Annotated in this window: 49 protein-coding genes and 1 pseudogene (2 of these 50 cut by a window edge); 23 read left to right on the forward strand and 27 right to left on the reverse strand. The window is 61.5% G+C overall.

Features of this window, described 5'->3' with window-relative positions; all coding sequences use genetic code 11:
- From mnmG to HS101_13785, 6 genes are all read right to left on the reverse strand, one after another.
- Positions 1–684, reverse strand: the 5' end (the start) of a protein-coding gene (mnmG, locus tag HS101_13760) for a tRNA uridine-5-carboxymethylaminomethyl(34) synthesis enzyme MnmG (protein ID MBE7507331.1). The gene continues 1248 nt to the left of window position 1, outside the view; 684 of the gene's 1932 nt are visible here — the first part of the coding sequence; it begins with the start codon at positions 682–684; its stop codon lies off the left edge, out of view.
- Between the two features lie 38 nt (positions 685–722).
- A complete protein-coding gene (locus HS101_13765; protein MBE7507332.1) occupies positions 723–1337 on the reverse strand; it encodes a nucleotidyltransferase family protein in 615 nt (204 codons plus the stop codon).
- Between the two features lie 5 nt (positions 1338–1342).
- Complete coding sequence (locus HS101_13770) at positions 1343–2323, reverse strand: XdhC family protein (protein ID MBE7507333.1); 981 nt, start codon at positions 2321–2323, stop codon at positions 1343–1345.
- Positions 2324–2365: 42 nt separating this feature from the next.
- On the reverse strand, positions 2366–2698 hold the full coding sequence (locus HS101_13775; protein ID MBE7507334.1) for a DUF5615 family PIN-like protein: 333 nt from the start codon (positions 2696–2698) through the stop codon (positions 2366–2368).
- The gene (locus HS101_13780; GenBank protein ID MBE7507335.1) at positions 2695–2919 is read right to left on the reverse strand and encodes a DUF433 domain-containing protein; all 225 of its coding nucleotides are present in this window, start codon (positions 2917–2919) and stop codon (positions 2695–2697) included. The genes HS101_13775 and HS101_13780 overlap by 4 nt, the downstream gene beginning before the upstream one ends.
- An 87-nt stretch (positions 2920–3006) precedes the next feature.
- Complete coding sequence (locus HS101_13785; protein ID MBE7507336.1) at positions 3007–5727, reverse strand: molybdopterin-dependent oxidoreductase; 2721 nt, start codon at positions 5725–5727, stop codon at positions 3007–3009.
- Between the two features lie 265 nt (positions 5728–5992).
- Here HS101_13785 and HS101_13790 point away from each other — a divergent pair, with 265 nt between their 5' ends.
- From HS101_13790 to HS101_13800, 3 genes are all read left to right on the forward strand, one after another.
- Entirely contained in the window at positions 5993–7399 is a 1407-nt protein-coding gene (locus HS101_13790) for a hypothetical protein (GenBank protein MBE7507337.1), read from the forward strand.
- A gap of 3 nt (positions 7400–7402) precedes the next feature.
- Positions 7403–8305 (forward strand): prepilin-type N-terminal cleavage/methylation domain-containing protein, encoded by a 903-nt coding sequence (locus HS101_13795; GenBank protein MBE7507338.1) that lies wholly within the window; start codon positions 7403–7405, stop codon positions 8303–8305.
- An 87-nt stretch (positions 8306–8392) separates the two neighbouring features.
- On the forward strand, positions 8393–9775 hold the full coding sequence (locus tag HS101_13800; GenBank protein ID MBE7507339.1) for a hypothetical protein: 1383 nt from the start codon (positions 8393–8395) through the stop codon (positions 9773–9775).
- Positions 9776–9818: 43 nt separating this feature from the next.
- Here the strand turns inward: HS101_13800 and HS101_13805 are convergent, their stop codons facing one another.
- Entirely contained in the window at positions 9819–10985 is a 1167-nt protein-coding gene (locus tag HS101_13805; GenBank protein MBE7507340.1) for a hypothetical protein, read from the reverse strand.
- Between the two features lie 558 nt (positions 10986–11543).
- Between HS101_13805 and HS101_13810 the strand changes: the two genes are divergently transcribed.
- The 3 genes from HS101_13810 (at position 11544) to argS (ending at position 17188) form a co-directional block, all read left to right on the forward strand.
- Positions 11544–14471, forward strand: coding sequence for a sodium/proton-translocating pyrophosphatase (locus tag HS101_13810; protein ID MBE7507341.1), 2928 nt, complete (start codon positions 11544–11546; stop codon positions 14469–14471).
- Positions 14472–14586: 115 nt separating this feature from the next.
- Positions 14587–15030, forward strand: coding sequence for a ribosome silencing factor (gene rsfS / locus HS101_13815; protein ID MBE7507342.1), 444 nt, complete (start codon positions 14587–14589; stop codon positions 15028–15030).
- 13 nt (positions 15031–15043) lie between these two features.
- Positions 15044–17188 (forward strand): arginine--tRNA ligase, encoded by a 2145-nt coding sequence (argS, locus tag HS101_13820; GenBank protein MBE7507343.1) that lies wholly within the window; start codon positions 15044–15046, stop codon positions 17186–17188.
- Here argS and HS101_13825 read toward each other — a convergent pair whose 3' ends face one another.
- The 7 genes from HS101_13825 to HS101_13855 all read right to left on the reverse strand — a co-directional run bounded on the left by HS101_13825 (position 17189) and on the right by HS101_13855 (position 21496).
- Positions 17189–17920, reverse strand: coding sequence for a 7-cyano-7-deazaguanine synthase (locus HS101_13825; GenBank protein MBE7507344.1), 732 nt, complete (start codon positions 17918–17920; stop codon positions 17189–17191).
- Between the two features lie 102 nt (positions 17921–18022).
- Positions 18023–18823 (reverse strand): laccase domain-containing protein, encoded by an 801-nt coding sequence (locus HS101_13830; protein ID MBE7507345.1) that lies wholly within the window; start codon positions 18821–18823, stop codon positions 18023–18025.
- A 35-nt stretch (positions 18824–18858) separates the two neighbouring features.
- Positions 18859–19812, reverse strand: coding sequence for an alcohol dehydrogenase catalytic domain-containing protein (locus HS101_13835; GenBank protein ID MBE7507346.1), 954 nt, complete (start codon positions 19810–19812; stop codon positions 18859–18861).
- A 218-nt stretch (positions 19813–20030) separates the two neighbouring features.
- Positions 20031–20324 (reverse strand): hypothetical protein, encoded by a 294-nt coding sequence (locus HS101_13840; protein MBE7507347.1) that lies wholly within the window; start codon positions 20322–20324, stop codon positions 20031–20033.
- Between the two features lie 17 nt (positions 20325–20341).
- Positions 20342–20635 carry a hypothetical protein gene (locus HS101_13845; GenBank protein MBE7507348.1) on the reverse strand — a complete coding sequence of 98 codons (294 nt, stop codon included), beginning with the start codon at positions 20633–20635 and terminating at the stop codon, positions 20342–20344.
- Positions 20632–20889, reverse strand: a complete 258-nt coding sequence (locus tag HS101_13850; GenBank protein MBE7507349.1) for a hypothetical protein — start codon at positions 20887–20889, stop codon at positions 20632–20634. The genes HS101_13845 and HS101_13850 overlap by 4 nt, the downstream gene beginning before the upstream one ends.
- Before the next feature lie 67 nt (positions 20890–20956).
- Positions 20957–21496, reverse strand: coding sequence for an HYExAFE family protein (locus tag HS101_13855; GenBank protein MBE7507350.1), 540 nt, complete (start codon positions 21494–21496; stop codon positions 20957–20959).
- Positions 21497–21583: 87 nt separating this feature from the next.
- Here HS101_13855 and rsmD point away from each other — a divergent pair, with 87 nt between their 5' ends.
- From rsmD to HS101_13870, 3 genes are read left to right on the forward strand one after another with little or no spacing between them, the layout of a single operon-like run.
- Complete coding sequence (gene rsmD / locus HS101_13860) at positions 21584–22198, forward strand: 16S rRNA (guanine(966)-N(2))-methyltransferase RsmD (protein MBE7507351.1); 615 nt, start codon at positions 21584–21586, stop codon at positions 22196–22198.
- The gene (locus HS101_13865) at positions 22195–23448 is read left to right on the forward strand and encodes a CCA tRNA nucleotidyltransferase (protein ID MBE7507352.1); all 1254 of its coding nucleotides are present in this window, start codon (positions 22195–22197) and stop codon (positions 23446–23448) included. The genes rsmD and HS101_13865 overlap by 4 nt, the downstream gene beginning before the upstream one ends.
- A 41-nt stretch (positions 23449–23489) precedes the next feature.
- Positions 23490–24824 (forward strand): M20/M25/M40 family metallo-hydrolase, encoded by a 1335-nt coding sequence (locus tag HS101_13870; GenBank protein ID MBE7507353.1) that lies wholly within the window; start codon positions 23490–23492, stop codon positions 24822–24824.
- 19 nt (positions 24825–24843) lie between these two features.
- Here the strand turns inward: HS101_13870 and HS101_13875 are convergent, their stop codons facing one another.
- The gene (locus HS101_13875; GenBank protein MBE7507354.1) at positions 24844–25035 is read right to left on the reverse strand and encodes a CPXCG motif-containing cysteine-rich protein; all 192 of its coding nucleotides are present in this window, start codon (positions 25033–25035) and stop codon (positions 24844–24846) included.
- 43 nt (positions 25036–25078) lie between these two features.
- Here HS101_13875 and HS101_13880 point away from each other — a divergent pair, with 43 nt between their 5' ends.
- Positions 25079–25414: a cupin domain-containing protein gene (locus HS101_13880; GenBank protein MBE7507355.1), complete on the forward strand. Its 336-nt coding sequence runs from the start codon at positions 25079–25081 to the stop codon at positions 25412–25414.
- Positions 25415–25561: 147 nt separating this feature from the next.
- Here HS101_13880 and HS101_13885 read toward each other — a convergent pair.
- Positions 25562–25714: pseudogene (locus tag HS101_13885) on the reverse strand (RNA chaperone Hfq).
- A gap of 1366 nt (positions 25715–27080) precedes the next feature.
- On the opposite strand from HS101_13885, the gene HS101_13890 reads away from it, so the two are divergent.
- The gene (locus HS101_13890) at positions 27081–27221 is read left to right on the forward strand and encodes a hypothetical protein (GenBank protein MBE7507356.1); all 141 of its coding nucleotides are present in this window, start codon (positions 27081–27083) and stop codon (positions 27219–27221) included.
- Between the two features lie 91 nt (positions 27222–27312).
- Here the strand turns inward: HS101_13890 and acnA are convergent, their stop codons facing one another.
- The 3 genes from acnA to HS101_13905 all read right to left on the reverse strand — a co-directional run bounded on the left by acnA (position 27313) and on the right by HS101_13905 (position 33316).
- On the reverse strand, positions 27313–30021 hold the full coding sequence (gene acnA / locus HS101_13895; protein MBE7507357.1) for an aconitate hydratase AcnA: 2709 nt from the start codon (positions 30019–30021) through the stop codon (positions 27313–27315).
- 107 nt (positions 30022–30128) lie between these two features.
- The gene (locus HS101_13900; protein ID MBE7507358.1) at positions 30129–32102 is read right to left on the reverse strand and encodes a glutamate synthase; all 1974 of its coding nucleotides are present in this window, start codon (positions 32100–32102) and stop codon (positions 30129–30131) included.
- A 41-nt stretch (positions 32103–32143) separates the two neighbouring features.
- On the reverse strand, positions 32144–33316 hold the full coding sequence (locus tag HS101_13905) for a deoxyhypusine synthase (GenBank protein ID MBE7507359.1): 1173 nt from the start codon (positions 33314–33316) through the stop codon (positions 32144–32146).
- Between the two features lie 671 nt (positions 33317–33987).
- On the opposite strand from HS101_13905, the gene HS101_13910 reads away from it, so the two are divergent.
- The 5 genes from HS101_13910 to HS101_13930 all read left to right on the forward strand — a co-directional run bounded on the left by HS101_13910 (position 33988) and on the right by HS101_13930 (position 39296).
- Entirely contained in the window at positions 33988–34638 is a 651-nt protein-coding gene (locus HS101_13910) for a choice-of-anchor E domain-containing protein (protein ID MBE7507360.1), read from the forward strand.
- 133 nt (positions 34639–34771) lie between these two features.
- Complete coding sequence (locus tag HS101_13915; GenBank protein ID MBE7507361.1) at positions 34772–35965, forward strand: HRDC domain-containing protein; 1194 nt, start codon at positions 34772–34774, stop codon at positions 35963–35965.
- A 21-nt stretch (positions 35966–35986) separates the two neighbouring features.
- Entirely contained in the window at positions 35987–36673 is a 687-nt protein-coding gene (locus HS101_13920; GenBank protein ID MBE7507362.1) for a PTS sugar transporter subunit IIA, read from the forward strand.
- Between the two features lie 225 nt (positions 36674–36898).
- Positions 36899–37768: a hypothetical protein gene (locus tag HS101_13925; protein ID MBE7507363.1), complete on the forward strand. Its 870-nt coding sequence runs from the start codon at positions 36899–36901 to the stop codon at positions 37766–37768.
- Positions 37769–37976: 208 nt separating this feature from the next.
- The gene (locus HS101_13930) at positions 37977–39296 is read left to right on the forward strand and encodes an IS1380 family transposase (protein MBE7507364.1); all 1320 of its coding nucleotides are present in this window, start codon (positions 37977–37979) and stop codon (positions 39294–39296) included.
- 270 nt (positions 39297–39566) lie between these two features.
- Here the strand turns inward: HS101_13930 and HS101_13935 are convergent, their stop codons facing one another.
- Together HS101_13935 and HS101_13940 are read right to left on the reverse strand one after the other, a co-directional pair.
- Complete coding sequence (locus HS101_13935) at positions 39567–40004, reverse strand: hypothetical protein (protein ID MBE7507365.1); 438 nt, start codon at positions 40002–40004, stop codon at positions 39567–39569.
- 353 nt (positions 40005–40357) lie between these two features.
- A complete protein-coding gene (locus tag HS101_13940) occupies positions 40358–41695 on the reverse strand; it encodes a dihydroorotase (protein MBE7507366.1) in 1338 nt (445 codons plus the stop codon).
- A 283-nt stretch (positions 41696–41978) separates the two neighbouring features.
- On the opposite strand from HS101_13940, the gene HS101_13945 reads away from it, so the two are divergent.
- Positions 41979–42593, forward strand: coding sequence for a hypothetical protein (locus HS101_13945; protein MBE7507367.1), 615 nt, complete (start codon positions 41979–41981; stop codon positions 42591–42593).
- Between the two features lie 65 nt (positions 42594–42658).
- Here HS101_13945 and HS101_13950 read toward each other — a convergent pair whose 3' ends face one another.
- Together HS101_13950 and ccmA are read right to left on the reverse strand one after the other, a co-directional pair.
- Positions 42659–44956 carry a CPBP family intramembrane metalloprotease gene (locus tag HS101_13950; protein MBE7507368.1) on the reverse strand — a complete coding sequence of 766 codons (2298 nt, stop codon included), beginning with the start codon at positions 44954–44956 and terminating at the stop codon, positions 42659–42661.
- Complete coding sequence (gene ccmA, locus HS101_13955) at positions 44953–45753, reverse strand: heme ABC exporter ATP-binding protein CcmA (GenBank protein ID MBE7507369.1); 801 nt, start codon at positions 45751–45753, stop codon at positions 44953–44955. The genes HS101_13950 and ccmA overlap by 4 nt, the downstream gene beginning before the upstream one ends.
- A gap of 157 nt (positions 45754–45910) precedes the next feature.
- On the opposite strand from ccmA, the gene priA reads away from it, so the two are divergent.
- The 6 genes from priA (at position 45911) to HS101_13985 (ending at position 52943) form a co-directional block, all read left to right on the forward strand.
- Complete coding sequence (gene priA / locus HS101_13960) at positions 45911–48196, forward strand: primosomal protein N' (GenBank protein ID MBE7507370.1); 2286 nt, start codon at positions 45911–45913, stop codon at positions 48194–48196.
- Positions 48197–48328: 132 nt separating this feature from the next.
- The gene (locus tag HS101_13965) at positions 48329–48523 is read left to right on the forward strand and encodes a hypothetical protein (GenBank protein MBE7507371.1); all 195 of its coding nucleotides are present in this window, start codon (positions 48329–48331) and stop codon (positions 48521–48523) included.
- Position 48524: 1 nt separating this feature from the next.
- Positions 48525–48746, forward strand: a complete 222-nt coding sequence (locus HS101_13970) for a hypothetical protein (GenBank protein MBE7507372.1) — start codon at positions 48525–48527, stop codon at positions 48744–48746.
- 87 nt (positions 48747–48833) lie between these two features.
- A complete protein-coding gene (locus tag HS101_13975; GenBank protein MBE7507373.1) occupies positions 48834–49343 on the forward strand; it encodes a hypothetical protein in 510 nt (169 codons plus the stop codon).
- A gap of 144 nt (positions 49344–49487) precedes the next feature.
- Complete coding sequence (pepT, locus tag HS101_13980; protein MBE7507374.1) at positions 49488–50735, forward strand: peptidase T; 1248 nt, start codon at positions 49488–49490, stop codon at positions 50733–50735.
- Between the two features lie 96 nt (positions 50736–50831).
- A complete protein-coding gene (locus HS101_13985) occupies positions 50832–52943 on the forward strand; it encodes an oligopeptide transporter, OPT family (GenBank protein ID MBE7507375.1) in 2112 nt (703 codons plus the stop codon).
- A gap of 137 nt (positions 52944–53080) precedes the next feature.
- Here the strand turns inward: HS101_13985 and HS101_13990 are convergent, their stop codons facing one another.
- The 4 genes from HS101_13990 to HS101_14005 form a co-directional block, all read right to left on the reverse strand.
- Positions 53081–54589, reverse strand: coding sequence for a peptide MFS transporter (locus tag HS101_13990; protein MBE7507376.1), 1509 nt, complete (start codon positions 54587–54589; stop codon positions 53081–53083).
- A 356-nt stretch (positions 54590–54945) separates the two neighbouring features.
- A complete protein-coding gene (locus HS101_13995; GenBank protein ID MBE7507377.1) occupies positions 54946–55947 on the reverse strand; it encodes a hypothetical protein in 1002 nt (333 codons plus the stop codon).
- A gap of 53 nt (positions 55948–56000) precedes the next feature.
- Positions 56001–57116 (reverse strand): glycosyltransferase family 4 protein, encoded by a 1116-nt coding sequence (locus HS101_14000; protein MBE7507378.1) that lies wholly within the window; start codon positions 57114–57116, stop codon positions 56001–56003.
- Positions 57116–57671, reverse strand: the 3' portion of a protein-coding gene (locus HS101_14005; protein ID MBE7507379.1) for a hypothetical protein. It continues 149 nt past the right edge of the window; 556 of the gene's 705 nt are visible here — the last part of the coding sequence; the start codon falls outside the window, past its right edge; its stop codon occupies positions 57116–57118. The genes HS101_14000 and HS101_14005 overlap by 1 nt, the downstream gene beginning before the upstream one ends.

A 57671-nucleotide genomic window follows, 5' to 3' on the forward strand; every position in this document is an offset into this window, starting at 1 on the left:
AATTGAGTCCTTGTGGAGGCGCGGGGGCGTGCCGGTCTTTAGGCGTCCGAGCTCGAAGCCTAAAGACGTAAGGACTCCACTGAGGCCGGTTGCGGCGCCTTCGCCGATTCGACCGCCGTCCGTCTTTCGTTCGCCGCAGTGCATGAGGGCTCGCAGGAAGGTGCCGGTTGTCACGATGACCCGGCGACAGATAAAGCGACGTCCGTCGGCGAGGCGAATGCCGGTGATGCGATGCGAAGTGCGCACTCCGTTTGCGATCTGGTCATGCGATTGCGCGGCAGTCATCGATGCGACGTCAATTGACTCGACGAGACCGTCGGCGATGGTGAGGTTGGGACACTCGGCGAGCAGGTCCTGCACGGCGGATTCGTAGAGGTGCCGATCGCACTGAGCGCGCGGTGCCCAGACGGCGGGGCCCTTGCGACGATTGAGCATTCGAAACTGGATGCCGGCGCGATCGGTGGCGAGGCCCATTAAGCCGCCGAGGGCGTCGATCTCGCGGACCATCTGGCCCTTGCCGATGCCGCCGATGGCGGGATTGCAGCTCATGCGGCCGATGGCACGGCAATTCATCGTGAGCATGAGGGTGGCTGCGCCCATGCGCGAAGCGGCCCATGCCGCCTCCGCGCCGGCGTGTCCACCGCCGATCACGATGATGTCATAATCGCTTGACATAAGCGTCATCATAGCCGGGCCGGGGCCGGGCCGCACCGCGAGGGCGATCAGGAGTCCTGCAGGCGTTCGTAGTCTTCGGGTGTGTTGACGTCGAGCGGCATCGGGGCCGTGGTGATGGGCAGCTCGCGCACGGCGTCGGCGTGCAGTCGGGCGAGCTCGCTGAGCTTGCGGGTGGCGGGCCAGCCTTCGATTTTCTTGAGCACGTCGATTGAAAAGACGGTGGGGTGTCCTCGACGGCCGCGATAGGTGGCGATGAGGATGCCGGGCGGACTTTTGCGCGGGAGTCGCCAGGCCTCGGCGCAGGTGGTGATGAGCCCGCCGGAGACCTGGGGCTGATCGGCGAGGAGTACCATGACGCCGTCATCATCAGCGGCTTCGAATTCCTCGAGGATGGTCTGCACGCCGATCTGGACGGACTCGAGCATCTCGCTCTTGGGGTTGTTGTTTCGGGCGATGACGAATCGCTCGGGCAGGTCATCGCCGAGGAACTCGTGGACCTCGTGATTGGCCACGACGCAGAGACCGTCGACGCTGGAATCGAGGACGGCGTCGAGGACGGCCTCGATGATGGTCCCGTCGCGATAGGGGAGGAGCTGCTTGGGGCGGCCCATGCGGCGCGATTGTCCGGCGGCGAGAACGAGAGCAAAAACGCGGCGCGACATGGAGGCTATTGTACCTGAGTCGGCGAGGTGCGCGCAGCGGGGGGACCATCGACCGGAAAGGGGCCATCGACGCGGGTGGGCTTGTCCTTGCGGCGCACCTCGACGAGCTGGGCGATGATGCTGACGGCGATTTCCGGGACGGTGACGGCGCCGATGGACAGGCCGATGGGGGCATGGACGCGATCGAGTCTGGCCCGGTCGACGCCGAGGGCGACGAGGTCGTCGAAGATGAGCTTTACTTTTCGCTTGCTGCCGATCATGCCGATGTAGCGGGCCGGGCTGTCGATGACGGCTTGCAGGGCCTGCTCGTCGTGATTGTGGCCGCGGGTGACGACGATGACGTAGGTGTTTTCGTTGATGGGCTGGGCGGAAAGGGTTTGGGCGATATCTCCGACGACGGCGCTGATGGGCGGGGGCAGGCGCGACGGACCGCACAGGTCGGCGCGGTCGTCGATGACTGTGACGTCGAAGTCGAGCGGGACGGCGAGGCGTGCGACTTCGCAGCCGACGTGGCCGGCGCCGGCGATGATCAGGCGGGCGGGGGCTTCGATGTGGAGGCGGTATTCTTCCAGCTTGTCGGCCTCACCGACGCGCAGGGGGACATCGACGCTCAGCCCTTTTTCGAGGAGGTGGACGGCCTCGGCGAAAGGAGCGGCTTGCTCTTCGCTGCGAATGGGCGTCACGGCGACACGCATGGTTCCGCCGCAGATGAGACCATCGTCCCAGCCGTAGTCGTGGTCGAGCTTGAAGGTGAGCAGGGAAGACTCGTCTCGCTGGAGCAATTCAAGGGCGCGCTTGCGGACTTCGGCCTCTACGCATCCGCCGCCGAGGGTGCCTTCAGTGGTCATGTTCTCGTGTAGGAGCATCGCCGCGCCGGCGGCCTGGGGGGTTGAGCCGTAGGAACCGACAACAGTGCAGAGAGCGACGCGCCGGCGCTGTTCGACCTGGCGAGCGAGCGAGCGGAAGATGGAGACGAAGGGGTTCATGGGCGGGCTCACGATGAAAACGGTTTGCTTCGAGTCCCCAAATCAATAGAGAACAAGGACAGACGCCTGCTTATCGTGGTCAAACTCCTGAATCACGCGCTGATGCGATCGCATGATCTCCACGATCATGTCGGTTGAGCAGTTACCTCGCCTTATCCAAATAACTTTGGGCGGGAATCCCTCCATCACACTCCGTTCGTGGAAATCCGAGTCTTTGCTCACGATGGTGAATCCATTTGTTCGAGCGTATTGCCAAACCTCCGAGTCTGCCGCAGCGGCCAGCCCTACGTTTCTAACATGAGCCGAACCGGGAAAAGGCAGCTCGAGTTCTTTGACAAGTCGATCGGAGAGGTTCCGATCGAATAAGAGTTTCACTTAGCAACTGCCTGAAGATGACGCTCACGATCAGCCGCGAAGCTCAGACAGGCGGTAATGTCGGATGGCTTGAGGTCAGGGAAGTCACGCAGGATGTCCTCGTGGCTCATCCCGGAGGAAAGATAATCGAGAATGTCATAGACGGTGATGCGCAGCCCTCGAATGCAAGGCTTGCCGCCGCGTTTTCCAGGTTCCAGCGTGATGATCTGTCGATAGTCCATAAACGATTCTCGAATTGCAGCGATCCAAGCTAATTATACATCGATCAAACTTTGCCGACCAGGAAATACGGCGATGCAGATTCCTGGTTACTTACTCCTTGGCCCGAGAATTGCCCGGGCGGCGGGGCTGTCTTTCATCGGGAGTCGGGTGCGGCGAATCTTGTCAAACGAATACAGCGCGCCGGCGACGGCGGGGGCCGTCGGCACGAGACCGATCTCACCGACACCGCGGGCGCCGAACGGCGTTTCGGGGTCGGGCTCTTCGACGAGGATGATTTCCAACTCCGGCATGTGATGGGCGCGAAGGACGCCGCAGCTTTTGACGTCTTCGTAGGAAGGTCGTCCATTTTCGCAGGGGAAGTCCTCGGTGAGGGCGTATCCGAGGCCCATGTGCAGGCTGCCTTCGATCTGACCTTCCACCAATGTCGGGTTCATGGCACGGCCGACGTCGTGGGCCGCGATTACCTTCTTCAGGCGACCTTCGTCGTCGAGGATGACGACCTGGGTGGCAAAGCCGTAGGTCAAATGTGTTTTGGGATCGGGCACGTTGGCGCCGAATTTGTCGGTCTTGTAGCAGGTCCACTCGCCTTCGTAGACCCTTCCGATGAGATCGGAGAGCCCGCTACCGGCGTCGAGGTCGGATTTAAGCTTTCGTGCGGCGAGCTGGACGCCGTAGCAACCGAGGACGGTGCCTCTGCTGCCGGTCGTCTGGCCGCAGTCGATGGCGTGCGTGGTATCTGCCTGGGCATCGAAGAACTCGGCGGGCAGCCCGGTCTCGGTGACGGCCGTCTGAATGAGGACGGTGAAGAGGCCCTGGCCCATTTCGGTGAAGCCGGTGCGGATGGTGATGCGCCCGGACTTCTCGACGGTGAGGGTTGCGCGGCCGTGCTCGGGCAGGCCATTGCCGATGCCGACGTTTTTGATACCGCAGGCGATGCCGGCGAACTTTGCTCCGCGATAGGCGTCTCGCACCGCTTCAAGCGTTTTGCGCAGGCCGAAGGGTTTGGTGAGACGCTGGCCGGTGCAGAACTGTTCGCCGAGTTCGAGGATGTTGCGGCTGCGGATTTCCCAGCCGTCGATGCCGACCTTTTCGGCGAGGATGTCGAGGCAGCCTTCGACGGCGAAGGCGGACTGATTGGCGCCGAAGCCGCGCATCGCGCCGCAGGGCGGATTATTGGTGTAAACCGCCAGGGCCTCGATATCGATATTGGGGATGCGATAGGGGCCGGCGGCGTGACCGGCGGCGCGTTCGAGGACTTTTGCGCCGACGGAGGCGTAGGCGCCTTTGTCGCCGATGATCCGGGCGCGCAGGGCGGTGATGCGCCCGTCTTTATCGCAGCCGACTTTGAGCTGCGACTTGACCGGATGGCGCTTCGGATGGAGGCGCAGGCTCTCGGGGCGGGTGAGGGTTGTTTTGATCGGTCGGCCGGTGAGGTGGGCCAGCAGCGCGGTCTGGGCCTGAATCGACATGTCCTCTTTGCCGCCGAAAGCGCCGCCGTTGGAGACGAGCTCGACGTGCAGGCGCTCGATGGGCCAGCCGAGAACTTTGGCGACCTGTCGCCGATCATCGAAGATTCCCTGACCCTGGGAGAGGAAGTGCAGTCCCAGTTTTTCGCGCGGCCCACGGGTGGACAGCTTCATCGTCTCAGTCCACGAGCGGGCGGGCGCTTTGCCGTCGGCGTCGAGATCGACGGGCATCGCGATGCAGGCCTCGGGCTCGAGGTACATATGCTCGATGCGCTGCGTTTCCCATGTGCCCTCTGCGATGTGGGCGCTGGCGGCGAAGGCGGCATCTATGTCGCCACGAACTAACGCAGATTTTGAGAGAAGGTTTCCGGCGGGGTGAATTTTGGGGGCATCGGGCTTCAGTCCATCTTCGGGGGTGGAGACCGGCGTGCGCACCTCGTACTCCACTTCAATCAATTCGGCGGCGCGTCGGGCTGTCTTTTCGTCTATTGCGGCGACGGCGGCAAGGATGTCTCCCACGCAGCGCGTTTCTTCGCCTTCGGCGATGAAGATCGGCCAGTCGGAGACGATGAGGCCGACGAAGCGATCTCCGGGGACGTCTTTTGCCGTTGCGATGGATAGAACGCCCTCAAGTGCGAGGGCCGCCGAGGTGTCGATGCGCTTGACGAGGGCTCGCGGGTGATCGCTGAAGCGCATGGCGCCGAAGGCCATGCCCGGGACGGCGATGTCGTCGATGTATTGGTGTTCTCCGAGGACGCAATCGGTGCCGTTGTATCGAGACAGCCGCGAGCCGACGCCGCCGTAGGCCGCAGCCGGTTGACCGTTGTTGGGCTCGGCGCGTTCGCAGGGCATGGGATCGCCGCGCCGGACTTTTCCGAGCAGTTCAACGGCGTCGATGATCTTGGTGTAGCCGGTGCAGCGACAGAGGTGGGCTCGAAAGTCGCCGGCGATCTCTTCGCGCGAGGGGCAGGGGGTTTTTTCGAGAAGGGCGTGGCCGCGCATGGCGAAGCCGGGGATGCAGAATCCGCATTGGACGCCGCCGGAATGCACGAAGCAATCGGCTATTTGCGCTCGTGTTTCGGGGGGCAGCCCTTCGAGAGTCGTCACCGATTTTTGGGCGACCATTGAGGCCTTCATGGTGCACGATAGGCGCGGCTTGCCGTCGATGAGAATCGTGCAACAGCCGCATTGACCCAAAGGCTGGCAGCCGTCCTTCGGCGAAGTGATGCCCAGTCGATCGCGGAGCAGGTCGAGCAGCGAAAGGTCGGTAATATCCTCGACGGTGACGGACCGCCCGTTTAATTCAAAGCTGATCGTGTCGGATTTGGGGGCGACAGCCATGACGCTGGATCCTCTGGGGTCGAAAGGGCGACTCTCTTCATGATATCGACTCGCGCAGGATCATTCAAAAAATCGGGGCGATTGTCTCGCCGCCGAACCCCTCCCGTTTGACCGGCATTGGCCATCGACATAGCATCGCGGGCACTATTGAATGCAGACCCAGTCAAGCCGATTCGCCCTGCAGCGATAGTCGGGCGAGCCTTGACCCAATGAGGACTCAGTCATGAGGGGACGCCGATTCGGGGGAATTTTCTTAACAATTATCATGGCCATTGGCGCGATCACGTCTGCGACCGGCGCAAATACCACGGCGGACGGCGTGCTGGGGCAGGGTAATTTCGTCGACAATGCGCCCAACCCGCCGGTCGGGAGTCCGACGGCGGCGAATCTGGCGCTTTCAAACGCCGCACACCTGGCTGTTTCACCCGACGGAAGAATTTACGTGTCCGACCCCGATAATCATCGCGTGTTGAGTTGGCCGACGGCGCGGCTTCTTGCCAACGGCGCGCCGGCCGACATGGTTATCGGCCAGCCGGATTTTGTGAGTGCCGTCCCGAACAATGGTGGACTCAGCGCGTCAAGTCTGTTTCTCCCGCAGGGGGTCTGGGTGGACGGCGATCGTAATCTCTGGGTCGCGGACGCCTTCAATAATCGCGTGCTGAAATTCAACGACCCGTTGACCGATGGATCGCCCGGCGCGGCGGACCTGGTCATCGGTCAGCCGGACTTTGTACATGCGGATGCGAATCTTGGCGGGGGATTTACCGGCGTGGACGTCGCCACGGCGCAGTCGATTCTTTTTCCGGGCCGCGTCGTAGTGAGCGGCGACGATGTCTGGGTCGCCGATGCCGGGAACAGCCGGGTGCTGCATTACACGAACCCGACGACGAACCTGCCGGCGGCCGATCTCGTGCTCGGGCAATTCGACGACTTTAATTGTCGCGTCAAGAACAACGACGGCACATGTACTGAGAAATTTGGCGACCTCGCGTCCTCTGATAATCTCTTCAATCCGATCGGCCTGGCTCTCTCCGCGTCCGGAGCGCTTTATGTTGCCGATTGGAACAATCATCGCGTGCTGCGTTTTGACGATCCGCTCGTGACCGATACGACCGCTGATGCCGTTTACGGTCAGCCGGACCTCGACAGCAATGCCCCGGACAACGGCGGCACGCTTGCTGGTCTGGAGCTACCGATCGACGTGATCGTGGATGGGGCGGGCGATCTTTTTGTTGCGGATTCGGGGAACAATCGAGTCCTTGTCTATCTTGATGCGGCGGCGGATGCCTCGCCGGATTTGGTCTTCGGGCAATTGGGCAGTCTGTCCTCGTCGGACGTCAATCACGGTCTTGGATTCTTCGCCACTGATGCCGACGGCCTCTTCGGTCCAACGGGTGTCGCGCTCGATTTCGCCGGAAACGTCTATGTCGCGGACACGAACAACAGTCGCGTGCTAAGGTTTGACGTGCCGATCAATCGACTGGGCGATCTGAACTGCGATGAAGTTGTCGACCTCATGGATGTTCAGCCGTTCGTTTTGGCCGTGGTGGACCAGGACGCTTACGAAACGGCATTTCCGGGCTGCCCGCCGTCACTGGCCGACATGAATCAGGACGGACGCATCGATGCAGCGGACGTGCAGCAGTTCATTTTACTCCTGACGAACGGTTGATCGTTGAAGAAACGCGGACTGACACTGATCGAACTGCTCGTCGCCATCGGCGTGATTGCCTTGCTGCTGGCGATTCTCCTGCCGTCGCTTTCCGGCGCGCGACGCGACGCACGCAGCCTGGTCTGCAAGTCGAACATTCGCTCGCTGATGTCGGGAATCCTTGCCTATGGGGCCGGCGCGGACGACTCCATCATTCCGTCGTACAACCTCAAGGGCGTGAGCTTTTCGGTGCGAAGCCCGCTGGACGGCTGGGGGCCGATTCTCGACAAGGGGAATTTCATCGTGGGCTCGCGGGAAATCGCCGGCAATCCATTTTGCTGCCCGAGCACGGCCAACGTTGCCGGGATGGCGGGGACCCAGACCGGAACGAATCCTGAGAATCCCAAGGGCTATATGGACTGGCCCGCTGTCATGACACTGTCACACGTGTATGCCAGCACGATTCCCGATCAGGGGTTCGGGAAGATCGTCCGGGTCGGATACTGGATCAACGGTGACAATCCGATCGGTCGCCCGGCCAGCTTCATTCCCAACGTGCATTTCACCGGATCCGTCGGCTACGGGCCGGACCCTGACGGAAAATTCATGGGTCCCAATCATTTCAGCATGATCAAATGGCCCTCGCGCCTCATCGCTCTTGCCGACGGTCTTTATACAGGAAATCAGGAGCGCACCCGGCTCGGCGATCAGAATCTTCGTGTGGGTTATCGCCACTCCGGCCGCGTGGGGATGGCTAATGTCGGTTTTGCCGACGGTCATGTCGCCGAACTGGCGGGAGATCACTTCCCGCGCAAGGCAGGGGAGGGCGGCCTTCCGCTCGACGTGGTTCGTGCCGAAAACCTCGGCGAGCGCCCGACGCTCTATTCCAACCCGGAGCGCGACCTCGCGCTTCAGCCTGGTTCCTGATATGATTCGCGCCACGAGGTGCGGCCCATGAAATCATCATCCATCGCGCGCGCAATTCTGGGAGCTTGCCTATTTGCAATTCCGGGGATGGCGGGCGGTTGCTCACAGTATCAGCTTGGCGCCGCTACGACGGAGCGCGTCACCAAGGAGGAGCTGCGCGACAAGCTCGAGGCCGGACAGGACAATTTTGAAGCGACGATTCGACGGGCCTGCGACCTTCTCGTCGAAGCCGAGGGCGGCCGACGAGTCAAGCGATTGACGCTTATCTGGCAAATGAGGATTCTGCCGATGTCGCGCGACGCCATCAATCAGGACAACCCGATCGCCGGGCTCGTCGACCTCTGGGTGCTCGCGGTGCGAATGCGCCTCTACCTCACCGAGGGCGACGGCAAGAATCTCTTCGGCCCTCATCAGAAAATTGCCATCGATGCGGCAGACACCTGCGAAGATGACATCAGCCGTCTCGCCCCGTTGGTTCTCTCGGCGGATCGTCTTACGGAGATCCACGATCGCATCTACGCTGTTGCCCGAGATCATCCGCTTCACGGTGAATTCAGCGGATCGCAGGTGCAGACGATGGTTGAGTCGCAGAAGGACGAGGTGCTCCAGGGCGTGCTTGCGATTCCGCTGGTTCCATTTCGCTGGCTCGGCGGAATCGATGAATCAGCACAAGCGATCAAGGGATTCACGGTCGTGGCAGCCCACCTGACTGACGTGGTTCAGGGCCTCGCGGCCGACGCCCGACTCCAGACGCAACTGCTGATGCTGGAGGCCGAGGACCTGGACAGCGTGAAGAGCACCGTGACCGGCATGACGAAGATTTCGGAAAGCTCCGAGCGCCTGGCCACGGTCGCGGAGAAGCTCCCAGAAGATTTGCGTCGAGAGCTCAGTTCGGTGGTAGAGGAGATCGACGCGCGGCAGTCAGAAATCCAGGAGACGCTCAAGGAGGCTCGCGAACTGAGCGAACGAATCGAGTTGGCCGGCCGAAGCGTCGCGGCGGCCGGGGATGCGTGGAGTGGGACTGCGAAATCAATTGAGGAGATGGTGGCCAGTTTTCAATCAGATTCGACCGCGCCGGGTGACGAACGGGGCGCGGTATCGGATTCCACCGTTCAATCCGCGGCAGCGATCGACAATGGGCCGGAATCGAACGTGTCGACGAGCCAGCCCGCACCGTATGACATCAATGACTACCGACGAACGGCCGAAGCCCTGACCGAAACGGCCACCCGGCTTCAAGGACTCGTTGCGGATCTGCGTAGTCTTGTTGACGACGGACCTGTGACACGCCGCCTGGCGGAAGTATCCAGCGAGGCGAGGCGGGTTCTCCTGGAGAGTGAGTCGGTCGCCGATCGCGTCACCGACCGCGCCGCGTGGCGAGGGGTTCAGCTTGTCTTGCTGTTGTTTGCCTGCCTGGTGGTGTATCGGTTCCTGTCAGTGAGGGTCATTCGGTCGAGAGGAACCGCTTGAACCGTCGGGGGGACTTTAATGCCGATCTACTGTACCGGGCAGGTCACTTGACGATCTTCAACGTCACGCGGTCGTGCGTCTGCTCGGTGACTGTGTAGGTAACGCCGTCGACCTTCAATTCTTCCACCCGACTGACCAGGCGCTCTGTGTCGTAGGACCAATCCACCTCGATGTTGCAGACGTTGCTGGCGAGTTGTCGAAGCTGGATATCCTGTACGCCGTCCACCTCGCGCAGGGCGGCCTCCAGCGTTTTGAAATCTGCACGACTGCAATCTTCGAGGACGAGTTGAACCGTGCGGTGAACATTCTGCCGCTTGCGCCAGGCCTCGCCGATGTCGCGGAGGATGTCGGCGGCGTGCTGCTCGGCGCATCGTCGCAGGGCGTCATCGCCGCCGGCGTTGTAGTTCGTCGTGTTATGCGGGAGCGAGTAGCTGTTGGACATGAGCATCTGGGCGCTGTCGGTGTGATAGGCGCGGATGTTGATCGTCGCGGTCCAACGGGCCAGCGTCTTTCCCGCCAGTTCGGTTCTGCCGGCGTGACGGGCTTCGGCATTTCCCTTGATGACGACATCGGCGCCTGCCGACAGGGCCAGCGACGCGAGCTTTCGTACGTCGTCCTTGAGCGCCGCCGCCTCGGCATCCCGGTCGCGCGTCGCATCCGCGGCGCTCTTGTCACCGAGGCGGACGCCGTTTTTCAGGAAGAAATTCTCCAGCACGCCCTGGACCACGCCGTTTGTCTTCGCCGGGTTCTCATCCTCGGCGTCATTGTCTTCCAGCACCACGATCATGCATCGGGGATTACCTTCGGCAGCGAGGGTATGTGCTAGCCGGGTCCACTCCGACTCGAAGCTGACAGTTGAGACCACGGCGCGAACGGTGCAGTAGCTGACCCCGCCTTCGACCCGCTGCGCGACGACTTCGAACTCCTCAACATAGCCGGCGGCGGATGCCATCACCTTGTCATAGACCGCGGCGTAGTTTTTTGTGTTGGTCTGGGTATTGATGAAAGTGCCGCAGGCCTGCTCAACGGCGCGGCGCAGGGCGTCCTGCTTGGCCTGCTCCATGGCGTTGAAGTTTTCGCCCGCGGCTTTTCCCTCGATGGTGATTTCACGGGTCTTAGGAGCCGCGATGAGGTCACCGGCGGGGTACAAGCTCATCATCGCGATCAACGCGAGCCCACACCGCCTCGATCTCCGGGTCTGCACACGCATATGGCTGCTCCTTTTTGCGAGGTCTCGACTAATCCGCCGAAGCATACAGCGCGACGCGGGATTCTTCGACGACGGTCGCGTGGCACGCCGGGTTGGGCCTCGATTTGGCGGAACGTAAGATAAGGAAATAAAAGCATTTAAGGCGCTATCCGTGGACGCCTTCCGGATGCGAAGATTCGCGCTTGCGACCGGTTGAATCAGAATGGCGGGCGAGTTGTATTTCTCCACAATTCTCCGATATAGTCTGTAACTCCTCGCGGGGTCCGACCTTGCGGGAGACTCATTCTCTTGCCGGCGTGTCGTCACGCGCCGCGAGGGCGGAGTGGTTGTCGGTGCGTGGCTAGCGCGGTCACCCGGCAATCGAAGGTAGCACGGGATCAGACTCTGTTCGATCTTCCCGGCAAATAACACGACGATCGACGGGGGCATCGCGACTCCGCGTTGCCGAATTACGAAACGCTTAGGCGTCGATCGTGAAATATCTCACGAGATGGCTCGGCGTCAGACGGAAGAGAAACTTGCCGGGCAGGATCCTGGCGGGCACGAAAATTTGAATTCATGGCCGGCATTCCCTGGTCCAGGGGGCGGCCTGATATGTTTGAACGACGGTGTAACACGAAACGCAGAAAAGCAGGAGTTGAGATGGTGAGTGCAACTGACCGACAGCAACGACAGACGATCGCAAGGTGGGCGCCGATTGCGGCGGTGTTACTTCTGGCCGGGTTTCCGGGCATGGCCTCGGCACAGGACGCCGGCGCGCCGGTCGGCCTGAGCGGCATTCCGTGGATCTGGTGGAGCGCCATGGTCAGCGCGTTCATCGGGCTTTTCTTCGCCTACAAGTTCTACAAAGAGATCATGAGCAAGAGTGAAGGCGATGAGAACATGAAGCTCATCGCGGGCTTCGTTCGCGACGGCGCATACGCCTACCTGTGGCGACAATACAAAATTGTCTTCCTCGTTTTCATCGGCCTTTCGCTGGTGCTTGCCTATCTCGCGTTCGGCCTCGGCGTTCAGCACAAGATCGTGCCGTTCGCCTTCCTCACCGGCGGTTTCTTCTCCGGTCTGTGCGGATTTATCGGCATGAAGACCGCGACCAACGCCGCCCACCGAACGACGGCGGGGGCCCGTGAGAGCCTTAATCAGGGCCTCGTTGTGGCGTTCCGTGCCGGCTCGGTCATGGGACTCGTCGTGGTCGGTTTTGCATTGCTCGACATCACCGGCTGGTTCATCGCGCTGCGCTTGTATGGCGGCGAAGACATGACGTTGACGACGATCACGGTCGTCATGCTCACCTTCGGCATGGGCGCTTCGACGCAGGCCCTATTCGCGCGCGTCGGCGGCGGAATTTACACGAAGGCCGCGGACGTCGGCGCGGACCTGGTTGGAAAAGTTGAGGCCGGCATTCCCGAAGATGACAGCCGCAACCCCGCCACCATCGCCGACAACGTCGGTGATAACGTCGGCGACGTCGCTGGCATGGGCGCCGACCTTTATGAGTCCTACGCGGGCTCCATCCTGGCCACCGCGGCGCTGGGTGTCGCGGCCGCGACATCGCTTTTCGGGAGTGACAGCACGCAATCCGGTTTCGACGCCGGAATGCGACTGTTGGCGACGCCGATGGTCATCGCCGGCATTGGCATCCTTCTCTCCATTGTGGGCATTTACCTCGTGCGAACCGAAGAAGGCGCGAACCTGGGCCAGCTCATGGCCGCCCTCAACCGAGGTATCTGGGGAAGCAGCTTGTTTATCGTCGCGGCCGCCGCGGGCATCTGCTACATGCTTCTTGCCCCCGCGTCGGGATTCCCGACTGTGCCGGAGGGTGCTTTCCAGCCGAGTTGGTTTGGCATCTGGGGCAGCATTTGTGCGGGTCTTCTCGGCGGTGTCATCATCGGCAAGGCGACCGAAGTTTATACAAGCTACGACTTTCGCCCGACGCGAGAACTCTCCGAGCAGGCGATCACGGGACCGGCGACGGTCATCATCGGCGGCGTGGCCGAGGGTATGAAGAGCACGTGGGCCAGCCTCCTGACGGTCATCGTCGCGATTCTTTGTTCGTTTATTTTTGCCGGCGGGGCCAATGACTATATGCTCGGCCTCTACGGCGTCGGAATCGCCGCGGTCGGCATGCTGGCGACCCTCGGTATCACGCTGGCCACTGACGCCTACGGCCCTATCGCCGACAACGCCGGCGGCAACGCGGAAATGACTCACCAGAAGCCGGAGGTTCGCCAGCGGACCGATGCCCTCGATTCGCTTGGCAACACGACCGCCGCGACCGGCAAGGGCTTCGCCATCGGTTCGGCGGCACTCACCGCCCTGGCCCTCCTGGCGGCCTATATCGACGAAGTTCGCATGGGCATGCTTCACGAGTGCGAGACGGTCGTTCGACAGGTCGTCGCCGATGAGAAGCTGGACGGCGCTTCGGCCGTTGCGCCGGTCTATATCGGTTACGGAAAGTTCGCGCTCAAGGATGCGGGCAAGGTCACCAGATTCAGCGCCTACAAGGGCCTCATCTGCATGACCTCGCATGAGCTCAAGTCGCTGGAGAACGCAGGCGAAATCAAGCCGGGCCAGCGGTTCGCCGCCTCTGACTATGTCGAAGGCCCGCGAGACGAAGACTACGTTGGAACACTCAAAGTCGGTAAAGAGTCCATCGAAGTCGTGCCGGTTCGCCGGGCATCGATGAACCAGTTCATGGCGTTCTACGATGTGACGCTGATGAACCCGCGCGTGCTTTGCGGCCTGTTCGCCGGCGTCTTGCTGACATTCCTGTTCTGTGCGTTGACGATGAAGGCCGTCGGCCGCGCGGCGAACCAGATGATGCTCGAGTGCCGCCGGCAGTTCGCCAAAATGCGGGCTTATCTCAAAGCTCAGGGTCATGACGACGCCTACATTCGCAACCCCGACAACTGGCCGCGAACGCCGGTTTCATTCGAGGGCGGACAGATTCCCGACTACGCGAACTGCGTGGCCATTTCGACGGCCGGCGCTCAGCGAGAAATGATCTTCCCGTCGCTCCTCGCCATCATCGCGCCGGTCGTGGTGGGACTTGCCTTCGGCGTTGCGGGCGTCATGGGTCTACTTGCGGGCGGCCTTGTCTCCGGCTTTGCCGTGGCGGTCTTCATGGCCAATGCGGGCGGCGCGTGGGACAACGCCAAGAAGTACATCGAGACTTTTGGCAAGATCACGGCGAAGGATTTCAAGACCAGCGCCGAGGTCCGCAGCTCCGTTCCCGCCCGTATTCGCGAGGCGCTTGCGGCCCGCGCTGAGCTGGCCGAGTCGGACGACGAAATCATCTACGGCAAGGGCTCACCCGATCACAAGGCCACCGTCGTCGGTGACACGGTCGGCGATCCCTTCAAGGACACGTCCGGGCCGTCGCTCAACATTCTGATCAAGTTGATGAGCATGGTCAGCGTCGTGTTCGCGGGTCTGATCGTCGCCTATGGGCCGAAGATTGGAGCGCTATTGGGCCTCGGCGGCTAAGAGGTGCTAATCGCGGAAGTGGCCGCGACCTCGAAGATCGACTAAACTACGCAACCGACCCGCGCGGGCTACATGCACCGCGCGGGTCGATGCTTTAGATGGAAAGTAGCTGACCATGCCCGAGAAGGCCGCAAGAGCCAAAGCCGCCAAGAACCTCGCCCGACGCAAGGCGACCGAGCCCACTGCCCGTCCCAAGCCGACGCGGCCGACCGATGCGGCGCGGAAGTTCGCAATTGAGGCCGCCCGTTTGATGCAGGACGACAAGTGCGAGGACATCGTGGTGCTCGATTTGCGCGGCATCAGCCCGCTGTGCGATTACTTCGTGATCGGGACGGGGACATCGGATCGCCAGATGCGGGCCGTGGCGGATCACATTGAGCAGCTCGGCAAGAAGCACAACGACAAGCCCTACGGCGTCGGCGGCCACGAGGAGGGCATCTGGATCATCGTTGACTTCGTAGATGTCATCATTCATCTCTTCGACGAGGATCGCCGTCGATATTACGATCTCGAATCGTTGTGGGGCGACGGCCCCCGCGTCGAGTGGATGAAGAAGTGATCGCCCGTTCACAATGAATTCAATTCACGCTCAACTCAGCACGTTGGTTTCAGAGGCGATGAAGCGCGCATTGGGTGGGGGGGCAGACGGGGCTGATGCGCTCGTGGCGCCCTCGAAAGACGCGAAATTCGGCGACTACCAGTGCAATGCGGCGATGGGTCTGGCCAGGAAGCTGGGGGCCAAGCCGCGCGACGTCGCCCAGCAGATTGTCGATGCCCTCGGCGAGGCGGCGCAATCGATCATCGAGAAATCCGACATCGCCGGGCCGGGATTCATCAACCTGCGACTGCGAGCTGAGGCTCTATCGTCTCTTCTGGAGTCCACGCCTCTGACGCCGGACGACCTTGACGCGGATCGTCTCGGCATTGATGAAGTGGATGCGGGGCAGCGCGAGACCGTCGTCGTTGATTATTCGTCACCAAACGTGGCCAAGCAGATGCACGTCGGCCACCTCCGCAGCACGATCATCGGCGACTGTATCGCCCGGGTGCTCGATTTTCAGGGTCACGACGTCATTCGTCAGAACCACCTCGGCGACTGGGGCACGCAGTTCGGGATGGTGATTCTCGGCATGTGGCACGCGGCCATGGCCCGACATCGCGGCGAGGGGCCGAACTATCTTCAGCGCGCTTTGGCGGAACTACGTGCCGCCGTCGCCGCCGGCTCCGAGGCCAAGCTGGCGTACCTGAAGGAAGTCGCGGAGCGCTCCAAGGCCGAGTATGACGCCGACTCATCGGGCACGAAAGTATTTGAGCCGTTTCTGAATGAATGCAGATCAAAGTCTCTCTTGGACCTCGAAGACATCGAGGCGGGCTACCTTTATATCAATGCTCTGACGAAGGAGGCCGCCGGCACCGAGTATGCCGCCATTTTGAAAGACCCCAAGGACGTCGCCCAGATGATGCAGCGCGGGGCGACGGGAGATGCGCAGGAGCGGCTTGCCCGGCAGATTGCCATCGAAATCACGCTTCGCGAATGTAATCGTGTTTATCGGCGTCTGGGCGTTCTACTGAATGACGAGGACATACGCGGCGAAAGTTTCTACGAAAAGCTGCTCGGCGGCGCTGTCGAAGAACTGCAGCAGAGACTTGCGGAACCCAAGTCCGCGCCGGACGGCACGCGTGCTGTTTGCCGTGTCGATCACGGAGCGATCTGCGTTTTTCTGGAGAAGCCCGACGGTTCGCCGGCCTTCAAGGGACCACAGGGCGATGCATTGCCCATGCTGATTCAGAAGTCGGACGGCGCCTCGCTCTACGCAACGACGGACGTGGCGGGCTTTCTCTTTCGCGCGGCGCATCCGACGCGTCATCCCATCAAGCTCCACTCCGAGAAGCTCGCTGCCGCGCTGCGCGACCTGGGCGGCGGGCTCGGGGCGACGCGGATTCTCTACTTCGTCGGCTCGCCGCAGAAACTCCACTTCGAGATGCTCTTCGCCGTCCTTCGGGCACTGGGCTGGACGCGGTTGGAGGGTGACCGCGAAGTTCGCCTGGAGCACGTCTCCTTCGGCTCGGTCCTGGGCGACGACCGGAAGATGCTCCGCACGCGCAGCGGCGAGAACGTGAAGCTGAAGGATTTGCTCGACGAGGCGGTGCAGCGAGCCGAGGCGATGGTTCGCGCGTCCGAGGCTGATGCGGAGAGGCGTCGCGACTTTCCCGAAAGCGAGATCAAGGACATCGCCGAGAAGGTGGGCATCGGCGCGGTCAAATATGCCGACTTGTGCCAGAACCGTAACACCGACTACATCTTTTCCTGGGACAAGATGCTCGCCCTGGCGGGTAATACCGCGCCGTACATGCTCTACGCCTATGCGCGGATTCGCTCGATCTATCGCAAGGGCATCGAGGCCGGGAGCGTCTCGAAGGATGTCTCGACCGCGAAGATCGAGCTGAGCCATCCCGCCGAAAGGGCCCTGGCGCTGCGCATTCTGCAACTACCCGAGACGATTACCGCGGTGGGGGAGAACCTGCTGCCCAGCATGCTGTGCGATTATCTCTACGATCTCGCCGGCCGGTTCATGACGTTTTACGAGTCGTGCCCGGTGCTCAAGGCGGAGAGTGCCTCCAGCATGGCATCTCGGCTTCGCCTGTGCGATCTGACCGCGAGGGCCCTGCGCATCGGCCTTCGACTTCTTGGGATCACCACGGTAGATAGAATGTGATCAGGCCTTGACCGGCTCGGCCCGTGGCCTGCCCGGCTGCGGCGGGGGGGGAAGCAGCAGCGGATCGGGCACTCCGGCATCCAGAAAGCCGCGATTTCTCGTCGCGCAGCCCAGGCATCCACCGCACGGCTTGGCGCCAGAGGATATGCACGACCACGTTGATTCGAAGGGGGTCTTGAGACGGTTTCCGAGGCGGACGATGTCGCTTCGCTTCAGTTCGAGAAGCGGCGTCTCCAGTGAGATTTTTCGATTCGGCAGGGACGTCAGCAGCATGTGCTGCAAAAGCTGAAGGTTTTGACGCGAGTAGTCCGGGAAGACGCTGGCCGTGCGCGGGCCGGGGGGGCCAAGGTTCTCGCTGACGCCCAGGAAGATGCGCTGGGCCTGAATCGTGACCGCCCAGGTCACCGCCGTGTTGACCAAAGTTCCAATCAGACCGGGGGCGTAACAGTTTGATTCTCCATCGGTCAGGGCCAGGACGTCTTCGATTTGTCGTTTGCGACTGATGCGCGCGTTTCCGCCGATGGTCGCGAAGTGGGGGAGCTCGACGACGAGCCGGTGCTTGGCATCGTACTTGTCCGCGACCTGCCCGAAATACTCGAACTCGCGTTCGTCGGCCCGGTGTCCCCAGCGGACGTGCAGCATGGCGAGTTCGGCATCGCAAGCGGCGAGCGAGGTGATAACGGCGCTGTTGAGTCCGCCGGATGCGAGAACAATGACGCGTTCCTTGGCCATGGCTGGCTCCCAATGAGGTTTTTCGGCTCATCGAAGTATCGGCGCGGCGGGCCGGTTGTTTGAGATAGGAGTTGTTCAATTATGAGACGCTGGCAAGGGGGGCTAAGCGTCGCGAAACCCCGCGAACAGGGCGAATCTGCCCGTTTCGCTTCCATCTCGTCGGTGCGAGTAGAAGCGATGATCGCTCATCGTGCTATGGGCGGCGATGTGAATCTGATTTGCGGGAACGCCGCATTCAATAAGCTGCGCGGCGTTGGCGGAACGCATGTCAAATAGCCACTTTTCGCCGAATGGATGAAAGAACCGCTCGGCATCCTTCACCCGTGAAAGGGCGATGCGCCGGACGTCTTGCCCGACTTCGTACTCATCCGGTCCGGCGCAGGGGCAGATGGCGGCGATTAACTGAGCGGGGTCGATGTCGAACTCGCTGCGGAGGAGATTGATCAGTTCCACGACGATGTGCGTCACGGTGCCTCGCCAGCTTGCGTGGGCGGTGCCGAAGACGCGCCGGGTCGGGTCGACGACGAGAACGACAGGGCAGTCAGCCGAGAATTGCATCACGGGGACATTAGGCAGATCGCACACCAGCCCGTCGACAAACTTGATCGCCGTCTGTCGGCCATCGCGGCCCGATCCGACGTCGGCGGGGAGGATGCGAAGGACGTGCGGGCTATGTACCTGATCCGGCGCGGTGAGATGCTCGAAGGGGAGTTTCAGAAAGTTGCACACCTTCTTACGACGAGATATCGCCTCGTGTGAGTCGGGGCCGCGGTGGGGCGCCATGTTCCAGGGTCGTGTCGTGACAGCATGGCGGAATCCGGCGATGTCCAATAGCGCCGGAAACTGGAGGATTGCCGAGTCCTCAATCGGCGTGCTCTTTAATTGGACCGTCGTGAGATTCATGGGGAAATCGCCGCGGGCAACGAGCGGGGCGCGCATCATCCGACCTTGAGCAGCACCTTGATTGTGTTTTTCTCCGCCGCGAGGGCCATCGCCTTGGGGGCGTCTGACAGCGGCGTCGTACGCGATACAAGACTGGTGACGTCGATGCGCTTCTGGGCGAGGAGCGATACCGCGTCCTGCATGTTGCCGCACCGACTGCCCAGGAGCGTCACCTCGTTGACGACAAGGTCGGTCAGGTCCACCGGAGCCTTTTCCGCGCAGGTCGTCTTCATGACCACGGTGCCGCGCGGTCGAACCAGCCGAAGTGCCAGCGGCAAACCCTCCACGGAGCCCGTGCATTCGACCACCACGTCGAACTCAGCCCAGTTCGTAATCTCGGCGACGTTCAGATTGCGAATCCGTTTGCGATCGAGCAGGGCGAGGGTCGCCTGGTTTCTGCCGATGGCGGTGAGCTTGCAGCCCGTCGTTGCCAGGACCTGTGCAATCAGCAAACCTAGTCGGCCGGTCCCGAGAACCGCTACATTGGTGCGGCTCTCCAACTTGACCTGGCGCGTGACCTGAATTGCCGCGGCAAGTGGCTCGGCGAAGACGGCTTCCTCGTCGCTCACGCTATCGGGCACTTCAACGCAGTTTCGCTCCGGCAACGTCAGAAACTCCGCAAATGCGCCCGATCGGCCGACGATGCCCAGGACCGTCCGGCGGCGGCAATGGCTTGAAAGCCCGCCCATGCACATGTCGCACTTGCCGCAGACGCAGTTGATGTCGCCGACGACTCGCTTCCCTGCAAGGTTCTTTGAGCCCCCTGCGACAATTCCCACGAATTCGTGGCCGATGACGCCGGAAAAATCAGCGTAACCGGAGGCGATCTCCAGATCGGTCCCGCAGATCCCCGCGAGCTTGACGGCGATCAATACTTCGCCGGGTCCTGGCGCCGGCTGGGGCACCTCCCGGGCAGTGATTTTCTTGTTTTCGATGACGGCTGCGAGCATGCGAGTAGGGAAACGGGAAGCGTGTCAAAAGTCAAAGTCGGCGAGGGTTGGCGGGATCGGTCTGGATTCGGCGCATCGGGTTCGGCGCTACTGAATGCAACATAACATTCATTATGAGACCTTAAGAAGGGGGTTTCAATAGGCAGATTCTGCGCGTCGCTCGGCGAATCCTCCGGTTGCAATTATTGCCTGCGATTGCGCAAAATCGGCCGGTTGCGCTATCTTCCGCCGAACACGCTTCTGAGGTCGATGCTGTCCCAGATGACGAATTGCCGCGTGGTGGTCTCGTAGTTGTAGATGTTCAATCGCTGGGCGGCCGCATCGGTCACGTACACGAGCTCGGTGCTTTCGGTGTACTGTCCGGTGACGACGATGTAGTCGCCTCCCCGGTCAATCTGGCCGATGGCTTTTGCCTCGTTGCCGGTAATGAGCGAAGTGAGAAAGACGGCGGCGAGCAAAACCGTGGCGGTGATAGATAATACGCCGATGGCGAGATTCTTTGAGTCGTTCATGGTCGATAACCGCCGGATTAACGGCGACCTCCTCGGAACTCCTTGTCCAGATCGCGGTAGCCCGAGTAGATGAGCTTTCGATCGGCCTGGTTCCGGTTCGGGATGAAAACGTGCATGCGTCGGTGAGATAAATCAATCACGTACAGGGCATCGACGCCGTTTCGAATCTCGCCGGCAACCATAACGTAGTTTTGTCCGAGCGGAGCCGCCTGGGCATAGGCCGCCGGCAGTTGCCAGCTCGTGAGAATCAGCGTGGCCAACAGCAGCAGATTCAGCCCCACCAGGAGCACAATCAGCGATTTCTTGTTCATTTGTTCTTCTCCATCCCACGCTTACTGGGCTTGAAGGCGACGGCGAGGGCGGCGAGAAGAAACCCCCCCGCCAGGGCGTACTCTAGCACCGGCTGCCCCGTCTTGAGCAGCTCAATGTTCTCCGGCTTTACGGATGGGTCGTTAATCTGGGCGATTACCACGGTGGGAATCGCCGCGATCACGGCCAACACGAATGCCGCCAAACCGCCGATCAGCCTTGTGAGTCTCCGACGGGTATTCTGCAACTTCCACATGCAGTCGATTCTACGGTCTGGGCCGGACGCTCGCAAACCGTGCATTCCGGCATTCCTGATGAGCCGCCTAGCGACAAGGCGCGGACGGCCAGCATGATTCGAGTCGGCGGCTGATCTTTGAGAACTCGCCCCTGGGAATGGAAACCGTGTCCCAGCTCTTGGACAACTGCTTATGGTGCTTTGCGTACGCCTCAACTTCCACCAGCCAAAAGCTGTAACGCCGCCCCGCCAGTATGAAGGTCTGTTTATCTTCAAACGGCAGTCGCTCCCGTCCCGGCGCATCGGCGAGCCAGTAACCGAAGGCGAACATGGCCACGAATTCGGGCCCGAAGATTTCCTGCCAGCGCTGCAGGTCGGTGACATCCGCGCGCGTCACCCAGTTCTTCTTTCGGCAGTCGCCGTCGTCGTCCGCCATGACCGACTTGCGGCCCTTCACATCGACGAGGCAGGCGCGACCGCCCGGGGGATAGACGATATAGTCGAAGGCCTTGGACCCCAGCCGCCCCTTGGCGTGGTGACGCACATCCTCGACGGAGACGTACGGCGTTCCGCGCAGGTCGAGGAATCGTTCAAATGCAATCTCGTAATGGCTCCGCCGTATGCCCATCAATGGCCCTCGGCATTTGACGGCGGGGATATTAGGCTCCTCGGCTCCGGGCGTCAAAGCAGCCGATCCCGCGTTATATTACGCCCCATGCGCGTGATTGCCGGGAAGTATCGTGGTCGTCCACTTGTTCCGCCCCCCACCGATCAGACGCGCCCGATTCTCGACCGCGTCAAGGTTTCGCTCTTCGATTGGCTCGGATCGCGATTGGCTCTGCCGGGAGAGATTCCGCCGATTGCAGTATTAGATATATTCTGCGGCACCGGAAGTCTGGGCATCGAGGCCCTGTCGCGCGGCGCGACGTATTGTGTCTTTGTCGAAAAGGATCGCCCTACCGTCAAGTGTCTTCAGGCGAACATTGAAGCCTTTGGAATACCCTCCGACAGTGTCGAGGTGCGCACTGAGTCCGCCGAGCGACTTCGATGTCGTCCCCCCCGCCATCCGGACGGATTTGAATTGATCTTTCTCGATCCGCCGTATGTCCTCAGTGAGGATGTCCGCGTTGATTCTCCGATGTGGCGGCTCTTAGCCCGATTAGGAAGCGAAGTCGCCGTCGCGCCGAACGCCATCGCCCTCTGGCGTACCGAGGCTCACGTTCAATTGCCGACGACGCTGCCGCAGGGCTGGCACTCGTCGGAGCGGAGGGTCTGGGGTAACATGGCCGTCACGCTTCTGACGCAATCGTCTCAGGTGTCCTCCGGATGAAGAATCGCCCCTCACCGCCCCGGGTTCGCATGACCATGCACGCGGCCGCGAGGACCGTGGTCCGTTGTCTTCAGGATGCGGGCCACGAGGCCATGTTCGCCGGCGGGTGCGTTCGGGACCTGGTCATGGGCCGCCGCCCCACCGATTACGACGTGGCCACGTCCGCCGAGCCGCCGAAGATCATCACCGTTTTTCGCAAGACCCGGAAAGTCGGCGCGAAATTCGGCGTCATTCTCGTCCATATCGGCGGCCACGCCATCGAAGTCGCGACCTTCCGCCGCGATCTCGAATACGCCGACGGCCGTCACCCATCGGGCGTCGAATTTACCGATGCCCGCGAAGATGCCATGCGCCGCGACTTCACGCTCAACGGGATGTTCTACGATCCGAAGACGCGCGAAGTCGTGGATTACGTCGATGGGCAGGCCGACATCCGTGCAAAGCTCATCCGCGCCATCGGCGATCCCGACCGGCGATTTCGCGAGGACCACTTGCGTTTGCTGCGGGCGATTCGTTTCGCCGCCCGACTCGGCTTCAAAATTGAATCGGCCACGTGGACGGCCATGAAGGCCAACGCCGCGCAGATCGCCGGCATCGCCCCGGAGCGGATTCGCGAGGAACTTGACATGATCCTCTCGGATCGGAATCGCGCCTGGGCCTTCGACAGATTGGTCGCATCGGGGATGCTGCCTCACCTGTGGCCGTCGGCGTCGATGGTCGTTCCACATGCAAAGAAGATACAGGCGATGCTCGAGGCGCTGCCCAAAGGCGCCGGCTTCGAGATGTGCATGTCCGCCATCCTTGCCGGCCTGGCTCCTTACGATGTCGAAGACGTCTGCACGGCGCTTCGATGCAGCAATCAATCCACTCGAAAGATTACCTGGCTCGTCTCCCATGCCGAGGCGCTGGATGACCCGGCAAAGCTCAGTCTGGCGGATCTGAAGCTCCTGATGGCTCACTCTGCCTTTCCGGAATTGGTTCAGATGCTGGCGGCGAGGCTCAAGACCCTGGGCCTCCCCCCCACCGCCCACCGTCAAATCAGTGCCCATGCAAGGGCGATACGCCCCGACGATGTGGCCCCCCCGCCGCTGCTTACGGGACACGATCTGGCGAGCCTCGGGGTGACAAAGGGCCCGGTATATAAGAAGATTCTCGACCGCGTGTATTACGCCCAACTCAACGAAGAGATTTCAGATCGACCCGCGGCGATTGCTTTCGTGCGCACCATTCTGCAGGAGACTCAAAAGTGACTCCCGGAACATCACTCGGCCGTTTATTGCACAGTGCTTCGATGGCACTACTCGTCGGAACCTGTTTGGCCTCGGGCTGCGCTGCACCCGGCGATCCTCTGATCCACCAGATGGTTGCCGAAGTCTCGGAGGCGAACATTCGCAATTCGGTGGAAAAGCTCGTGTCCTTCGGCACGCGCCATACCCTGAGCGACACTGAAAGCGAGACGCGCGGCATCGGGGCTGCCCGCCGATGGATCGAGTCGCAATTCGATGAGATCAGCAGCAAGTCCGGCGGGCGACTTCAGGTGGAGCTTCAGTCGTACATGCAGCCGCCGGACAATCGACGAATCACGCGCGACGTGGAAATCGTCAACGTCATCGCCACGCTCCCCGGCGACGATCCAGTCGGCGCCCAGCGCGTGCTCGTCGTCAGCGGGCACTACGATTCGATCTGCTCGGACCCGAAAGACGCCGAGTGCGACGCACCGGGCGCCAATGACGACGCGAGCGGCGTCGCCGCTGTTCTCGAGTTGGCGCGGATCATGTCCACGAGGAAGTTTAAGGCCACGATCGTCTTCGCCGCCGTCGCCGGGGAGGAGCAGGGACTCTTCGGCTCGCGGCACATGGCGAGGGTGTTCAAGGAATCCAATACAAACGTCACCGCCATGTTCACCAATGACATTGTGGGAAATACGCTCGGCCAGAACGGCGTGCGCGATCGCGGCCGAGTTCGGGTCTTTTCGGAGGGCGTGCCGGTCACTGCGACGAGCGAGGCCGATCACCTGCTTCGCCTGGCGACGGGAAACGAGAACGACTCTCCCTCCCGCCAACTCGCCCGTTACATTGACTCAGCGTGTGAGCGGTATGTGCCCGGCTTTGATGTGCTCCTGATCTGGCGGCGCGACCGCTTCCTGCGTGGCGGAGATCATACCGCGTTCAGCGAGCAGGGCTTTCCCGCTGTCCGATTCACAGAATTGAACGAAGACTACAAGCACCAACACCAGAATGTCCGCGAGGAAGATGGTCAGCAATATGGCGACCTCGTCCGCTTCGTGGACTTTGGATATGTGGCTCAGGTGACGCGGGCCAATCTCGCGGCACTCGCTGAAATGGCCCTTGCGCCCGCCCCGCCGGCCAACTTGAGAGTGATCACCGCGAAGCTCGATCACACGACCACACTGGTTTGGGACGCCGGTACGGAGAAGGACCTGGCGGGCTACGAGATCGTCTGGCGAGAAACCACCTCTCCACTTTGGGAGAAAAGCATGTTCGTCGGGATTCAGACCGAGTGCGTTCACCCGCTCTCGAAAGACAACTACATCTTCGGCGTGCGCAGCATCGACGAGCAGGGGCACAGGAGCGTGGTCGCCTATCCGACTCCGGCAAAGGAATAGGCTCGCGCGCCTGTTGACTTCACGCCTCGTACTCAAGGCTGGCCCATACGCGGGCTTCGCCGTCGTCGTCCAGTTCGACGTGAATCACGTTCGCCCGACAGCAGACCGGGCAATCCTCGGTGTATTGCTGTGAGGCCCCCGCCGAGACGTCGATGGGCACGACGATCTCCTCACCGCAGGCCCCGCAGATGTATCCGGCTTCGTCACGCATGAGGCAATCCTCTCATTGGACCAACGCCGGATATAATACCGCCATGAGCTTCATCGATACGAAATCCTGCCGCCGATTTGTTCCCGAGAAGATGCAGAAGATCAACTTGTTTGAGTCGCCACAGATGTTCTGCGACGTCTATTGCCTTGAGCCGGGCCAATCACAGAAGATCCACGCTCATCGCGGGGCTGCAAAGTTTTACTATGTGATTGAGGGTGCCGCGACCGTCACGGTGGGTAACGAGGTTCGCGAACTGACCCCGGGGAATCTCGCCTACGCCCTGGCTGACGAAATGCACGGCGTCGAGAACAAGTCCAGCCAGCGGGTTGTCCTGCTCGTCGCGATGGCCCCGAATCCAAACAATCCAAGTCACGCCTGACTCGCAACCGCAGAATCGTGTTGCCCGCGATCGGCTGGATAACGGCGGCCTGTCATCTTTTTGAGTCCGCGATCAGCGCCCGGAGTTGTTGCGGTTGTTGCTTGAACTGCTGCCGAAGCCTGACTGACTCGAGCCCGATCGAGAGCTGCCAAAGCCGCTTCCCGAAGATCCGAATCCACCGCCGGACGAACCGAATCCACCACCGCTGCTGCCGAATCCACTGCCCGAGCTTCCGAAGCCGCCGCCGGAGTTGCCGAATCCGCCCTGTCCGCCAAAGCCGCCCTGTCCGCCGAATCCGCCCTGGTTGGAATCGCCCTGACCGTCACTGTTTCGGTTTTGTCGCGACGAGGTCCGACTGCTGCTCGACCGGCTGCTCGTACGGCTCGATCGCGTTGACGATCGCGAGCTCGACCGTGCCGAGCCCCCGCCGCCTCCGGATGTAAACGGACCTCCGGCGATCTTTGGCCGTGAAGCCTCCGCGATGGCGGCCCGCTTCTTGTAATAGATGTCAATCAACTTCGGAAATGCATCCGCGTGCTGCGACAATAGCGTGAGCCGGTCTATGCCCTTCTCGCCGGTCGCGAGAATCTCCCGATACTGCCGATCGAATCGCGCATACTCGGCCAACATCTGCGCACGCCAGGCCGGATCGCCGCCAAAATCCCACGGCAGCACGTCACGACCCCTTGCATACCACGTATCCACGGCTCGGCGAAACTCTTCCGGATTGCGCTCGTGCTCCCATTGATCGACAATGGCCGCGGCCAATTCGGCGTTGACGTCAGCCTGCTCGAGAATGCGCATCGCCGATTCTCCCGTGGGAAGGCTGGACTGACCTGTTCCGGCCAAACCCGGCGTGCTTGCCGCCTGCGTCATTGCCTCGGCACTGGCACTGAGCCGTTTACCCCATGCCTCGGAAGTCTCCTGGCGCTGCTCGGTTCGCTTTTGTCCGAGTCGATCTGCCAACTGGACCACGACCTCACGCTGCTGGGCATGGACTCGTCCCAAAACCGCTGTGCCCGCGACGTTCTTCGCCATTAATTCGATGACATCGCCATGGCTCGAAAGCGTCCGGCCGGCCTCTGCAACTGACGCGGGATAGTCCTTCAGCACGACACCCAGGGCATCGGGCGAATTGCGATCGACGTACTTGAGGCGAATGATCATGTCCGGGTGCTCGGCGGCAACCAGGGCCGCATCGCGGACGTCCTTCGGCCTGGAGACCAGGGCATCAAGCAACTCGCCGGCGGAGCGATCGACCCCGCTCAGCTCGTTTTCGATTTGCGAATGGAAATACTGCGCCTCCTGCGCCGCGCCTGGGGTCGATTGCAGCAATCCCACAGCGAGTCCGATCACGACATGGATGAAAATCTTTCTGAACATGAAAAGTCCTTCCAAAGCAGAGCCCGTCGCCGCCCAGGCCGTCGTCTGCCGCTTCAAATAATCCGCGAGGCAGCCGCCGACCACTTCGACGAATAATTATAACCTTGCAGGCGCACCGCCCACCGGTCAGCCGGTCGGCTCCTTATACCAATCGGCTGTTTCAGGGTCGCAGGGGCATCCCCATCAGGATTTGGCCTGTTTTCGCCGATGAAAACAGCAGGAATTGGGGCCATGCGTGGCTTGGTCCGCGCGGCCGTGGAGGCCTCCCTACGGAGTTCGACGAATGAGCGGAAGTCTGCTTTGCGATTTGATGGTTTTCCTGTTCTCGATGGTGCAGGACCTGCTTGCCGCTTTTTACAATCTCTTCGGCCTCGGGACGATTGATCCGCTGAACATCGGCTCCATCTTAGGCTGCAATCTTTGACGCCTGCCCAATGCCGCCGGTCGGTGACTGCCGATTTCCTGCGGTGCGTCCGTAGTAACCACCGTCGTTAGAACCAAATCCAACTTGGAGGTCAACTCTTCACCAGATTTCTCAAGACGGTCTGAAGGATTCCGCCGTTGCGGTAGTAGTCAATCTCCACCGGTGTGTCGATCCGCACGATGGCCGAAAAGGACTTCGCCGCCCCGCCGCTCGCGGGCTTCGCCGACACCGTCACGCGGCTCTTCGGCTTCAGGGTGTCATCCAGTCCATCAATCGTGAATATCTCCTCGCCGGTGAGGCCCAGCGACTCTCGACTCTCGCCCGGCGCGAATTGAAGCGGCAACACGCCCATGCCCACCAGATTGCTCCGGTGAATGCGCTCGTAGCTCACCGCGATGACCGCGCGAATCCCCAGAAGCAGCGTGCCCTTCGCGGCCCAGTCGCGCGATGAGCCCGCGCCATACTCCGCGCCGGCCAGGGCGATCAGCGGCACGGAGTCCGCCTTATATTTCATCGCCGCGTCGTAGATGCTCATCTGCTCGCCCGATGGCAAATAGCGCGTCACACCGCCCTCGGTTCCCGGCGCCAGGAGATTCCGCAGTCGGATGTTGGCAAACGTCCCTCGCGTCATCACCCGGTCATTCCCCCGCCGTGAGCCGTAGCTGTTGAAGTCCTCGGGCTTTACGCCGGCATCCATCAGAAACTTGCCTGCGGGGCTGTTCACCGAGATCGATCCCGCCGGCGAAATATGATCGGTTGTGACCGAATCGCCTAACACGACCAGCACCCGCGCATCTCGGATCGGCTTGATTGGGTCAGGCTGCAGCCTCAATCCATCGAAGAACGGCGGATCCTGAATATAGGTGCTCTTGGCGTCCCACGGATAAACCTCCGCGCTGCTGACCTTGATGTCGTTCCACTTCTTGTTGCCCTCGAAGACGTTGCTGTATTGCTGCTTGAACATCTCCGGCGTTACGCACCGCGCCATCATCTCGCGGATTTCCTTTTGCGTCGGCCAGATATCCCGCAAATACACCTTCTGCCCCTTCGGGTCCGTACCCAGAGGCTCCGTTTCAAAGTCGATATCCGTCCGTCCGGCGAGTGCGTAGGCCACCACAAGCAGCGGCGACGCGAGGTAGTTCGCCTTCACCAGTGCGTTGATGCGCCCTTCAAAATTTCGATTGCCCGAAAGCACGGCCGCTGCCACGATGTTCCCATCGGTTACCGCCTTCGCCACCGGATCAGGCAACGGACCGCTGTTGCCGATGCACGTCGTGCAGCCGTATCCGACCGTCTGGAAGCCCAGCTTGTCCAGATGCGGTGTCAACCCGGCGGCCTTCAGGTATTCCGTCACCACGCGCGATCCCGGCGCCAGGCTGGTCTTGACGTGCGGCTGGACTTTCAGCCCGCGCTCGGCGGCCTTCTTGGCCACCAAACCGGCGCCGATCATCACCGAGGGGTTGCTCGTGTTGGTGCAGCTCGTGATCGCCGCGATCACGACGGAGCCGTGGCCGATTTCGCTGCTGTGGCCGTTGTCCTTCACCGTTGCCTTTTGACCGAGCTCCGATTCCTGAAGCCCGAAGCCCCGGTCCTTGAGCGATGCCGTCAGAGACGATCGGAAAGAGGACTTCATGTCGGAAAGCCGAACGCGATCCTGCGGCCGTTTCGGGCCGGCCAGGCTCGGCTGCACGGTCGAAAGCTCCAGATGCAGCACGTCCGTGTACACCGGATCGGGCGTATCCGCCGTCCGGAACAAGCCCTGCTCCTTGCAATATCGCTCGACGAGATCGACCTCATCCTCGGTTCGACCGGTTCGCCGCAGATAGCGCAGCGTCTCGTCGTCAACCGGGAAGTATCCCATCGTCGCCCCGTATTCCGGCGCCATGTTGGCGATCGTTGCCCGATCCGCGAGCCCAAGTTCCGCCAATCCGTCTCCGAAAAACTCGACAAACTTCTCGACCACGCCTCGCTTGCGCAGCATCTGCGTAACCGTCAGCACGAGGTCGGTCGCCGTCGCACCTTCCGGCAGTTGCCCCGAAAACTTCACCCCGATCACCTCCGGGGCGAGCATGTAGATCGGCTGGCCCAGCATGACCGCCTCGGCCTCGATCCCGCCGACGCCCCAGCCCAGCACACCCAGGCCGTTGATCATGGGGATGTGACTGTCGGTGCCCACCAACGTGTCCGGAATGGCGACCGTTTCATCGCCCATCTTCCGGGGCATGACCACCTTGGCGAGATATTCCAAATTGACCTGATGCACGATGCCCATCCCCGGGGGAACAACGCGGAAGTTTGCGAAGGCCTTCTGTCCCCAGCGCAGAAACTCATATCGCTCGCGGTTGCGGGAGAACTCGATGTCCTCGTTGATCGCCAGCGCGTCGGCCGTGCCGAACTGGTCCACCTGCACCGAGTGGTCAATGACCAGGTCCACGGGCACCAGCGGGTTGATCCTCGTCGGATCGCCCCCCAGCTTCACGACCGCCGACCGCATCGCCGCCAGATCGACCACGCACGGCACGCCTGTAAAGTCCTGCAGCACCACGCGCGACGGCATAAACGGCAATTCCGAATCGACCGGCTTCTTTGCGTCGTACTTCGCCAGGGCTGTCGCGTGGTCCTCAGTCGTGATGCCGTTACCGACGTGCCGAAGCATGTTCTCCAGAAGAATGCGGATCGAGACCGGCAGCCGATCGACAGGACCCCCTCCCCCCGCCGCCAGCTTCGGCAGGCTGAAGAACGTCAGTTTGCCACTCTTGGTTTGAATCGTTGACTTGGTGCCGAAATGATTGTTGCTCATGTTGCAGTCTCGAAATGTAGGTGTTTGTCCGCCTCGGTTCATCCGATCGCCGGACCGACCCGGGGATTATATCGGAATTTTGAAATTAGTTAACTAACGGTTCAATTCTATGAAATCGTCGCAGAAATGAGGCCGACATTCACCTGATGCACCCGTTCCTGCCGCAATATCGATTCCAGCAGGATTCGCATGGTATGGAACGCGTGCATATCGACCACGTGCCCGGTCGCTTCGTGTGGCCCGAAGGCGAACCAGCGCTCCACCGCATGATCCGCGCTGCGAACGAAGAGGCAGACTTCCCCATCCTCAAACCGCCAGCCGTCCCAGCCGACCTCGTGCTGAAGGACGAATACGCGGCCCTTAATGCGTCCATGCATGATCGGCGGCGACTCGGCCAAGTCGATGAAAAACCCATCCCGCTTTGGGAACGCCGACCACGAGGCATGGCTGCCGAAGAAATTCGGCTTCTTGATGAACGGGCCGTCGTACTCAGGGCAAAATGTGTCGCAGTTTCCGCAGTCGTTGCAGAAGTCGGCGAAGTTCGCGATCTGCGCCGTCTTTTCGACGACGATCTCCCGTGGGTCGCCAGGCTTCAGTTCGTCTCCCGCGACGACAAGATCGGTAAAGGCGACTCGCTGCGCCTCCGTCGGGTAGGTGAAGTTCGCCGCGTTGGGGCAGACCGGGAGGCACTTGTCGCAGGTGATGCAGTCGAAGGTCACCAGGTGCGAGTCAATTCGCTTGGGCTCTTTTCGATTCGCGTCGGCGTAGTAGCGAGCGTCTTGGCGCGTCTCATCGGCGATGACTGACAGATTCGCCTCCGCGCCTGTCTGTCCCCGGGCAGCCGCGATGAACTCATCGACGTTTTTCGCGCCTACCTTCTTCATGTGCGATGAGAGGTCGGTCAGGTAACCCGGCAACCTGCCGTAGCCCCCGGGCCGCAGCAAGTCCGTGCACACCGAGATCGGCCGAAACCCGCAGGCCACCATGTTGGCGAAGTTCGGCCGATCGATGCCCGCGCTGAAGGTGAACGGCAGGTCCGGCCCGACCGCCTTGCGAAACTCGTCGGCGAGTGTCAGCGTGATGACATGCAGCGGCTGGCCGGAGAGGTACTGAATCTTGTTATCCGCCGAGAAGAACGAGCGATGATTCTCGACCTCCAGCGTATTCGAGAACTTTGCACCGAACCCCCTGCCGCGCGACTTTGCCAGCGCCGCCATGCGCCCGCAGAGCTGCACCCCCTCGTCGAATTGCAGCCCGCTGGTGTACGCGGACTGATTTACTCTAAGCTCGGTGTAGCCCATCACGTCGTGCAGCAGATGCTCCAGCCGCTCTTTGCCCAGCATCGGTGGGTTCATCTTCACCACCACGTCGCAGTCCATCTCGCCGAGGAGGAAGGTGCATATCTTCTCGATCTCGTCCGCCGGGCACCCGTGAAAGGTCGAGAGCGTGATCGTGTTGGAAAGCCGCGTGGGATAGTCCAGATCGCGCAGAATGCCGAGTTGGCGAGGAATCTCTCCTCGCAGCCGTTCCACTTCCGCGCTCGCGTCCTGCATTCGCTCGATGAATGCCCGAATCGGCGCGGAGGAAATGCCCGCCAGGTCGTAGCCGACGCTCATGTCGTAGATGGTTTCGGTCGCGTGCGTCGTCATCGGCGAGTCGGGAAGGATGCCGCCTTCGATCAGCATGTGAATCAACATCGCCCCGGCGACGTATTCGCGCAGGGCCTCGCTAATCCGCAGTTCCTGTGACCATTCGATGTTGTAGCCGATCGTCGTCGCGTCGATGCAGGGGCGGCCGATCTTCAGACGGTCGTTGATCTGCACCGTCTTGAGTTCCATGATCCGCGAGCCGGCCAGCCACGACAGCACCAGGTTCTGGGCCATCTGCGTATGCGGCCCCGCGGCGGGACCCACCGGGGTGCCCGCCCGCTGGCCGTGGAATGAGACCGAAAGATCAGGCCCGGCTGGGTCCGGCGTCCACCATTTGCGTTGCGGCAAATGAAAGATGGATTGCTCCCGCGCGTACTCCAACCGCACGCGGTTGACGAGGTCGACGAAAGGTGCAGGAACAAGCTCGGCCATGTTCGGACCATTCTACTCCGAGCGGGCGTGGTGCCGAGCGATTATGACAGACTTGTCTTGAGTTCCGGGTTCTTCATCGCGTGCTCGCGAAGCTCTTCCACCGCGACATCAACCGTCCCGAGCAACTTCTTCAGCGCTCGCGGCTTGTTGCGAATCAGCACGTACTGAGCCAGCAGGGGAAGCGTCAGGCTCGCGCAGCTATACACCACCACGTTGTTGAGGTTTGCATCGGCGATCTTCCCCCAGCTTCGGGCCTCGCTCGGCGTCGCCCCGGACAGGCCTCCCCAGTGCGGTGAGTCCGTCGTGAGTTGAATAAAGTAATCATGCCCCCCGCCCACATCGTCAAACAGAATCTGGTGCAGGGTCGGCTGCGTCTGCAGGTAAAAGTTCTTCGGGCTCCCCCCGCCGACGTGGATCACGCCGTTCTCCTCCGCTGCCCGCACCAGCGCCGCCGTCTCGATCACATCGCGCACGGGGTCCAAAAGGATCGGCTTGCCCATCAGTTGCGGCACGACCAGGTTCATGCCGATCGAGCTATCGCCGGGGCTCGACGTGTAAATCGGCACGCCGAGCTTCTCAGCCGCGATCAGCATGGACTTTTCGGGATGCGGGGCATGTCTGGCGAGCTCCTTGCCCAGCTCCTTGTGAAACCTCGCCGTTGAAATCGGCTCGCCCGGCGCGATGGTCCGCGCCGCGTCGATAATCACCTTGTCCGTCGCCATCAGCGTGCTGTCTTCGCCGATGTAGGTGTCGTAAATTCGGGCGACACCTACGTCCGCGAGTTCATTGTCATCGGTCGCCCAATGTCCCTGCGCCACCGGGCAGTCAAACGCCCGATGCAGGTCGTGGTAGAGATTCGCCCCCGTCGAGATGATCCAGTCGATGAAGCCCGCTTCCATCAGCGAGATGAGAACGCCCTGCATGCCGATCGGCGTCATCGCCCCGCTCAGCGTGAGTCCGACGGTGGCCCCCTTGGTCAGCATGTGCGAATAAAGTTCGCACGCTTCCGCGAGTCGCCGGGCGTTGAAGCCGCTTCCCGCGAAGCAATTGTCGATCAGGTCGGCGAGGTTCTCATTGCCTTTCAGGCGAATCGGTTCCACCTGCCGGCCGGACAGCAATTTCTTCTGCACATCGTCATTGCTTTCGCCGCTGGCGCGCTCCGCGCCTTTTGCACCGGACTTGGGGGTCCCACAGGGATAGGTATCTCCGGACATCTATGCGCACTCCGATCAGATTATCATCCAGAAGAATTCACCAACAAACAATGAGTCATGCTAGGCGGCAAGTTCGACAAACGAAAGCGGCCGCCACTAACGGCGGCCGCCTTCCAGCGTGGGATTGGGGAAAGAGAGGATGGAGGAACAGGGCGTTTCCGCGTCGCTTTGGTCCGGCTCGTCGCCGGCCCACTGCGTCGCGAACAATCGTCAGAAAAGCAACTACGATGCCAACGCCTTCGTTGAGTTTCCGAAAACCGATCAATCAGCCATCCGCCACCAGGAATCCACATGAGAGGCTCGGCACACGGGAAACCCGGACCCGGCGTGGGAACCAGGCGCCTCATTCTGGGGTGGGTAAACCGGGCATTTTGACCCGATTTTCAAATTCTCGGAACAAACGCCGCGAACTCGACTTACTCGCCGTTTCACGCAAATTGAGACTGTGCATGGACATACACCACCTGCGCTGGCGCAATTCCAATGGAGATCATGGTCCCAAAGCTTGACCTTATACTGCTATTTCCCCTAATATTGGCGAATGCAAAGCCGGATGAGCCCGCGCGCTACGCGCCGGGTGCATCTACCGTCTTTGCGCCCAGAGAGGGAAATTGGTGAGAGGCATCACGAAGGTATTAAGTCTGGCGATACTGTTCGCGTCATGCATATGCATGACGACGTCCAGCGTCCGCGCCGACGGAACCCTCACCCTCACCGAGACCGGCATGCTCAATCCAATCGAAGGAAACTTCAATTCCCAACTGGTGACAATTCCGCAGTTTGATCCGAGCAAAGGAACACTTTGCTTCGTCGTCGTTCGCGTCAGCGCAAGCTACGACGCGACGGTCCGAACTGAGAACACAGCCGGATCGGGCGGCCAGATTTCTGTCATGGCGACGCAGACGCTTCAGGTAACCTCGCCCGTTTTCGTTGCCCCGCTTCCGATCGCGAATTCTGAGTTGATTCCCTTTGGTTCGAAGCCAGTCGCCGCTTTCGACGGCGTGGTCGATTTCATGGGCCCCAGCAGCGCCACCTTCACCTACTCGCCGACGAACCCCCGGGAAGAGTTTCTCATCAACGGCCTCGTACGCGAGCCGGCCGACCTCGGGTTCGCCAATTTCATCGGAAACGGGTCCTACGATTTCAGCTTTGACGGATCGGGCGGCGTCTTCGTTCAATTCAACACGGGTGGTGCAGATTCCACGACGGACCTGCTCATCGGCGCCAAGGTCGAGGTCGAATACCACTACGTTCCCGAGCCCGCCACCCTCGCCCTGCTCCTGCCGGGCCTGCTCCTTGTTCGCCGCCGCCGATCTCTTTGACCGGCCCTTCTCTTCAAGCCCGCGGCATTAGCCAATCAAAGCGCCCCCGCTTAAACTCCTCTATCGTCGGGTCAGATTGCTGTTCGTTGCCAATCGGCACGCGCTTCATAAGCCACGGAAAAGTGTGACCGGGATGTCCTCTACCTTTGAACCACTGCTCATTACCGAAAAAGAATCGCTGGCGGGCCTTTGCAAACGCCTTGCCGAGGCCGGTTCATTTGCTTTCGACACCGAGTTCGTCGGTGAAGACAGTTACCACCCGGAAGTATGCCTGATACAGGTCGCCACGCATGAGTTCCACGCCCTGATAGATCCCATCGTCGGGCAATTGGACCTCGGCTGCTTCTGGGATTTGCTGATTGACCCGAAAATTGAAATCCTCGTTCACGCCGGCTCGGAAGACTTGTCCATTTGCTATAAGCAGACCGGCAAGTGCCCCACCAACCTGGTCGATCTTCAGATCGCCGCCGGTTTCTGCGGCATGGGCCATCCGATCAGTCTCGGCCGACTCGTCACGCAAACTCTCCAGAAGAAGGTCCACAAGTCGCAGACCCTGACTGACTGGCGGCGGCGCCCGTTCACCGATGAGCAGCTTACCTACGCCATCGAGGACGTGATATTTCTGCCCGAAGCCTATAAAGAGATTCGCGGGAAGGTCGAAGAGCTCGGCAGGTGGGATTGGGTGATGGAAGAGTGCGAGGCCCTTTGCGCTTCTGTTACTTCGGCGACGACCGATCCCGAAAAGCCGCTGCGGCGAATGCGCGGCACCGCCTCCATGTCCGGCAGGCAACTCGCCCTGCTCGCCGCCATTTTGAAGCAGCGCGAGGAGTTGGCGATTAAGAACAACCGCCCTGCCCGCGCCGTGATGAAGGATCATCTCGCCATCGAGCTGGCCCGCCGCGGCTGGTCGGACATCGAAAAGATGCGCAGCCTTCGCGGCCTCACCATTTCCAATGCCGACCTCCGCAGCATCGGACAGGCCATCGAGGCCGCCAAGAAACTGCCCCCCGAAGCCTGGCCGGAAATGAAAGTCGACGACACCCCTCCCGAGGAAGACGTCCTCCTCGCCTTCATCACCGCCGTGCTGAGGGCCCACTGCGATCACATCGATTTGGCCTATTCGCTCCTCTCCACCCGGGCCGACATCAAGAAACTCATCCGTGCGACCGATATGACCGACGCCTCGGCCGACGGCTCGAGCCTCCGGCGCGGCTGGCGGGCCGTTGCGGTCGGCGATCTGCTCACCCGTGTTCTGTCCGGCGAAGCCGCGGTTCGTGTCAACGGCAAGGACGGCACCCGAAGATTGGTCGTTGAGCCGGGCAACTAATTTTCCCGCCGAGGGCGAGTCGTGCCGCAAACCATTTTAACAGTCAGGCAGGTCGCCGCGGGTCTCCACTTGTCGGTTCGCGAGGTCGTTCGCTTGGCCGAGGCGAAGGCGTTACCCGGCCAGTTCGTCCGCGGCCAATGGCAATTTCGCGCCGGGGAGATCAGCAACTGGATCGAAGCGAATCTCCATACGCTGCCCGATCACCGGCGTCGGGATCGACACCCGGTCGAGCGCGCCGACCTTCTCATCTCCAACATTCTCACGGAGGGCTCTATTGCCATCGACGTCATGGCGAAGACAAAATCCTCGGTCCTCCGAGAGCTGGCCGTCCATGCGGCGGAGGCCGACGAATTCGTGGACATGCAATCGCTGCTCGCGACGCTTCAGGAGCGCGAGGCAGCCGGCTCCACCGCCCTTCAGGACGGCATCGCCGTTCCCCACCCCGCGAGGCCCTTTTACACAAATGGCTCGCTCGTCGTCGCCTTGCGAACTTCTCAAGGGGTATATTTCGGCCAGCGCGACGGCGGCGCCAGCGATCTGTTCTTCCTCGTCTGCTGCCCCACTCATACCGAACACCTGCTCGTCCTCGGCCGATTGTGCCGTCTGCTGATCGATCGAGCGCTTCAGGAAGCTCTCCGCGCCGCGCAATCGCCGCGGGAGTTTCACGACGCACTCTGCGCCGCCGAGCGTGCCCTGTGCGCCGAGTGATCGGTTTCCAGACCCGCTCTCGACCGCGCCTTGACCTCCTGCACACCGAAAACTTACTATGTAGACCTGCCATCTCCCGAAATCCTCAAATCGCGGAGCCGGCGGCTGGCGCAGTCCGCGGATGTCTGCGCGAACAAGGTGCCCGGATGCGGCATGGGGGGTTTCCTGCCGCCCAGCTCCGGCTGTCCTCCGCGGACAGTGATAAAAATGTCGACGCTAGGATTCATGTCAACGACCACCCATTTCGACGCCGGTCGCGCTGTCTCCACTTTTCGCGAGGCCGCCAAGCTCAACCTCGGCGAGCCGACGCGCCAGGGTTCCGTCGTCCGCCTGCCGGGCTACGGTCAGGTCGTCATGACCGGCGACCTGCACGGCAACAAGAAGAACTTCGCCAAGCTCACCAAGTACGCCATGCTGGAGCGGACACCCGCGCGCCACGTCATCCTGCACGAGATGGTGCACGCCGAGAAGCAAGGCGATGCCATCGATCCCTCCCACGAGTTGATCTACCTCGCCGCCCAGTACAAGTGCGAGTTCCCCGAGCAGGTGCACTTCCTTCAGTCGAACCATGAACTGGCCCAGCTCACAGGCTACCCGATCGCCAAGAACGGCCGCCTGGTGCTCAACGACTTCAATGACTCAGTGGCCATGGCTTACGGCGGTGATCGCTCCGCCGAAGTTCTCGATGCCATGAACGAGTTCATCGCCTCCTTCGCCCTGGCCGCCGTCACCGAAAATGGCGTGTGGATGTCCCACTCGCTCCCCAGCGTTCACGACATGCCGACCTTCGATCCCGAGATCTTCGGCCGGGTCGTGACCCTTGACGACCTGCGAGACAACAAGACGATCTTCAACCTTGTCTGGGGCCGCCGGCATACGGCCGAGCAGCTCGCCCAGCTCGCTGAGATGCTCGGCGTGAAGATCTTTATCACCGGTCACCAGCCCCAGGAGATGGGTTTCACCGTCGAGTTCGATCGGCTGATCATTTTGGCCAGCGACCACAACCACGGCGTGTTTCTTCCCTTCGACCTTTCCAAGCCACTTACGGTTGAAGACCTCGTCAACAACCTCCGCAAGTTCGTCGCCATCGCCTAAACGCTCTGTTCGCCGTTTCGCGAGGAACTATCTGCACTCCTCCGATGCACGCGCGCATTCACGCAGCGCCGTTAACCCGAATATTTCATCAGGTCGGCGTTGAATAGGAATAGAAAAAGCCTCGAAGCCTTGTAGACTGGGGTTTCTTAAGAACATTCCGGTCCATAGGCAGGGAGGCTTTTTCGTGACAGACTGTAACAGCAAACCGATGTTCTTTTCCAGTCTCGGCCGCAAGAAAATCGTGGCCGATTTCACAGGCGGAACGCTCACCTCAGACGCCGGGGGTCTGCTGCTTCGGGAGGTCGAGCGGCGTCTGGGCCTGGTCGATCAACTGGCCGGGGTCATCAACGACCCGCGTGATCCGGCCCGAATTCAACATGACCAGCGGGTCATGCTGGCCCAGCGCATCTTTGCCATTGCGATGGGCTACGAAGATCTCAACGACCATCAAGCCCTGCGGAGCGATCCCGTGCTGGCGGTCCTGACCGGGCGGCCGCCGAGCGCGGATGAGCCGCTGGCCAGCAGTCCGACCTTGTGCCGGCTGGAGAACCGCGTCACGCGCGGCGACCTGGCACGAATGTCGCGTGTGCTGGTGGAGCAGTTCATCGCGTCCTATGAATCGCCGCCGGAGGAATTGATCCTCGACTTCGACGCGACCGACGATCCGATCCACGGCAACCAGGAAGGCCGCTTCTTCCACGGCTATTACGACCACCACTGCTTCCTACCGCTGTATGTGTTCTGCGGCTCGCGGCTGCTGGTCTCCTACCTGCGGCCCAGCAACATCGACGGGGCCCATCACGCCTGGCCCATCCTGAAGCTGCTGGTGCAGCGCTTGCGACAGGCGTGGCCCGGGGTGCGGATCATCGTCCGCGGGGATTCCGGCTTCTGCCGCCGGCGAATGATGAAATGGTGCGACCGGCACGGCGTCAAGTACGTGCTGGGCCTGGCCCGCAACACCGTCCTGGAGAAAGCGGCCGAGTCCTTCATGCAGGCGGCCGAGGCCCAGTTCGCCACCACGCAGCAGAAGGTGCGGAACTTCCACGAGATCGAGTACGCGGCGCAGACCTGGGATCGCCCGCGCCGCGTGATCGTCAAGGCCGAGCGGCTGGTTCAGGGGCCCAACGTTCGATTCGTGGTGACCAACCTGACCGACCGCACGCCGAACGATATCTACGACGGTCTGTACACGGCCCGCGGCGACATGGAGAACCGCATCAAGGAGCAGCAGCTCGGGCTCTTCGCCGATCGCACCAGTTGCCACGCCTTCCTGGCCAATCAGTTCCGGCTGCTGTTGTCCTCGGCGGCCTACGTCCTGGTGGAAACGCTGCGCCGCACGGCCCTGGCCGGCACCGAACTGGCCGAGGCCCAGGTGAACACCATTCGCCTGAAACTCCTCAAGGTCGCCGCGCGGGTGGTCGTCTCCGTGCGCCGCGTCGTACTGCGACTGTCGAGCAGCTGCCCCCTGCAGGACCTGTGGCGATCCCTGGTTCCACGACTCCGCCTGATCCCGCCCGCCCCATCATGACCCGAAAAACAACCTGATCACCGCTTGGGGGTAAGGGGGCCCTGCGCGCTCCAACCTCCACCTTCGTCCCTCCGCTCACGCACAAAGCCGAAAAACTCCGTCCATCACCATTCGAAGATCACTGATGAAATATGCGGGTTAAGCCATCTCGACGGTACGGCCAGTTACACGACAAATTGTCAAAACGGAATTGGCGAGACCCCGACTGCCAACAGCGCAAACCGCCACCCAGGATGGGTGGCGGCTCCATGGGAGGCCCCCTAATTTGCGTTAGACGGGTAGGAGCTGCGGCACGTCGAATCGAAGCGCGAAGTTGACGCGGTCGTCGTCCTCGCCGTGAACATGCATCTCCGTGCGAACCACGGTGCCATAACCGAGGCTTTTGGAAATCTGCTGCGACCTGAGCAGTGCGCCCGCAGTCGTATTAGCCAGGCGAGCCTCGAAGCGCTGGCCGACGGCTAGGCCGAAGCCGATCGGGGCGCTGGCGTGAATCCCCGCGTCGGAGACGTTGTTGATCTTGCAGCGCATCGTCGTTTCAGACTCCACCTCGATCAGCCAGAGATCGCAGGCGATTTCCCGGCGGGTGTAGTCTCGCTGGTCAAGACGATTGGAGCGTGGTGTTCCTGTTGCGGTCCAGGCTTCGAATGCGGGCGGGCTGGCGACGTGTGTACCGCCAATGGGGATGGGAGTCGGCAAGTGAGAGGACATGTGGGTCTCCTTCCAGTTGGGCCCCCCGTGACTTTAGTGCCTTTCACGGCACGAAACGCGGAGGGCATCCAAGCCTTGTTAGGACTATGCCACGAACTTCGGCAAACCGTGTACTTGACTTGGGCGGCGAAGTTTGGCGAAAAAGCCAGAGGTCGCCCACGGCATGCGAAGCCCGTTCCCCTCATGTTCGGAATCCGGCGATTTTGATGGTTGTAGCTGCCGACAGGATCGCCGATTCCGTCTCGACACTATCCTGCATATACAGAATGAATTATACAGCGCGCCCCGACTTCGTCAATTAAATCCGGGGGCCCTCCCCGTCCATCCGAGGCCCACGATACGGGGCGGCCCGATCAACGGATAACGGCGTTATCAGTAGTGATATCGAACCTGACACGACCGGAAACGATGGTCATGACCGGCCGCGCACCGAGTTCCCATCCCTCGTAGGGGCAGTTGCGGCTCTTGGATTGAAAGCGGGAAACGTCCACCCGCCACGGGCGGCCGGGGTCGATGACCGTGATGTCCGCGTCGGCGCCGTCGCTAAGCGTGCCCTTGGCGATTCCGAGAATTCGGGCGGGGTTGATGGTGAGCATGGCAATCAACTTCGGCCAGTCGATGTGCCCCGGCGCGATCAGCGCCTTTTCAAAAAGGGCCAGCGCCGCGTCAAGTCCGACGATGCCAAAAGGCGCCGCGACGAAATCGAGCTCCTTCTCCTCGACGCCGTGCGGGGCGTGGTCGGTGACCAGACAATCAATCGTGCCGTCGATGACCCCCTGAATGCAGGCATCGACGTCCCTTTGCGTGCGCAGCGGCGGGTTCATCTTGTAATTGGTGTCGTATTCGGCGACGGCCTCTTCGGTGAGCATCAGGTGATGCGGACAGACTTCGCTTGTGATGCGGACTCCACGCTTCTTTCCCTCTCGAACGAGACTCACGGCCCCCGCGGTCGAGATGTGCGCCACGTGGTATCGGGCATTCGTCTCCGCTGCCAGGGCGATGTCCCGCTGGATCATCAGTTCCTCCGCCAGCGCGGGAATGCCCGGCAGGCCGATGCGCGTCGCGGTGTAGCCCGCGTTCATGACGCCGCCGCCGGCGAGCTCGGCGTTTTCGCAGTGCTGGATAAGGGGCTTGTCAAACATCTTCGCGTATTGAAGCGCCTGAAACATCACGGAGGCGTGGGCCACGCCGCAGCCGTCGTCGGAAAAGGCCACAGCACCGGCACGAACCATCTGCCCCATCTCGGCCAGTTCCTTGCCGGCTCTCGCCTTGGTGATCGCGCCGATGGGAAAGACATTGCAAAGCCCCGCGCGCGCCGACTGGCGATAGACGAATTCGATCATCGCCTCGGTGTCAATCGCCGGTTGCGTATTGGGCATACAGGCGATCGAGGTGAACCCCCCCGCCACCGCCGCGGCGGTGCCGGACGCGATGGTCTCCTCGTCTTCATTGCCGGGCTCGCGCAGGTGGACATGCATGTCGATGAGCCCCGGCGCGACGATCTTTCCCGTGGCGTCGATGATCGTGGCGGTCGGCGGATGCGGCTTGGCGGTTCCACCAGAGCGCGGCGTGATGGCGGAAACTTTTCCGTCGGTGACGACGACATCCGCAACGGCGTCAAGATTCTGCGATGGATCGATGACCCTTCCGCCCTTGATGACCAGGGTGGCGTTCAATGAGCAGCCCTCCATGTGCTGGGTCCAAAGGTCCGCCGGGCCTCCGCGGCGCCGGCATCCAACCATGACGAACTTGTACTCGGTCGCCGGATCGGCCGAAAGATGGCGCGGACCGACCCTTGGCAATCAGTCGCATCATAAGGCAATGCAAGGGGTTATCGTCGAGACGCGAAGATGGGTATCCGGGAGTGGCTCAGGAATTCCGCAAACGCGGTGCCACCGGAGGACCGACAATACTTATAATGGATTAAGTCGGTAGCGCCGGCAAAGGTTAGGCAAGCCAAACAGGAGTCGCGTAGTGATCAAGCAAAACGGAATGCGTTTGGGACTTCGGGTGACGATTTCGGCGGCAGCCGTCGCGCTCTTGTGCGGCAGCGTATCCGCTCAAACGACGACCCCCACAACGACTCCCACGACCACAACCACGACCCCGGATTTGAACCAGCTCCTCCAGCAGTTCGGAGGTCTCTTCGGTCTCGGCGGCACCTCAGGCATCACAACGACGCCAAGCACGACCGACACGACCACCGGAACCACAACGGGTACGACGACTGGAACAGACACCGGGACAGGCATGGGTACGGGGCCGCAGCCGACGATCATCGGCAATCAGTTCACAACGACGACCGGTGGCGCGCTTGCTTTGCGACGACCGGGCCTGATGATTCAACATTCATTCGCCGTACAGAACGGCACCGAGACTATTCCTGGCGACTTCGTCGATACGCCGAGCTTCGCCCGTGCGACGGTCGACGAGATCGCCCTGAACTTTCTTGACACCATCAGCAGCTTGATTCAGTCTCTTAATCTGCTCGGTTCGGCCGGCGACATTTTTAATCCCGGCGGTTCACCGGGCGGCGGCTTCACCGGCGCAGCGACGACCGGCGGCGGAACGACGACGCCGATTTCCTGACGAAGGCCACCTTCGTATTCAAGAAATGACACGAAGAGCCCCGGGAGTTTCTCCGGGGCTCTTTTTCATAATTGGGATAAACGGCGTTCGTCCGCCCGTTCGGGGGCACGGCCGACAAACAGCAGTATGAACCCCAGCACAAAAATCGCCGCGAATGCCGCGTCGCGCATATCAAAATGAAGACGAGTGAGTTCCTCGGCTGTCGTCGGAACGCTGAAAAACCTGGCCAGCCCCTCGTGCGTCCCGGCAGCGACGGCAATGGCGTTATTAGCAAAGTGAACGATCATGCCCGGAAGAATTGAGCCGGTGCGCAGACAGACGAGCGCGAGGAGCGCTCCGATCAGGCTATGGACCGGTATCTGCTCGATGCGCATGTGAAAGAGCCCGAAGATCAATCCGACGATGATGGCCAGGATCGGCGTGCTGAGTTTCTGTCGCAGGCCGGAGAGCAGATAGCCGCGAAAGAGCACTTCCTCACAGACGGCGGGCGTCAGGGCAAGGACCATGAGAACGACCCACAGCGGACCGTCAAGAATCGCCTCCGCCTGATTGCCGAGCATGTCTTCGCCGGGCGGGAACCAGTGAAACTGAATCGACCGCAGCAGGTTTGCAACCGGAACAACGGCCGCGGCAATGAGCAGCGCGCCGGCGGTCGGCATTGCCTTCGGCGCGCGGAGCGAAAAGGTGTTCGGCAGATCCAGCTTCAAATACCAGGCAAGCAAAAGCGGCGGCAAGGCGATAAGAAGCAACTGGCCCAGGCCAATGACCATGCGGATCCGACCCGGCTCATCGGAAAGGTCCAGCAGATACGACTGCCAATAGAAATAAAGCGGGAAGAGCATCGCCACGGTCAGAAGCGCGGCGGCGGGAGAAGGCGCCTCCTGCGGCTTGAAGAAGCGCCGCTTGAACAGGGTCTTGTAGCTGCCGACGTCGGAGAAAAGCACCGCCTCGTTGCCGTACAGCCGAGCCGCAACAGTGATGGCGACCGCGGCGTAGAAGGTCGTCGACAACAAGCAGACGCTCATCGCCGGAACGTCATAGTTGCCCAGGAAGAGCTCGCGAATCAGCACGACGATATTCGCGACGGGAATGACAAGCAGCACGCCTTCAAGCCGGGTCGTCGGCATGTACGACACGATCATGGCGGGAATCATGAATGCCATCATCACCGGCATCATGTAGTTTTGGGCTTCCTTGAATGTCCGGGCAAAGCTGCACGTCGCCAGCATGACGCCGCCCGCAAGGACCGCGAAAGGCAGCATGGCCAACAGCACGATCGGCGCGGCGGTGGTGATGAAGCCCCGCTGGGTGGCGGCCTCGGACTCAAGCGTCTTCCGGCGATTCAGGTAGTCCTTTTGAGTGAGGATGCCGCTGGCCGGCCGAGACTCTGCCCGTTCGATCACTCCGTCCGGCGTCGTCACTTCGAGTTCCGATTGCGGCTGCAATTCGGTCGCCAGTTCGCCGAGCTTGCTGAAGTGAAACATGGCGGTCATGGAGCCGAGGTTCAAGGCGGTGCTGAACATGGCGATGGCCACGATGACGCCGAACTTTCCGGCGACGATCTGCCCCACCGGCACCGGCGAAACGGCGAGCGTCTCCAGCGTTCCGCGCTCGCGCTCCCCGGCGGTCAGGTCGATCGCGGGATACAGCGCCCCGGTCACGGTCATGATGACCAGTAGAAACGGCACCACCATAGCCAGAATGCGTGCGAATTGCTGCTGGGGGCTCGACGTGGACAGATTATGGGTGATGATCGGCGTGAGCGTGCCGACGCCCTCGGGCGATTCGGCGACACGCGACCGAACGATGCGCCCTGCCTCGTCTGCGAAAATGCCATTCAGTTGCTGATAGACGAACTCCGAACGCGGATTCGTATCCGATCGCAGAATCTGGACCACCCGGTTCGTCCGATCAGCGGGGTCCTCCGGGTTCGGCGGCGGCTCGATGATGACGCCGGCATGGCAGCGATGATCGGCCACCACATCCCACAATGACTGGTCGGCGGGCAGAACGGTGATATCCACCTGGTCGGATCGCAATCGGGCAACGATCGCATCAGCCGGATTGGCCGCCTGAATGTCGATGGCCGGCTGCGATGCGGCGGGCTGCGTCGTATAACTCGCATCCTCGCGATTCAGCACGCCGCGCAGCCATCGCTCGTGCAATTCGTCGGGCACGCAAACGCTGTAGCGCTCGGTCCGCCGGCGGCCGGTCTCGACGCGTAGGGCCTCGACGATGATGACCATCAGCACCGGATAAAGCACGATGGGCACAAGGACCATTGCCGCGAGCGTGCGCCGGTCGCGCAGCGTCTCGATCAGTTCCTTGCGAAACACGACACCGACTCGGGAGTAGCGCTTCATGCCATCCCCCGAGAATGCTGAGTGCCGGATGGCGGGAGGTTCGGACGCTGCTTGAGGACGTGCGCCTCCTGTCCGCAGAGGTTCAGGAATATCTCGCTCAGCCGCCGTCTACCCGACTTGGCCTGAAGGCTCGCCAGGTCGCCCTCGCCGACAAGCCGGCCCTCGTGAATCAGGCCGAAGCGGTTACAAAGCGACTCGGCGTCATCGAGATAGTGCGTCGAGAGAATCACGGCCTTCCCGGTGGCGGCCTCGGCGCGAATGAACTCCAGTACGATGCGATTCGTAAGGACATCCAGCCCAAGCGTCGGCTCATCCATGATCAGGATGGGCGGGTCGCCCATGAGCGCCCGGGCGATGTTGGTTCGCTGCTTTTGCCCGGTGGAAAGGCCGCCGCATCGGAGGTCGGCGAACTCACCCATGTCCAGCCAGTCGATAAGCGTCTCAATGCGCTGCTTTACCGCGTTGGCTTCCATACCGAGAAGCTGCCCGAAATACTTCAACAACTCTCGCGGGGAGAGTCGCTGATACAGCCCGGTGCTGGCGGTGAGATAACCCAGACAGCGCTTGGCATCCTCGCGCTGACGGGTCACGTCGAATCCTGAAAGATGCACCGTCCCCGAGGTCGGTGTAAGCAGGCCGCTGATGATGCGGAGGCATGTCGTCTTGCCCGCGCCGTTGGGACCGAGCAGCCCGTAGATCTCGCCGGCCGCAACGGTGAAAGAAAGGCCGTCCACCGCACGCTTCTCTCCCCCCTCCGTGGTGGGAAAGACCTTGACGAGCTGACTGACTTCGACCATCGGGCGCGACATCAATTCACAGTGCCTCTTTGGGGTGCGTCCGTAAGGTCGGCGCGTCGGCGTATAATAGCGGGCGACGCATGCGGCATCGAATCCGCCGAAATTGCTCAGTTTTTCTGCTGTACGTTGCTCACGGAAAGGGCGTTCTCAGTTCATCATGTCGCGCAGCCGCATTGATCGCGCCACGCCTTCGTTGATCGAGCCGCCGGTCTTGCGCCACGCCCTCGTCGCCACCATCGCCCCACTGGCCCCGATTGACAAGACCTATAGCTTTCTCGTCCCCGACGAATTGGCGGAGCGATTAAAGCCCGGCATGCGCGTGGAGGTCCCGTTCGGTCGCTCCGGCCGGCCGCGGGTCGCCTTCTGCGTCGACGTCAGCAAGCAGGAGTGGGCTTCCACGCTCAAGACGATCATCAGCGTGGTGGACGAGACGCCGATGATCGGCCCGAAGTTGCTCGAACTTGGCCGATGGCTGTCGCGGTACTATTGCTCATACCTCGGCCACACACTGGACATGATGATCCCCGCAGCAGCCAAAGCGCGGGCCGGCCGCCGGAGAGTCAAGTACGTCCGACTTGCAGAAGATATTGCCAAAACGTTGGGTGAAGACAAACTCGCGTCGGCCAAGCAGCAGGCGGTTGTCCAGGCCCTGCGCCGCGAGGGACAAGTTGAGATTGGACGGCTCTGCGATCTGGCCGGATGCACCCCGGCCGTCGTGACCGGACTGGAGAAAAAGGGACTTGTCACGGTCGAGATCGTCATGGAGGAGGTCTCCCCGGTTGAGGCAAACCCCTCACCGCACCATCCTGATTTCGAGCTTTCCGACGATCAGCAATCGGCGATCGGCAAGATCGGAGAGGCGGTAACAAGCGGCAAGTTCTCCGTCCAGGTGCTCTTCGGCGTCACCGGCAGCGGCAAGACCGAGGTCTACGTCAGCGCCATTCGCCAGGTTCTCGCGGCAGGACGACAGGCAATCATGCTCGTGCCTGAGATCGCCCTGACCACGCAAACCGTCCGTCGATTGCAGACACGTTTCGAGCGCGTGGCCGTCCTGCACAGCGGCCTCTCCGGCGTGCAGCGATCCCGTGCCTGGTCGGCCATCGCGCGAGGCGAGATACCCGTCGTGATCGGCACGCGCAGCGCCGTCTTCGCCCCCTGTCCGTCCCTCGGCGTCATCATCGTCGATGAAGAGGCGGAACCCAGTTACAAGAATCTCGCTGCCCCGCGCTACCACACGCGCGACGTCGCCATTCAACGGGCAAATCTCGAAGGCATCCCCGTCGTCCTCGGCTCGGCCACGCCGTCGCTGGAGACTTGGAAGAACGCCCACCAGCGCAAGCACTATCAACTCCTGCGTATGCCCACGCGCGTCCGCGGCCTCGCCATGCCGCAGGTGTACCTCGTCGACATGCGCCAGGAACACCACGAGCGTTCCGGCGTTCATATGCTCTCGCGCGCGATGGAAGACCACCTGAATGCGACCCTCGCTCGCAAGGAACAGGCCGTCCTGCTGCTCAACCGCCGTGGCTACGCGGGATATCTGCATTGCCCCAAGTGCAAGTACGTTTACACCTGCCCCCACTGCGACGTTCACATGGTCTTCCATGCGTCGACCGGCCTGGCCCATTGCCACTATTGCCATCAGCGCGTCGAGATGCCGAAGTTCTGCCCCATGTCGAATTGCGACGGCAGGCTTTCCCGATTCGGCATCGGCACCCAGCGCGTCGAAGAGGAGCTGGGGCTCAAGTTCCCCGCGGCCCGCGTGCGGCGCATGGACAGCGACGCCATGCAGAAAAACGAGGACTACGCCGACATCCTCGCGGCCTTCGAACGGCGCGAGTTCGACTTTCTCGTCGGCACGCAGATGATCGCCAAGGGGCTGGACTTTCCCTTCGTCTCCTTCGTCGGCATCGTTAGCGCCGACACCGCCCTGGGTCTCAACGACTTCCGCAGCGAGGAGCGGACCTTTCAACTCGTTCTGCAAGTGGCGGGCAGAAGCGGCCGCGGCGATGCGCCGGGGCACGTCGTTGTCCAGACCTTCGCCGCCGATGCCGACCCGATTCGTCACGCCGTCGCGGGCAATTACGAGGCCTTCGCCGACGGCGAACTTCAGAAGCGCCGCCGCGCGAAGCTGCCCCCGTGGACGCGCATGATGCGGATCATCATCGCCGACCCGCTCTACACCAAGCTGCAAAAGGCCGGGGATGCGTTGAAGCAGGAGCTGGATGCCGCGCTCGAGCGGCGCGGCATCGCCGCATCGGTCTTCGGCCCCTCGCCATGCCCCATCAAGCGGCTCCGCGACAGCTATCGGATGGACATTCAACTGACCTTCGACACCGCCGGCGCCATGCTCTCGGCCATCGACCTGTTCAAGTCGGAAGGGACGCTGAAGTCAAGCGTGAAGACGCTAACCGTCGACGTCGATCCCGTGTCGCTGCAGTGAGCCGGCGGCCCCGGAGACCATCCGCCGACATGAATGAGGCCCCCCACCGGCGGCATCGCGTTTGCACAGTTGCGATTCGGCCCGTCGGCCGATATATAGGGCATGGGCTTGTCTCAGGGAGATCGACCGAGGATGAACCGCAGATTTGTGCAGGGATGCGTGCGATGGGGACGCTGGTTGCCGGCCGCCTTCCTGTTTCAGCAGATTGGCTGCCTGCCGGATCAGGCGTTTCAGCAGGTCTTCGCCGAGAACATCGTCCTCACGGCGGCGGTGACGATCCAGTCGATCACCTCGATCATCTTCAATACGATATTTGGGTTGGTATGACATGAAGCGACAAGCCAAAGACAACCGGTCCGCCCTGCGTCGCGTAAGGCTCCTTCGCCGCGCCAGGCTCGCGATGATCGCCATCGCCGCCCTGCCCATGTTCCAGGCAACCGGCTGCTTCCCCGACCCCATCGGGGCCCTGAACTTCGAGCTTCAGAATCTGGTCAACTTCACCCTCATCGACTGGGTGAACACCATCGTCCAGAACGTCTTCCGGCTGTAGTTTCCCCCAAATCACTCCCTCATTCGTGGGTCGGCGTATCCAGCGCTCGCGCGAAATATTGCCGCGTCAACGATATAATGTCCCCTCATGTCTGCGACACCCCTGTTCTGTAGTTCCTCCATGCAAGGGGCGCGATGTCTTTCTTGCGGATACCTGCTCTACGGGCTCCATGACTCACGCTGCCCGGAGTGCGGTAGGCAGTTCGATCCCTCCGACGGCGAAACTTTTTTCTACGACCCCGCATCGGTTGCCGAGCATCTTGTTAAGACACTGGTCGGATGGACCCTCGCATTACCACTATTCGTGTTGCCGCTGTTCGCAGGCTCCATCAGCGCCTCACTTACCAATTTATGCTGGTCGCACGCAATCTTTAAGGCGCCGCTGCTGTTGGGCCCGCTCATCGTGACGTGTCTGGGCGTGATGTTGATTTGGAGCGTGTTTCGCAGAGCTTGGTCAGAGCTGTTGTTTGAACGGGGCCGAATTGCGCATTTCGGCGGCCACCTGCTCATTGCCCTCTGTTCGGGATTAAGTATTCTCTTGATTGTCCTCTCGGTTGTAGTGACGGCATATTCAATCATGGGTTTTCACGTTTTCTGAGTGCCGCCCAATCCTGAGAAGATCGTTTGCCGATGGCTTGTAATGAATCACAGGTACCAAGAGGATTCTCCACGCCTGCGAATTCCCTTTCCCGCATTTGCGATAGTCCCCATATCCTCGTAAAACACGGGCTACGATCTACTCATGTGGAGGTGCAACGTGGATACCCTGCTCGATCGATTCATTCGCTACGTCAAAGTCGAAACCACCGCCGTTGAAGAGACGAAGGACTACCCCAGCAGTCCCGGCCAGCTCGATCTCGGCCGCATCCTCGCCGACGAGCTCAAGGCCCTGAAGCTTGAAAACGTCTCCATGGACGAGCACGGCATCGTCATGGGCACCATTCCCGGAAACGTCCCCGGCGCCCCGACGATCTCCTGGCTCTCCCACATGGACACCTCGCCGGAGTTCACCGCCAAAAACGTCAAGCCGATAATCCACAAAAACTACGACGGCAAAGACATCCAACTCCCCGGCGACCCCACCCGCGTCATTCGCGTCGACGAAACCGAAGGCATGGCCGCCCTCAAGGGCAAGACCCTCATCACCACCGACGGCACCACCCTGCTCGGCGCCGACGACAAGGCCGGCCTCGCCGCGATCATGACGGCCGCCGCCCATTTGATGGCCCACCCGGAGATCAAGCACGGCCCCATCCGCATCGTCTTCACCTGCGACGAGGAAGTCGGCCGCGGAACCGACAAGCTCGACCTCGCCAAGATCGGCGCGACCGTGGCCTACACCCTCGACGGCGACGGCGAGGCCGGTCTGGAAAACGAAACCTGGTCCGCCGACGTAGCCGTCGTCACCATCACCGGCAAGAACATTCACCCCGGCTACGCCAAGGGCCGCATGATCAACGCAATTCGCCTCGCGGCCCAGTTCGTCGATCGCCTGCCCTGGCACCGCCTCGCGCCCGAGACAACCGAGAACCGCGACGGCTTCATGCACCCCTATGTCATCGAGGGCGGCGTCCCCGAGACCAAGGTCCGCGTCCTCCTGCGCAGCTTCGTCACCGCCGAACTCGCCGAACAGGCGAAGATTCTTCACGCCGTCGCCGACACGATCATGGCCGAGCACCCCGGTGCGCGCATCAACATCGAGGTCAAAGAGCAGTACCGCAACATGATCGAGTACCTCACCAAGGACCCCCGCGCCGTGAAGCTCGCCGATCAGGCCATCAAGAACGCCGGCCTCATCACGCGCTTCAAGAGCATCCGCGGCGGCACCGACGGCTCCCGTCTCAGCGAGAAGGGCCTGCCCACGCCGAATCTCTCCGTGGGCATGTACAACTTCCACTCGCCGCTCGAATTCGCCTGCCTCGAGCAGATGGAAAGCGCCGTCAAAGTGCTGATCGAACTGGCACAGCTCTGGGGCAAGGAAAAATCCTAGCGATGGCCGCCGCCAGCGCGGCCTTTTCGCCGCCTGCCACGTGCGTTACATTCCCCCGGTCCTGACAGTTTCGCCGTTCGACCCCCGGAGACCGCCATGTCAGAGCCCAAGGTTGCCACGCGCCTTCCCGAAAACGCCTATCGCGAACTGAAGCCCGGCGAGACTTACACGCCGATGGTCCCCGCCCAGGTGACAGTCCCCGAGGTCACCGGCCGCTCCATCGCCTTCGGCATCCTGATGAACATCATCTTCTCGATGGCCGCGACCTACCTCGCGCTGAAGGTCGGCCAAGGGATCGAGACGGCCATTCCGATTTCGATTCTCTCGGTGGGTCTCTCGGGGCTGTTGCTCAAGACCGGTCGTCGTGCGACGACGCTCCTGGAACACGTCAACATCCTCGCCATCAGCACCACAAGCGGCATCGTCGCCGGTGGCACGGTCTTCACCATGCCGGCGATATATGTGCTCAAGCTTCATGAGAAGCTGAATCTGTCCGGCCTACCGCTGTTCTTCCTGATCTTTCTCGTTCCTTTCCTCGGCGCCGTTCTGGGCGCCACTTTTCTGGTCCCGTTTCGAAGGTACTTCGTCAAGGAGATGCACGGCAAGCTCCCCTTCCCGGAAGGGACCGCAACGAATGAGATTCTTGTCACCGGCGCCTCTCAGACCGGCGGGCAGGCGATGGTCCTTGTTTATTCCTTCATCCTCGGTGCGGCTTACAACTGGATGTCGAGCGCGATGAAGCTCTTCACCGAGAACTTCACCACGGCGGCAATCCCCAAGCTCCACAAACTGACCCACGAGGTAAAAGCCATCTTCTTCCTCGGGACCGGCGCTGAGCTACTGGGCCTCGGTTTCATCATCGGCATCAAGTATGCGTCAATCATTTGCGCCGGCTCATTTCTCTCGTGGTTTGTCATTATCCCCATTCTGGCGCCGCTCGATCTGGCGCACCTCCAACTGTTGAACCCGTCGATAGGGTCCGCTGAGGCGGAGGACATCTTCCGCGCAATCCCTCGAAACATCGGCATCGGCGGTATCTTCGCGGCCGGACTGATTTCCATCTTTAAGATGGGAAACGTCATCATCACCGCCTTGCGGCAGGCCCTCGGCGGTTTGATCGCCTCAAAAGGCACGGTCGCGCAGGAAGACCGCACCGACCAGGACATTAGCTATCCAGGTCTGCTCGCGATCGGCATTGCCATCACCGTCATCATGTTCGTTTTCTTCCGATACGTGGTGATGGTGGACATGGATAGTCCCTGGCGACTCACTGTGATCTCCGTCGTTCTTGCCCTCGGCGTGGCCTTCCTTTTTACCACTGTCTCTGCATGGGCCATCGCCATGATCTCCGTCACGCCGATTTCCGGTATGACCGTCACGACCATCATCATCACCGCCGTCGTCCTTCTGGCAGCCGGCCTGCCCAAAAATGAGGCGGGCATGCTCGCCACCCTGCTCGTCGGCGGCGTTGTCGCCTCGGCCCTTTCAATGGCCGGCACGCTGGTGACAGAGTTCAAACTGGGCTTCTGGATCGGAGCGAGTCCGCGCAAGATCCAATACAGCGCCATCATCGCATCGCTTCTTGCGTCCGTCGTGGTCACGGGAACGATCATGTTTCTCGCCGGCACGAAGGGCTACGACCCCGTCGCCAACCCGGAGGCGCTCGCCGCCCCGCAGGCCAATGTCATGGCCAGCGCCCTTCAGAGCTTTGTCGGCGGCGGGTCCGTCCCCTGGGTGATGTACGGCGTCGGCGTCATGATCGCAATTCTGGTCACGATGCTCGGGGTGTCGGGTCTCGCATTTTCGTTGGGAATGTATCTGCCCATGGAATTGAATACGCCGATCCTCGTCGGCGCGATCATCGCCGCCATGGTGGCCAGGAGCTCTAAAGACGCCGGACTCAGCAAGGCCCGCAGCGACAAGGGCATCCTGATTGCATCCGGCCTGATCGCCGGTGGCGCAATCATCGGCGTCGTCATCAGCGTGCTGACGGCGATTGACGATGAATATCTAAAGAGCTTCGATCTGATGGGATGGTTGGAAATGCCCAGCCATTTGAGCAATCCGGATGGATACGTGTCGATTTCAAACTGGCTCGGCTTAATCGCCTTCCTCGCCCTCTGCGTCTTCGCCTACTTCGACTCCTGCCGTGCCAAGGCCCTGCCGCACGACCCGGACAGGCCCGCCCCACCGGCCGGGCATCATTGATGCCCAACGCCGCCGAACGAGCCCGATGTCAGGTGTGATCGGTCCGGGGGCGCCCCGCTCCCAATGACCAATCTGCTGGGCCCAAAGCGCTCTGCTCTTGATTCTCGTCAGCGAGCCATTTGGGAAAGCCCTGCGGATCAGCCGGCGGCCTTGTTCTCCGCGAGCTTCTCTCTCTCCCACTTCTTCACAATCGGACTGATCACCAGCAGGATCAAGCCCGCGGCGATGCCGCCGAGCATGATCCGGAAGAAAAGCTTCTCAAACCCCCAATCCGGCTCCTTGCTCGCCAGTTTTCCGGCCACGATGTGGGCGAATGCGGTAAAGAGAAACCAAAAGCCCATCATCGTTCCGCCGAGACGAGCGGGGGCCATCTTCGTGATCATGGAGAGGCCGACCGGCGAGAGACACAACTCCCCCATCGTATGGATCAGATAGCAGAGCAGCAGCAGGTACATGCCCGCCTTGGCTCCGTCGTTCGTCTGCCTGGCCGCGAACACGAGGAATACAAAGCCCGCGCCCACAAGGACAAGCCCGAAGACAAACTTCACCGGCGACGACGGATTGAGCCCGGCGCGATCCAGCCGCACCCAAAGCCACGAAAACACGGGTGCGAGCAGGACGATAAAGATGGCATTGACCGACTGGAAACTGGAAGCCTTCAACTCGGTCCCAAAGATGTTTCGATTGATGTGACGATCCGTAAAGAGATTGATGGAGCTGCCCGCCTGCTCGAATGCGGCCCAAAAGGCCAGCGAAGCGATCGTCAGGATAATGGCCACGAAAATACCATGCCGCTCGATAATCGTCGATTTGGACGCCTCATATACGATGTAAACAAGAAATGCGCCGGCCGCGACAGGGCTGGCATACTCCGCGACATAGTCCGGCTTGGAAACCAGAAAAGCGGCGATGGGAACAAGAATAATCGCAAGAACATACGTCAGAATCTCTCGTTTCGTGAACAACGCCTCTATGGCCGTCGGACTCACCGCCTTGGGACGAAGGCCCTTGTCGCCAAGATGACGGCGAAATGTCAGGAAGGTGACGAGGCCCAGGACCATGCCGATCCCCGCGATGAGGAATCCATAGTGATATCCGTAGGTCTCGCCAATCGTCCCGCAGACCAGTGGTGCGACCGTGGCCCCGACATTGATGCCCATATAGAAAATTGTGAACGCACTATCGCGTCGAGCGTCACCGGGGGAATAGAGGCTGCCCACGATCGTCGAAATGTTGGGCTTGAAGAACCCATTGCCAACGATGATGAAGCCGAGTGAGACATAAAACGAAGTTAGTCCCTGCGTGATGATTCCTAAGCCGGCGGCCGCCAGTCCGAATTCACCGATGGCCATCAGGACGCCGCCCAGGATGATGGCGCGCCGATAGCCGAGGATCCGATCCGCTAAGAACCCGCCCAACAGCGGCGTCGCATATACGAGTCCGTTGTAAGCACCGTATGACAGCGGGCCGAATCGGTCGTCGAACAGAAAGACCTTCGTCATGTAGAAGATCAGGAGCGCCCGCATCCCGTAGAAATTGAACCGTTCCCACAGCTCGGTGAAGAACAGCACGTAAAGTCCCAGGGGGTGACCGAGGAAGGTTTTTTCCGATCCGATTTGTCCGGGGGAGTTCGCGGCGGGCTGCATATTGTCCTCTGCGAGTGACTGAGGTGACAGTGATGCCTGTGTACAACGGATTCTCGCGCTATCAGAGGCGCAAACGGTTCGGGGCAGGATAGCCCCATGCGCCTCGCCGTCAAAGCCCTATCTTAACGGACGATCAATGGGTGATGACCAGGAAACGCCCCATAACTGCGCCTTCTTACGGAATCGTTTGTCGAGTCCGGGGCCGCGCTTGTCCGTTATAGGAGTCATGGAGCAACTGCCAAAGCCACTACCGCCCGAACCCACCCAGCCCGTTTCCCCAGAACAGAACGAGACGCACGGCTCGAAGTGGTCGTGGTCGCGCATCGTCACCTTTGCAGGGCTCATCATCCTCGGTATCACACCGTGGGCACAGGCGCAACTCCCCCCGCCGAATCTCCCTGCCGTGTGTCCCCCGCTGACGGCCTTTGCCAGCCCGTCGCTCTTCGATTTCTTCTGGGGCACGACGCCGATTCGCTTTCCCTACGAGTGATCGACTCCGCGTTCCTGTTCACCAACGGCATGGACCACAAGTATTGCTCCGGCCTGCGCCGAACCGCGACCTCGAGCGCACTCAGCGCTTGGCGCGTCACGTCTCCGACATCGGGCGAATAGACAATCCCATCCTCTGCCTGAATCGTAAATGAAAACGGCGCATCGTTTCGATGACAGGTCACGGGAACGACAGTCGCTCCATACCATTGCGCTAATCGATCGAGCGTCGGATAGCAGCGAAGCGTCCGTCCGAGGAATTCTGTTTCGACGGCCGGGCCGCGCACGCGCTCCTGCTCGCAGATCAGAAACACCGCGCCACCGTTTTCCAGCACTCGCGGAATCATCGCCCCTGCCTCATGACGCTGTATGACCCGCACCTGCGACAGGCCGTAAAGCTCACGCTGCCATGCCCGAAGCTGCGGCTGGGCGAGATAATCAGCGACGACGTGGATGGGGCGGAAGATGTGCCCCAGCGCCGCCGCCGCGACCGCCGGATTCCCGAAGTACGCCGTCGCCAGCACGCACGGTCGCCGCGACTGCGCTAGCAATTCCAGTTCCGCCTCGCCATCGATCGTGACATACCGACGCCACTTCGCCTCCGTCAGCCGCCGAATGAACAGCGCCTCGATCCAGAATCGCGCAACGTGCTCATACATCGCCAGCGCAATTCGCCCCGGCCGCTCGTCAACATTGGTCGCTCCGATGCAGGCGGCGATTCGTCGCTCAGCAACCTGCCTGCCGGGCGTGCCCAACTCCGCCACACCACGCGCCAACCGCCGCGCCATCCGCTCGCTCACCCTTGGCCCCAGCGCGCGGAGAATCGGCGCAATGACCCGCCGCAGATAGACGTACCGAAGCCCTTCCATATCAAGAGTATCGGCGGGAACGGCCCGTTCACGCGCGACGTGTTCTCAACCGCTCAGGCCACCATTGCCGTGTCTTTGATCCCCTCGGCTGCGTGCCGGCCTGCCAGCAGGTTCTCGTACAATCGCGCGTAGTTGTCCGCAAAATCACGGATGCCGAAGACCTCGTACGCCTGCCCCCGCGCCACCTCCGTCACCTTCCGCACCAGGTCCGCGTCCTCGATCGCCGTCAGCAGCCTCGCCGCGAGCCCGCGCGGGTCCTTCGGCTTGCACAACAGGCCGTTGTGCTTGTCGGCGATGACCTCCGCGACACTGCGCACCGCAGTGCCCACGACGGGAATCCCCGCCGCCATCGCCGTGGCCAGCGGCTCGGTGCACGTCTCCTCGACGGCCGGACAAAGGAAAATGTCGGCGCACGCGACAAGCTGCGACCACGTCAGTGCAGATGAGGGAACAATGAGCATCTCCGGTATCTGAATCTGTGTCACGAAGCGCTTTAGGCGCCGCGCCTCGGTCGAATCGTATGGAAGTATCACGCGCAGCCCCGCAAGCACCTTGCTCACCACCGCGCACGCCCAGATGCCATAGAACTGCCCCCCGCCGCGCGTCGCAGGGCCGTTCATCAACACCACCGGCCCGCCCTCACCGACGACCCGCTGCCGTAGCTCCTGCCGTCGCGCCGCATTGATCGCCGCGAAGTCCGCCGGCCCGCGAATCACGACGACACGATCGGGCGGAACGCCGGCCGACAAGAGCCGGCTGCGAATGACCTGGCTCCCGACCGCCACTGTCGCCTCCATCGGCAGCGCCGACACCAGCCGCGCCGTTTGGGTCGTGGCGTCGGGGTTCAGCAGCGTGAGCAGCAGCGGCTTACCCGGCAGCCGGGCCGCGCACATCGAAGCCGCCCGAAACCCCCACGCATGGACAATGCCCGCCGCGGCCGATTGGGCGATCTCACCCAGCCTCGGGGCAAGACTCATCAACGGAAAAAAACGCTGCCGCGCCAGCTCGACCGGCGGGCCAACAAAGCCGGCTGCCATTTCACGGGCGGCCGGGTCGACTGCGCAGACCACGTGCCGGGCCCGATCGCGCCGAAGCCGATCGACCAAAGTGCCGATGATCTGGCACTGCGTCTCGTCGGTGGAGCCGTCAATGACGTGAAGTACGGACATCAGGTGGCGAACTCACGTCGGCCATAGAAGTACTCCGCCACCTTTTGGCCCATCTTGATTCCCAATTCCTTGGCGACATCGGCGGCGGAAGTATCACTGTCCATCGGCTTGGCATCGGTCTCGACTTCGACGCGCCTCCCGGCATCGCCTTCGGGCCAGAGCCGGACGTCCGACTTGCGCTCGGTCGAGATCACCTTAATCCGGCAAACGAAAATGCCCTTGAAAATCGGCGCGCCGCCCTCGCCCTGAAGCGTGAATTTCTCGACATTGATGGTGAGCACCTGCTCGGCCCCCAGCCGCTCGCCGATCTGCCGGGCCGACATGCCGTTGTACTTGGGATCTGATTGCAATCGCTGCCAATCCTGGAAGGGAATGACATTCTTGTTCACGTCGAACTGCAGGAATATCTCCGAGATCGTCTGATGAACCTCTCGGATCGCCTTCGGCTCCGAGACGAGACTGCTGCGATCGTCGACAAGGACCAGCAGCGGCGCGGTGCTCAGCTTGTACTCCGCCTCAATCCAGTCGCCGCCGGTGATGTTCGCCCAGGCGGCG

The organism is Planctomycetia bacterium (assembly GCA_015075745.1).
Taxonomy (GTDB): domain Bacteria; phylum Planctomycetota; class Phycisphaerae; order UBA1845; family UTPLA1; genus UTPLA1.

What these genes read in the sequence shown, in the direction of transcription:
- HS101_13840 (MBE7507347.1), bottom strand. Translation starts at nt 20,324, where the DNA reads ATGAACGACTCAAAGAATCTCGCCATCGGCGTATTATCTATCACCGCC.
- HS101_13930 (MBE7507364.1), top strand. Translation starts at nt 37,977, where the DNA reads ATGTTCTTTTCCAGTCTCGGCCGCAAGAAAATCGTGGCCGATTTCACA.
- HS101_13875 (MBE7507354.1), bottom strand. Translation starts at nt 25,035, where the DNA reads ATGCGTGACGAAGCCGGATACATCTGCGGGGCCTGCGGTGAGGAGATC.
- HS101_13985 (MBE7507375.1), top strand. Translation starts at nt 50,832, where the DNA reads ATGTCAGAGCCCAAGGTTGCCACGCGCCTTCCCGAAAACGCCTATCGC.
- HS101_13905 (MBE7507359.1), bottom strand. Translation starts at nt 33,316, where the DNA reads ATGTCCGGAGATACCTATCCCTGTGGGACCCCCAAGTCCGGTGCAAAA.
- HS101_13890 (MBE7507356.1), top strand. Translation starts at nt 27,081, where the DNA reads ATGAGCGGAAGTCTGCTTTGCGATTTGATGGTTTTCCTGTTCTCGATG.
- HS101_13825 (MBE7507344.1), bottom strand. Translation starts at nt 17,920, where the DNA reads ATGGCCAAGGAACGCGTCATTGTTCTCGCATCCGGCGGACTCAACAGC.
- pepT (MBE7507374.1), top strand. Translation starts at nt 49,488, where the DNA reads ATGTGGAGGTGCAACGTGGATACCCTGCTCGATCGATTCATTCGCTAC.
- HS101_13805 (MBE7507340.1), bottom strand. Translation starts at nt 10,985, where the DNA reads ATGCGTGTGCAGACCCGGAGATCGAGGCGGTGTGGGCTCGCGTTGATC.
- HS101_13835 (MBE7507346.1), bottom strand. Translation starts at nt 19,812, where the DNA reads ATGCTCGCAGCCGTCATCGAAAACAAGAAAATCACTGCCCGGGAGGTG.
- HS101_13950 (MBE7507368.1), bottom strand. Translation starts at nt 44,956, where the DNA reads ATGAAGCGCTACTCCCGAGTCGGTGTCGTGTTTCGCAAGGAACTGATC.
- HS101_14000 (MBE7507378.1), bottom strand. Translation starts at nt 57,116, where the DNA reads ATGTCCGTACTTCACGTCATTGACGGCTCCACCGACGAGACGCAGTGC.
- rsmD (MBE7507351.1), top strand. Translation starts at nt 21,584, where the DNA reads ATGCGCGTGATTGCCGGGAAGTATCGTGGTCGTCCACTTGTTCCGCCC.
- HS101_13970 (MBE7507372.1), top strand. Translation starts at nt 48,525, where the DNA reads ATGAAGCGACAAGCCAAAGACAACCGGTCCGCCCTGCGTCGCGTAAGG.
- HS101_13790 (MBE7507337.1), top strand. Translation starts at nt 5,993, where the DNA reads ATGGCCATTGGCGCGATCACGTCTGCGACCGGCGCAAATACCACGGCG.
- HS101_13995 (MBE7507377.1), bottom strand. Translation starts at nt 55,947, where the DNA reads ATGGAAGGGCTTCGGTACGTCTATCTGCGGCGGGTCATTGCGCCGATT.
- HS101_13880 (MBE7507355.1), top strand. Translation starts at nt 25,079, where the DNA reads ATGAGCTTCATCGATACGAAATCCTGCCGCCGATTTGTTCCCGAGAAG.
- HS101_13855 (MBE7507350.1), bottom strand. Translation starts at nt 21,496, where the DNA reads ATGGGCATACGGCGGAGCCATTACGAGATTGCATTTGAACGATTCCTC.
- HS101_13915 (MBE7507361.1), top strand. Translation starts at nt 34,772, where the DNA reads ATGTCCTCTACCTTTGAACCACTGCTCATTACCGAAAAAGAATCGCTG.
- HS101_13770 (MBE7507333.1), bottom strand. Translation starts at nt 2,323, where the DNA reads ATGAACCCCTTCGTCTCCATCTTCCGCTCGCTCGCTCGCCAGGTCGAA.
- HS101_13935 (MBE7507365.1), bottom strand. Translation starts at nt 40,004, where the DNA reads ATGTCCTCTCACTTGCCGACTCCCATCCCCATTGGCGGTACACACGTC.
- HS101_13965 (MBE7507371.1), top strand. Translation starts at nt 48,329, where the DNA reads ATGAACCGCAGATTTGTGCAGGGATGCGTGCGATGGGGACGCTGGTTG.
- HS101_13865 (MBE7507352.1), top strand. Translation starts at nt 22,195, where the DNA reads ATGAAGAATCGCCCCTCACCGCCCCGGGTTCGCATGACCATGCACGCG.
- HS101_13910 (MBE7507360.1), top strand. Translation starts at nt 33,988, where the DNA reads ATGACGACGTCCAGCGTCCGCGCCGACGGAACCCTCACCCTCACCGAG.
- HS101_13990 (MBE7507376.1), bottom strand. Translation starts at nt 54,589, where the DNA reads ATGCAGCCCGCCGCGAACTCCCCCGGACAAATCGGATCGGAAAAAACC.
- HS101_13850 (MBE7507349.1), bottom strand. Translation starts at nt 20,889, where the DNA reads ATGTGGAAGTTGCAGAATACCCGTCGGAGACTCACAAGGCTGATCGGC.
- HS101_13780 (MBE7507335.1), bottom strand. Translation starts at nt 2,919, where the DNA reads ATGGACTATCGACAGATCATCACGCTGGAACCTGGAAAACGCGGCGGC.
- HS101_13765 (MBE7507332.1), bottom strand. Translation starts at nt 1,337, where the DNA reads ATGTCGCGCCGCGTTTTTGCTCTCGTTCTCGCCGCCGGACAATCGCGC.
- ccmA (MBE7507369.1), bottom strand. Translation starts at nt 45,753, where the DNA reads ATGGTCGAAGTCAGTCAGCTCGTCAAGGTCTTTCCCACCACGGAGGGG.
- HS101_13785 (MBE7507336.1), bottom strand. Translation starts at nt 5,727, where the DNA reads ATGGCTGTCGCCCCCAAATCCGACACGATCAGCTTTGAATTAAACGGG.
- HS101_13800 (MBE7507339.1), top strand. Translation starts at nt 8,393, where the DNA reads ATGGCGGGCGGTTGCTCACAGTATCAGCTTGGCGCCGCTACGACGGAG.
- argS (MBE7507343.1), top strand. Translation starts at nt 15,044, where the DNA reads ATGAATTCAATTCACGCTCAACTCAGCACGTTGGTTTCAGAGGCGATG.
- HS101_13810 (MBE7507341.1), top strand. Translation starts at nt 11,544, where the DNA reads ATGGCCGGCATTCCCTGGTCCAGGGGGCGGCCTGATATGTTTGAACGA.
- HS101_13870 (MBE7507353.1), top strand. Translation starts at nt 23,490, where the DNA reads ATGGCACTACTCGTCGGAACCTGTTTGGCCTCGGGCTGCGCTGCACCC.
- HS101_13925 (MBE7507363.1), top strand. Translation starts at nt 36,899, where the DNA reads ATGTCAACGACCACCCATTTCGACGCCGGTCGCGCTGTCTCCACTTTT.
- HS101_13900 (MBE7507358.1), bottom strand. Translation starts at nt 32,102, where the DNA reads ATGGCCGAGCTTGTTCCTGCACCTTTCGTCGACCTCGTCAACCGCGTG.
- priA (MBE7507370.1), top strand. Translation starts at nt 45,911, where the DNA reads ATGTCGCGCAGCCGCATTGATCGCGCCACGCCTTCGTTGATCGAGCCG.
- HS101_13845 (MBE7507348.1), bottom strand. Translation starts at nt 20,635, where the DNA reads ATGAACAAGAAATCGCTGATTGTGCTCCTGGTGGGGCTGAATCTGCTG.
- acnA (MBE7507357.1), bottom strand. Translation starts at nt 30,021, where the DNA reads ATGAGCAACAATCATTTCGGCACCAAGTCAACGATTCAAACCAAGAGT.
- HS101_13975 (MBE7507373.1), top strand. Translation starts at nt 48,834, where the DNA reads ATGTCTGCGACACCCCTGTTCTGTAGTTCCTCCATGCAAGGGGCGCGA.
- rsfS (MBE7507342.1), top strand. Translation starts at nt 14,587, where the DNA reads ATGCCCGAGAAGGCCGCAAGAGCCAAAGCCGCCAAGAACCTCGCCCGA.
- HS101_13940 (MBE7507366.1), bottom strand. Translation starts at nt 41,695, where the DNA reads ATGGAGGGCTGCTCATTGAACGCCACCCTGGTCATCAAGGGCGGAAGG.
- HS101_13830 (MBE7507345.1), bottom strand. Translation starts at nt 18,823, where the DNA reads ATGAATCTCACGACGGTCCAATTAAAGAGCACGCCGATTGAGGACTCG.